This is a genomic window from Aminobacter anthyllidis, assembly GCF_018555685.1.
GTDB lineage: Bacteria > Pseudomonadota > Alphaproteobacteria > Rhizobiales > Rhizobiaceae > Aminobacter > Aminobacter anthyllidis.
This window is the reverse complement of the sequence record NZ_JAFLWW010000018.1, coordinates 1-41,944: the sequence shown is the minus strand read 5'-3', so window position 1 is coordinate 41,944 and position 41,944 is coordinate 1. Positions and strand designations below refer to the sequence as shown.

Sequence of the window (41,944 nt, the reverse complement as noted above, 5' to 3'; positions counted from 1 at the left end):
TCTCACCATAACTGAATCGCATGACAGTTCCGTCTCAACAAATCCGACTCGGTCTCATCAAATCTGAATCGGCTAACCCATTGAAAACAAATGATCGCAAGTCTCACGGAAAACGGTCAGCTAACAACGGCCGCGGCTGGATCGAAATCTTCCCAGGCAAAGGCATACTGGTGACCCTGCGCGGCAAGACTGGCTGGCGCGAGGTCGAGATTGGCCCCGGCTCGGCCGATATCACCTGCCCTGTGGTGGCTTTGGAGACTTGGCTGAACCTTGCCCGCATCGCTCGCGGCCCACTGTTCCGCCGGATCACCGGTCGGGGCAAGAAGGTCGGCACTGAGCGGCTGAAAGACCAGGAAGTCGCCCGTCTGGTCAAGCGCACGGCCCTTGCCGCTGGCGTGCGCGGCGACCTGACCGAGGCCGAGCGCGCCAGGCTCTTTGCCGGCCATTCGCTGCGGGCTGGCCTTGCCTCATCGGCCGACGTCGAGGAGCGTTACGTGCAGAAGCAGCTCGGCCATGCCAGTGCCGAAATGACCCGCAAATACCAGCGCCGCCGCGACCGCTTCCGCGTCAACCTCACCAAGGCCAGCGGGCTCTAATCGAAGAACGGCCCCCTCCCCCAAGATCAAGGCAGGGGCGGCAGCGCCAAAAAGGGATCAAGCGAGCGAACACCCAAGGGCTCGAAATGTCGCATGTTCCTGGTCAGAACCGTGAGGCCGTGCACTTGGGCAGTGGCAGCAATAGCGATGTCTTCATAGCCCGGTTGGTGAGCGCGAGCATGATCAAGGAGTTGGCCAGCTGCATGGGCGCACCTCAAGTCCAACGGCAACAGTTGTTGCGCATAGAGGTATTCGACGCTCTGCCACCATTCTTTCAGTGTTTTCGACTTGGTTGTTGCGCCTTCCCACTCAGACTTCGCGATTCCGGACATCACCTCAGCTGCTGATATCACTGACAGGAACAAGTGTGGGCTAGCCTGATCTAGCCAATCGATTAGTCGACCCTCTCCACCCCGTTTCGACGGTGCGAGCGCCGAAATCACATTTGTATCCACCAGGAACATCAGAGATCGACAGGCCTGCTCGCTTTTCCGGTTCGAGCAGGGATATCCTCTTCATCCCCCGGAAATGACGCTAGCAAGCGCCCGAAACTTGGAACGTGCGAAAGCTTCTCGTACTCATCAAAAGAAAGCACAACAGCTTCTTTCCTGCCGTGCCGAGTGATGATTGCCGGATTGCCGCGAACAGCCTGATCAACGACTGCGGAAAGCGTCGCCTTAGCATCCTTGAGCTGAATCTCTCTCAACTTGCCTACTCGATTATGACCATTGTAGTCATACATTGCTGTCACGGCCCGCGAGAACAAGAGGACCAGGGCCGTGGACGCCCGAGATTGGTCTGAAGACCATCAGGCGCCGTCACCCCGCGCCTCTGATCATCCCGCCTTGGCCTGCGCCCCTCCCTTGCCACGCAGCAGCGCCATCAGCACCGGCCCGATCGAGAATTCGCCGGCCCTGGCCTTCGCCGTCAGGCTGCGCAGATAGCCGCCGGGGCTCGCAATCGCCTCCCCCTTCTGCAGCATCGCCGCCACCATGATCGCGGCATCCACCGCCCCCATCGCCTCGCAGGCCTGGTCCCACGCATCCGGACTGACACCGAGCGCGCCGCGCACCAGGTTTGCCGTTTCAACCAGATCCGCCCAGCCCGAAATGCCGTTGCGTGCGTAATCGGCAATATCAGGGCAGGCACGCAGCACCATGCCAAGCGGATAACCCGTTGGCGGCTGGCTCTTCGTCTCCAGTTTCACCGCAGCGGTCGTCCCGTGGCCTTTTTCGAGGCCGGGTTCAAGTTCATGAAGGTGTGTATTTGAATTCTGTATGTGGCGCTCGAAATGAGACTCATTGGCGCTTGTTTCTTCAGTTTTAACGTGACTTTCCAGCGTCTTGCGCACCTCCTGGGCAAGCATCGCGAGTTCTTCGGCAATCGGCTCGAGCTCAAGCCGGCTCGCCGTGCGTGGAATCGTCGCCGCGATCTCGCGATATTCGAAATGCAGGCGCTGCCAGTCGGCCGTTATCCCCTCCTCCAGGCCAAAGGCGATCATCTTGGCGATGTCACGGCGCAGGATGGTGATGCGCTCGCGTACGAGCAACAGCGCCCGCCTTTCGGCCCTGACAGCCTCGGCCAAGCGTTCGAACTCTTCCGCCCGGGCCAGAAGCGGCGTCAGGTCGAAACCGAAGGCCTGCTCGATTGCACCGTCATAGCCCTTGCGGGCGTAACGCTTGCCATTGGGGCTGTCGCGACGCACCACAAGGCCGCAATCGACGAGCACCGACAGATGCCGTCTCAGCGTCGCCGGCGCCATGCCATGCGCCCTGAGCGCCAGCTGGGCGTTGGAAGGAAACACCACCAGCCCCTCCCCTTCCACCAGATCCGTATCCGGATGGAAGCTCAGCAGCGCGTTGAGCACGGCAAGCGCGCGATCGCTGGCGCCAAGCAATCCCTTGGCCTCGCAGACGGCGCGAAACACCTGCCATTTGTTGGTGCTGGCGCCAGGCGCACAGCTGTCGGCCGCCATCTGACCTGCCACCATGGCAAGCGACAGCAACCGCCGCCCAAAGGGCGTCGTCGAGATATGGGGGTCCATAATTTCCCTGCCTTTCAATGAGGCAAAAGAAATCTGCTCACCAGTTAGGTGCCGTGACTCTTGACACTGATTCGGGGAAATGCGATTCTCTAGTTGTTCAGGCTATGAGAAGGGCTTCCACGACGGCAACGTTTGGGGGCCTTTTTCTTTTGCGGTATGTCTCCGTTTTTCTCTACTTTTCCGACCGCCTGAAAGCCTCGTAGAGGCTGTCCAGTTGGCCAGTGATGAAATCAGCGAAGCGTGGGCCGTCTGTCGCCTCAACAGCAATCAGGGCCTTCTTCGGTGTCTTCTTTACCGACACGCAAACCGATTTGTCGTCCGCAGCCCAGACATTGGGCGTGGCGGATGCCTTGGCTTTCTTGGGTGCCTTCGAAGACTTCAAGACCGTGAGGAGGGCGCTGAAGCCTTCATCGTTGGCCTGAGCAGTCGCGAAATCCTCAGTGGCGACGAACGCGACGGCCTTGCCCGCATTGGCGGGTGTCAGAACGATCTTCTTGAGTTCTTCCCAGCGATCTCGCCCGACGCCCTTCGCCGCCCCCACAGCCTCAAGGACTGCCTCTGGAATAGCCTCCGCCACCGAGCTCATACGAGAAAGCAGCGTATCGTCGATCGTCAGCGCCGATTTGACGACATCCTTCGTCATCCCACTATCGAGGAGCTTTCGCGCGAACAGGGCTTTCTCAATGAACGACAAATCGGCACGAGCCGTATTTTCCTGCCCCTGAGCAAGGACATGCTCGATGTCGGCCAATGGCTTCACCACCGCGCGCACGCTGGTGCCGAGATCTCTGGCAACTTTCGCGCGACGATGCCCAAACACGATCATGTATCGCTGCGTGTCATCTGGGTGCGGCCGAACCAGAATCGGCGTCGATTGCCCCGAGCGTCGAATTGCTTCGCGTAGCTGTCGGTACTCTTCGTCGTTGTCGCCAATTCGGTCGGCCACAAACGAGCCATCCAACAATGCCGGATCCAGCGAAACGATAGTTTCGCCATCGAACATCCGCAGCGAGTTCTCTGCCATTTCGTCCAATGACTGAATCATGGAGCGAGAGGCACCGCGCATTGCATATTGCGAGCGAGCCTCCGAGGCTGCGTGGGCGACTTCACCCTTGTCCCCAGCCATCGACGCAGTAACACTTGCCAGAAGGTGCTTTCTAGCCATCGCCCCCTCCGAAACTCCATGCCATCAATTTGATTTCACGCAGAAAAATGACGTTCTGCACGGCTGTCAAAATCATTATCTGCGCCCCCATGCCTGGTGAACAAGGCCCGTGATTTCAGAATTCACCAAGTTGAGGCTTTCCATCGCCCGCTCGTAGGTCGAACGCGTAAACTGGCTCTTCTCGACTTCGTACAGTGTCTGCTTGGTGATGCCCGCATCCGAGATGGCGGTGGATTTCAACATCTGGTTCTTGAGCATCCGTTTGTTGAACAACGCCTGCAGGAAACCAACCATCTGGGCCTGCGGCCCATCGGTTGGCTCGTAGCGCGTTACAAGGTAGCGGAACCACTTCAGTTTCACCGCAGCCCCTGCCCCCTTGATGGAGTGCAAAATGCCTCCGAGCATCAACAGGAACTGGCTCATCGACATGATGTCGAGCATCTGCGGATGGACGGTGATGAGCACTGAGGTCGACGCCGTCAGCGCCGTCAATGTGAGATATCCGAGCTGCGGCGGACAATCGATGACAACCACGTCGTAACGATCGTCGACTTCCTTGAGAGCGTTCGAGATCCTGGTGAAGAAGAGCTTCCCTTCAGCCGGACTATTGCTCGTCGCCGCCAGCGGCGTCTCGTATTCGTACTCTTGCAGCTCAAGGTTCGCGGGCACGATGTCTAGGCCAGGAAAATTCGTTGGCCGGATCACATCCTTGATGGATTTCCGCTCCTCGTCATATCGAAGTGCTTCGTAGAGCGACGGGTTTTTGTCGAGTTCCGGCTGGATGCCATGGAGCGCTGACAGCGAAGCCTGGGGATCAAGGTCGATGGCAAGTACGCGATGTCCGGTGAGGGCTAGATGCTGAGCAAGATGAGCCGCGGTCGTGGTCTTGCCACTTCCACCTTTGAAGTTGACGACTGAGATCACTTGTAGCGCTTCGCCCTGGCGGCGATGTGGGACGTAACGCTTGAAGTCACTGCGCCCGTGCTTGTCGAGGTACTGCCTCAATTCGAGCATCTGCTGCGCGGTATAGGAACGGCGACCGGATGTGGAAACTTCCGGCGCGGGACCCTTCCCTTCCAGGTGAATCTTCTTGATGTGGTTTTGCGTAACGCCGATAAAATCCGCGACCTCCACCGACGAGAACTGTCGTAGCCCCTTCAGGGCATTTGGGGGATACTGCTCCATGCGCAGCATGTTGAGTTTGTCCGAGATGAGTTCTCCTTGTTCGAGAATCTCCTCATCGAAGTCGAACTCTACATCGAGGTTGGGTACCAAATTCATAGTCACCGATTTCCGGAATAACGCTTTTCTGCAGCGATTTGCTTTTCAAGCGTGATTAATGCTTGATTCTCTCGTTCCGGCAAGAAATTTTTAGTTAACAGAGGGTTAACGCCCGATTGAAGGCGTCATTTGATGTGGTGTGAGGACCTCGGCCTCCCACCGTCATGAAGTCAGGGTACTGCGAGATCGCGGAGTGCCCCATACTTCACATACCCACCAAAACACTTCATAAGCCATTGTTATTAGGAGCGAAACAAGCTTTCTGCACGGCTGTCAAAAGACCCTCAGCCACGAAACGTGGCCATAGAACTTTGTCCTTGCCTGTAGATGGCTTATTTTGCGGTCTTGCGTTGGCCAAGCGAAACTCGACTAAGACCCTCACCCTCATCGCTCTACAACACGTTACGAACCGATCACGTGCAACGCCACCGGATTGCTGTTTGGCTGCGAGACTGATCCTCCCTGTCCTCACACCTTCGCGGGTCGTGCCTCGCTATCTGCAGTGATAGTCCAGGCGGCGCTCTCAAGAGCGGCTATGCAAGGAGACACGCCTCCGCCAGCATCACATGCTCAGCAGGAGTTGCTGGTCATGACTAGCGCCAGTCGCTCGGTTCCAATCTACAACGGGCTGCCGCTCGACGCGGCCCTGGATATGCGATCGGGCACCACGGGAAGGTCGCGTCAGGATGTTTGAAAAGGGCAGACGGGCCCGCATCGCGCGCTTGTCTCCCCTTCCCTGATGCGAACGACGGCGACCGATCAACGACCAGCTCATCGAGCGAGATTGTCCCAACCGGCACGACAAAGGCCAAATGTGGCTGCCTGGGTTGCGAAATTTCGGGCATCATTTGGGCGGCGAGCTTTCATCGAAAGCTCCAGGCACCTTGGTTCGGGCATTGGTTTGTTACAGCCAACGTAGGGCATCTACTTGCGCCGTCGCTTCCGCCACAAGCGTTCATTCGCGCCGATTGCCGTCCTGGCCGTGCAGGTTTGGGCAGCCGGCGGCTCGAATATGCACGGTGGTGAGGCCGATCCTGTTTGCTCATGGCGGCGCCTGAGTCGCAGGGACAAGGTTGGCACCAAGACGATTTACACTGTTGCTGCCCCGCCTATCAGGCCGACTAACGCGCATTCACGCCACGACACGCCAGCGTTGGCTGTAGGACGAAACCAGACAGCTATTTCGGTCGGCGCCGAGACGGGGAGGGGAACCGGTAAAACGCTGAACCTAACGAAGCCCGAAAAACGCAAGGACCGCCAAGACGATCACGACTAGGCCGACTAGATAAATGATGTTGTTCATCTTCACTCCTCCCAATGCCCTCAATGGGCATTTTGGTCACAACGCCAAGCGGTCAATGAAGTTCCCGGTGCGTGAGCGGCGGAGCACGCCTCAAGGAGTATGGGCGTGAACGAGATCTGGGTTCCGCGACAATGTCGTGACTAGGCGTGCCCGATTGTCTAGCCGTTGCCACTGTTGGCACCGCGCCGTTTTCGCATTGCAGAGGCACCTGAGGCTAGGTGTTCGGAGGTTGAGATTTTCGTCTCAACGAGCTTCTTAGGACCCAGCCATAGATTGAGGCGCATGCCATCTGAAGACAAGACGCCGAGGGCAAAGGACGCATTGACCTGCTGAACCAATTTGGGTGCGCAGCGTTATTTGCCACATACAAGGATTCTGGCGGGGAGATTGCGGACCCGCACCCCATCTCGCGGAGCCCGCAACGAGAGGGCAGTCACTACGGCGAGACGAACTCGGCCCATCCTGACGGTTTCAAGACTATGTGGAAGAGACCTTTTAGCTGCAGCGATGAGTAGGGATCCCAATGGGGGACATGTTCTCACAGCCCGCTCACATTGTGGCTCAAAATCTGATTGGCTGCCGTTTCCTTGTTGACGGGTGCGGCGGCCTGATAGTCGAAACGGAAGCCTATGAGGCTGACGATCCGGCATCCCACAGCTTCCGCGGCCCGACCACTCGAAACAAGTCGATGTTTGGCAGGCCGGGTACCGCTTATGTGTATCGCTCGCATGGTCTCCACTGGTGTTTGAACTTTGTTTGCACACCAGGAAGCGCAGTGCTTTTGCGCGCTTTGGAGCCACGATGGCAAGTTGACGTCATGCGGCAAAGGCGAGGGCGCTGGGGCGATCCACGAGAACTTTGCTCCGGTCCAGGAAAACTGACCTCGGCGCTCAAGATCGGTGGCGAGCTGGACGGTCTTCCCCTTGATAGACCGCCGTTCGAATTGACCCTGGAACGAGGCAGCGATGTAGACATCGTGAACGGGACGCGCGTTGGAATCAGTCGGGGCACAGATGTTGCTTGGCGTTTTGGATTGGCCGGGTCGCCTTTCTTGAGCGTTCGTTTTCCCCGGCCGCCGACTAGGGCAGGGGATTAGGGCCACGCTCGCCATGCGCTCCACGATACAGGATCGAACATCGTCCCGGCGCCCGCGTTGGGGAACGCGCAGCAGCTCGTGGCTGCCTGGGTGGGGTTCTGTTGCAACTGGTCAGCCTGGCAGAATGTTAGGTGTAACCAATGCAACATAAAGCACTCCCCTATGGAAAGCGGATGTCTGCAATCAATGCTGTACTGACGACGCTCATCATTAGGCCTAAACACCGCCAGGCTTTGGGATCATGCGCCAGCACCCAATGGTTCGGGGTCAGTCGAACATAAACTCGTTGCAATCGGTAGTGCCAACGAGGCTCCGCGCCGAATGGCGTATTAGGCCCCGCAGTTTCAGTTGGGCCTGTTTCAGTTGGGCCTATTGCGAGAGGTGAGGGGCCTCGATTTTCTCAAGCACAATCGCGTTTCCGGTCGCCTGCGCCATATCGAGCGCTACGCTCAAGATGTCTTCCAACGCAACATTTTCGTGCGGATTGTCATTCTGAACCTGATTGGCGATTTTCACGATGTTGATCTGCCCCCAGTGCCTTGCGGGATTGATGGCAAGCGAAACTTGCTTCATTGGAAGCGGAGACATAGAGCGCTTTTGGGTTTCCTTCAGGTGCAGTGTCCTCCATTTCTGCGGGAACGACAATAAGGACGCAATAAATATATTAACAATATCAATTATTTAGGCAGGTCCTAGATAGGAGTACCCAACCATTGTGATGCATACCGCCTGCCGTGGCCGTAGGAATGTGACCAACTGAAACCCGTGGGCCGGGGCCTTTTCGAAGTGACATGCAGTCGAAGCTGCACCACCTGTGCCTGCGGACCCTCACGCAGTGCCCGACCGTCATCGCGCAATTGAGCGAGACATCCAGGGGATCATTCGTCGCATCCTGGAGGCTGGCCGCAGATAGGCCGGCGACAAGGAGAGCTCCAGCGACCGAAGGGCGAAGATCAGGATCATGTTGATCGCAAGATAAATGGCGGCCACCATGCAGAACACCTCTATGACGGCGAACGTCTGGCTCATCAGGTCCTTGGCGACACCTGTCAGTTCCATCACAGTGATAGTGCAGGCGAGAGAGGTCGATTTGAGCGTGACGACGATCTCATTGCTGTAAGCAGGTAGCGCCCGCCGCATCGCGATCGGCGCAGTAACCAGCAAGAAAGTCTTGAACCGCGAGAGCCCTAATGAACGGGCCGCCTCAATCGCTCCTTGGGGCACCGCCGCCAGCCCGCCTCGCATCACCTCCGCCGTGTAGGCGCCGGCGCACAGGCTCATCGCGATGATTGCGCAGGCAAAAGGATCCCTAAGCACGATCCAGGCGGGGCTCGAGCGCACCCATGCGAATTGGCTGAGGCCATAATAGAGCACGAAGATCTGGACCAGTAGCGGCGTTGAGCGAAACACCAGCACATATGCCGAAGCCACGGTCTGCGCGAAGCGGTAGGGCGACTTGCGGGCCCAGGTTGTGAGCGCCGCGAACATGAAGCCCAGCGGTAAGGTCGCCGCGGCGAGCGCCAGCGTGACCCAGATGGCCCCGGCGAGTTCCGTCGCGACGTGAAGAGTGGTTTCGAGATCCATCGTGCTTAAGCCCACCGCATCCTTGCTTCGACCGCCTTGAACGCTCGCGAGGACATCGCGATGAGGACCAGGTAGATGATAGCCGCCGCACCATAGAAGACGAAAGGCTGCCCGGTGGTGCGGCCGGCAAGCCCCACCACCCGCATCAGTTCGGCCAGCGAGATCACCGAAAGCAGTGTTGTCTCTTTCATGGCCAGGATCCAGACATTGCCGAGGCCAGGCAGCGCCAGCCGTAACATCTGCGGCATGATCACCGTCCACAGGCCAACAACGGGCGGCAGGCCCAGCGCGGCAAAAGCCTCGAATTGGCCCTTCGGAATGGCGGCATGGGCGCCGCGAAAAACCTCTGAACTATAGGCGGCCGATACGAACGCAACGGCAAGAACACCCACCGTGAAGGCGTCAACCTCTATATAGCCGGCGTAGCCGAAGCCGCGTGCGATCCACATCAGAGCGCCGTTGGTGCCGAAGAACAAGAGGAAGATGACGAGGAGCGGTGGCACACCGCGCAACAGTGTCGTGTAGACCGTTGCAGCCGCCGCGAGCCAGCTGTTGCGACCAAGCTTTGCGAAGGCTACCGCAAGCCCCAGCACGATGCCGAGCACGTAGCCGATGCTCGCGCAGGCGACGGTCACGCAAAGGCCAGTAAGAAGTGGCCTCGACCATCCCCCGGATCCCCAAATGAAGAGGTCGACGATGGAAGCCCCGCCATTCATGATGGCTCAGGCTCCGCAGATAATCGGGTCCGGTTTGACAGAGATGTCGAAGCCGAACCACTTCTCCGAGATGCGCTTGACTTCACCTTCGACTTTCAGCTTGCACAGCGCCTCGTCCCAGGCCTTGCGCAATTCGTGCCCATCCTTGCGCATCAGGCCACCGACCCCGACACCCAGATAATTGAATTGCTGGAAATCAAGATTTGGGGACAGGATTTCGATCGGCTCTCCCTGGGGGGTGCGAGTCAACGCGATCCAGGGCGAGCGCCCGGCGAGTGCGGCGTCTATCCGACCGGCGAGAAGATCGAGATTGAGGCTGTCCTGATTGTCATAAAGACGAATGGTCACCTCACTTTTGAGTTCGTTGTCCATGAACTTTTGGCTTTGTGTGCCGGACTGCACGCCAATGGTCTTGCCTGCAAGTGCCGCCTTGAGTTCCGGCCAGGTCGACTTGCCGTTCAGGCCAGAAGACTTGGCGGCGGCAAAATTGATCGGGAGGTTACCGTAGCTCTGGGTGAACGCCAGGCGCTTCTGCCGTTCCGGCGTGATCGAGATACCCCCGACCAGAATGTCGTATTTGCCCTGTTCGAGCGCCGGGATTTGGCCTTCCCATGGCTGGGCGGTAAAGCGGCAGGTCCGCTCCATGCGCTCGCAGACAAGTTTCGCCAGCTCGATGTCGAACCCGGTCAACTCCCCTTCCGGCGTCATCGACGTCCAGGGCAGGTAACCCCCATCCGTGCCAATACGCACTTCGACTTGGCCCTCCGCCGCTGCAGGTGCCACGAGCAGGGCACAGAGCGAGATAATCCCCGACAGTTTCGCTAGCTTTCCAAACATGAGCTCCCTCCCTTTGTTTCTTCTTGATGTGTCAGCTTTGGCCAGGACGGCCGGACGTTCCGAGGTCCCAGAACAGGCCGGTCATGATTGCAAGTCCCTCGACCACGAGGGGCTTGAGCAAGTGCTCGTCCGGCGCGTGCTGGGAGCAGCCCGAATAAGAATGCGGCACCCAGACCGTGGGCATGCCGAGAATGTCGGCAAAACAATCATTTGGCAGCGAGCCGCCAGCGTTGGGCAGGATCGTCGGCCTTACGCCCGTAGTCTTTTCCACAGAGGCTGCCGCCCAGCGCATCAACGGGTGTTCTGGATCGAGACGCGTTGCTCCCCAGTCAGATTCCTTCGCCTTTGGGGCGACCGCTACATTGTGAAAGCCGTGCTCGTCGAGATGGTCACGGATGGCGGGCATGAAGGTGGCGGGATTGGTATCCACAGTGTAGCGAATCTGCAGCCTCGCCGAAGCCTGCGGCGGGATGGCGTTGATCGGCTGGGCAGGCGTTCCAGCTGTCATCGCCAGCACTTCCAGCGCCGTCCATCCGAAGACCCGTTCGGGCTGGGACAAGCCTGGCTCGCCCCACCATGGATCGAGTTCAGGGCCATCAATTTCAGTCTCTAACTCGATCTGGGCAAGGGCCACGCGCACGCTTGGTGGGACCTCCGCGGGCAATATCGCACGCACATTGATGCGGCCGGTTGCCGATATCAGGCTGGCGATCGCGTTGGCCAGGATCACGGCCGGATTGGCAATGAGCCCACCCCAGTTGCCGGAGTGATGCGCTCCCGATCTGAGATCGCAAACCAGGTCGAAATCGACGGTGCCCCGCGTGCCGCCGTCGAGGGTCGGCCGTCCCATGGCGAGCCGGGGCCCGTCCGACGCAATCAGCCAGTCAGCCACAAGCTTTGATCGATGCTCCTCGCAGACCTCGCGCAAGCCAGCTGAGCCGGTCTCTTCCGAGGTCTCGATCAGTGCCACCGTGTTGAAGCCGAGGACTCCGCGGGTCGCAAGCACTGCTTCCAGTGCCAGCATGACGATAGTGTGCTGCCCCTTGTTGTCGGCGGTGCCACGCCCATAGATGCGTTCGCCTTCAACGCTGACGCGCCATGGATCGCGACCATTAGCCCAAGCACCTTCCATTCCGGCCACGACGTCGCCATGACCGTAAACGAGCAATGTCGGCAAATCGTCGCCTTCGTGGCGGCGCGCGATCAGCAACGGACCGCCTGTCGGGTCCGGGTTCTCAATGATCTCGCCAGAGAAGCCGAGGCGGCCAAAGTCTGCGCTGATCTCGCTCAGATAGCGGAAGCATTCCGGGAGCCGCTCCGGTTTCTGGCTCTCGGTCGCGATTGCGACCCGCCGGGTAAGGTCGGCCAGGAAACGGCCGTTTGCCGCAAAGGCAGTTGCGGTTGCTATAGCTTGGTTCCGAGGCATAATCCTGCTCATTCCTTGTCTTGACAGGACGATGTCACGGCGAAGAATGTAGGCGCAAACTAAAAGTTCTCTCGGCTTGCCTTAGCCAGATTGAGTCTGGATCATGACGCGACATCTGCCGCCCCTTCTAGCTCTGCGCGCCTTCGAAGCAGCCGCACGCCATCTGAGTTTCGCCCGTGCAGGTGGTGAGTTGGGCGTGACGCCTGGGGCCATCAGCCACCAAATGAAGCAGCTCGAAGATTGGATCGACGGGCCGCTGTTCGAGAGACGCGCGAATGGCGTGAGGCTCACCGAGACCGGCCGCGTGTTCGCGGCGCGGCTCGGTGCCATCTTCGATCAAGTCACCGCAGCGAGCGTGGCGGCGCGGGCACCCGGCGGTACAAGCACGGTCACTGTGCGGTGCCAGTTCTCACTGGCGACCAAGTGGCTGGCGCCTCGCATCGGCAGCTTCCACGCTGCGCACCCAGACATTTCGGTTGCTGTCTTGGCACTGCCGCACCGCTGGAGTGCCAACGAGCGGGATCCCGATCTCGCCATCTATCATGGCCGCGGAACGATCCCTGGCGTTCGGCAGGATACGCTCATCGGTGGCAGGCTGGTGGTCGTTTCGTCGCCTGAGGTCAGCGCCGGCCTGCCAGCGGCGCCGACCCCAGCCGATCTGCTGTCACGACCGCTGATCAAGGTGGATTTCGCCGAACCCGGCTGGCACGACGAGGGCTGGGAAGCCTGGTTCGCTGCCACAGGCTTTGGCCCCCTCGAACTGCGCACCACGCTGTCGTTCAATCTCGTGCATCTCGCCATCGAAGCCTGCCTGGCCGGTGCAGGGTTCGCCCTTGTTCCCGACTTCATGGTCGAACGAGAACTCGACAGCGGGCGTCTCGTCGATGCATTCGGCATCTCCCTGCCAATCCGCCAACCCTATGTGTTGATGACGGCCGAAGCCAGTCTCGCTCGTCCGGAAGTCGCCGTATTGAGAAGCTGGCTCGTCGACGAAGGCATGAAGAAAAGTTGAGGACCCTTTTGCTGTCGCTCTATTTCCGGCTCACAGCCCCAACGCTGTCCTCATAGTCTCGCTTGGGATCTCCCATGCCCAGGAACATCCTCACGCCAGCAACAAGACTGGATGCGTCGAGTCATATTGATCGCAAGCCACGCTGGTCGCAACCAGAGGCGAGCGGATTTTTCAGCTAACGTTGTGAGCACCATTGCTTGGGCAGATGTTTTGGTCTCGCCATCGACAGGCCAGCCGCCAGCGCCTCATCCAAGCTTGATGTGAAAAATGCAGTCTCGGGTGTTCCCCCGAAATGATTGATCCGAATTTCGCAGCCTCGCTTGCTGATCAAAACCCCAACGGTCCTCAGCTGTTCCCGGACATCGTGGAATTTCATCTTCCCCTCTCCCGCCTAATCCACCCCTTAAAATTAGTGAAGACTAAAAGGTCCTGACGAGCAAGAGTTTCGTTAACCGAAGGTTAACAGAACGGGAGCCGCTGCCTTGCGCGCCCGGCTGGCCATCGCAGGCGACTGTAGATTTCTACACTCTCCCCAAAATGCAATCTGTGATGACTTCGTCCCCATCCAACCGCTGGGGACTGAGGGGACGATGGCGAGTGCAAGACATGGTTCTGCTCAAGGACCGACGAGGAACTTGCTGCGTTGGCCCGTCCTGCTCGGACCAACGCGCGCCAAAGTTTCCCCCACCTGTCACGAAGCGGCATGAGGCATCCGACATGGTGCAACTTCGCTCACATCCTCGCCTCATACATAAGCTGCGGGATGCACTTGGCCACGACCTTTGCGCGGCACTCGATGAAGCATCTGTCGTCGAGATCATGCTGAACCCCGACGGACAGCTTTTCATCGAACGGCTTGGACATGGCATTGCGCCAGCCGGCGAGATGAATGCCGCCGCTGCCGAGATCGTCATTGGCAGCGTCGCGCACGCACTTCACTCCGAGGCCGACGAGGATCGCCCGATCATCTCGGGCGAGTTGCCGATCGGCGGGCATCGTTTCGAGGGGTTGCTGCCGCCCGTCGTCTCGGCCCCAACTTTTACCATCCGGCGGCGCGCTTCGCGGCTGATCCCACTTGTCGATTATGTGTCTTTCAACATCATGACCGAGAGACAGGCATCAGTGATCCGCAATGCGATCACTTCCCGGTTGAACATCGTTATCTCCGGTGGGACGGGGTCAGGCAAGACGACCCTGGCCAATGCGGTCATCGCCGAGATCGCCGAAACGGCGCCGCAGGATCGGTTGCTCATTCTCGAGGACACGGCGGAGATCCAGTGCACTGCGGAGAATGCTGTGACGCTGCACACCAGCGATACGATCGATATGGCCCGTCTGCTCAAGAGCACGATGCGGCTGAGACCAGATCGGATCATTGTCGGCGAGGTCCGTGATGGCGCAGCTTTGACGTTGCTGAAGGCCTGGAACACTGGTCATCCCGGCGGCGTGACAACCATTCACTCCAACACGGCGATGTCGGCGCTACGCCGCCTCGAACAACTGACATCGGAGGTCAGCCTGCAGCCGATGCAAGAAGTCATCGGGGAGGCAGTCGATCTCGTCGTGTCGATCGAACGAACGCCCAAGGGCCGACGGGTACGCGATGTCATTCACGTCGAGCGTTTCGCCGGCACTCAGTACCAGACCGAGATTTACGCGCAGATCGAGGAGCCGCGCCATGTCGCACGACCGTAACACCGTTCTCATCATTGGCGCTTTCACGCTGTCGCTTTCACTCATTCTGGCCGATCCAGCATTTGCCAGTTCAGGCGGTGGGCTGCCTTGGGAAGGCCCGCTGCAACGGATCCAGCAATCGATCACGGGACCTGTTGCAGGCTTCATCGCGCTGGCGGCCGTTGCCGTTGCCGGCGGCATGCTAATCTTCGGCGGCGAGCTCAACGATTTCGCGCGCAGGCTCATGTATGTGGTGCTGGTTGCCGGCATTCTTCTCGGCGCCACTCAGATCGTCGCCTTGTTCGGCGCAACAGGCGCCTCCATCGGCGATGTTGGAGCCGCTGATGTGTCTCCTGAGAAAGGGGAGGGGCGGTATGGCTGACGTTGGACCCAATCTCCAGCGCAACCGCATCCATCGCGCTCTGTCGCGCCCGAACCTGCTGATGGGGGCGGACCGCGAACTGGTGCTCGTCACCGGGCTCGCGGCGGTAATCCTGATCTTCGTGGTGCTGACGCTCTATTCCGCGCTGTTTGGGATAACGGTCTGGATCGTGGTGGTCGCAGCACTTCGCATGATGGCCAGGTCCGACCCGATGATGCGACGCGTCTACATCAGACACATCTCCTATCGACCGCACTACCGACCCACCTCGACGCCCTGGCGCCGATACTGAGGGGCACAGAGCCATGGTAGCACTACGTTCCTTTCGCCATTCTGGCCCGTCCTTTGCCGATCTCGTTCCTTATGCGGGGCTGGTCGCCAATGGCGTTATCCTGCTCAAGGACGGAAGCTTGATGGCAGGTTGGTACTTCGCAGGCCCGGATTCGGAGAGCTCTACCGATACCGAGCGCAACGAGATTTCGCGCCAGATCAACGCGATCCTCTCGCGCCTCGGCTCGGGCTGGATGATCCAGGTCGAGGCGGTACGGGTACCCACCGTCGCTTATCCGGCAACAGCGGAATGCCATTTTCCCGATCCAGTAACGCGCGCCATCGACAACGAGCGGCGAGGGCATTTCGAGCGAGGGAAGGGACACTATGAGAGCCGGCATGCGCTGATCCTGACCTATCGTGCGCCGGTGCGGCAAAGATCAGGGCTCACCCGCTATTTCTATTCGGACGCGGGCAGCCGGGCGGCAACCTATGCCGATACGGTGCTGGAGACGTTTGAGACATCGATCCGCGAAGTCGAGCAATATCTCGCCAACGTCTTGTCGATCAGGCGGATGGTAACGCGATCGGTCGAGGAGCGCGGTGGTTTTGTGAGCGCGCGCTACGACGAACTGTTCCAGTTCATCCGCTTCTGCATCACGGGAGAGAACCATCCCGTTCGCCTGCCTGACATCCCTATGTATCTCGACTGGCTGGTGACAGCCGAGCTTCAGCATGGTCTGACACCAATTGTCGAGAACCGCTTTCTTGGCGTCGTTGCGATCGACGGGTTGCCGGCCGAAAGCTGGCCCGGCATCCTCAACTCCCTCGACTTGATGCCGCTAAGCTATCGCTGGTCGTCGCGCTTTATGTTCCTCGATGACCAGGAAGCCCGCCAGAAGCTCGAGCGCACCCGCAAGAAGTGGCAGCAGAAGGTCCGGCCGTTTTTCGACCAGCTGTTCCAGACGCAGTCGCGCGCGGTCGACCAGGACGCCATGTCGATGGTGGCAGAGACGGAGGATGCTATCGCGCAAGCTTCCTCGCAGCTGGTCGCCTATGGCTACTACACGCCTGTCATCGTGTTGTTTGACGAAAGCAGCACTCGCCTTCGGGAGAACTGTGAAGCGGTGCGGCGCCTGATCCAGGCAGAGGGTTTCGGAGCGCGGATCGAAACGCTGAATGCGACCGACGCTTTCCTTGGCTCGTTGCCTGGCAACTGGTACGCCAACATCCGCGAGCCGCTGATCACCACACGCAACCTTGCCGATCTCATTCCACTGAATTCGGTCTGGTCCGGAAGCCCAATAGCTCCTTGCCCCTTTTATCCACCGGCCTCTCCACCGCTGATCCAGGTTGCGTCGGGCTCGACACCGTTTCGGCTGAACCTGCATGTCGACGATGTCGGCCACACACTGATCTTCGGGCCGACCGGGTCGGGCAAGTCGACGCTGCTGGCACTCATTGTGGCCCAGTTCCGGCGCTACCCCGAGGCCCAAATTTTTGCCTTCGACAAGGGTCTATCCATGCTGCCACTGACACTGGCCGCTGGCGGCGATCACTACGAGATCGGGGCAGATAACGAGGTTTCAGCGGGGGAGGGGGCGAACTCCGGTCGGGCACTCGCCTTCTGCCCGCTCTCGGATCTCTCCACCGACGCCGACAAGGCATTTGCATCGGAATGGATCGAGACGCTCGTGGCGCTGCAGGGTGTTGCCATCACGCCCGATCACCGGAATGCAATTTCCAAGCAAGTCGCACTGTTGGCGGAGGCCCGCGGACGCTCGCTCTCGGACTTCGTGTCCGGCGTCCAGATGCGCGAGATCAAGGAGGCACTTCACCACTACACCATCGACGGCCCGATGGGACACCTGCTCGACGCTGAAAGCGACGGCCTGTCGCTTGCATCGCTACAGACCTTCGAGATCGAGCAGTTGATGAATATGGGCGAGCGCAACCTCGTCCCCGTCCTGACCTATCTGTTCCGCAGGATCGAGAAGCGCCTGACCGGCGCACCCAGCCTGATCGTCCTCGACGAGGCATGGCTGATGCTGGGTCACCCGACTTTTCGCAACAAGATCCGGGAATGGCTGAAGGTGCTGCGCAAGGCCAATTGCGCTGTCGTACTCGCCACCCAGTCGATCTCCGACGCGGAACGCTCCGGCATTATCGATGTGCTGAAAGAATCCTGCCCGACAAAGATCTGCCTGCCTAATGGGGCGGCGCGCGAGGCAGGCACGCGTGAGTTCTACCAGCGCATCGGATTCAACGAGCGCCAGATCGAAATCGTCGCCACTGCCGTTCCCAAGTGTGAGTACTACGTCGCCTCGCCGGAAGGCCGGCGACTGTTCGATATGTCGCTCGGACCGGTCGCCCTGTCCTTCGTCGGCGCCTCTGGCAAGGACGATCTCAAACGCATCTTGGCCCTGAAGCGCGAACACGGCCTGGACTGGCCGACCCATTGGCTCGAATTGAGAGGAGTTGGCCATGCATCGTTGTTTCCGTCCGCATAGGCTGCGAACGGCCGGTGCCGCGGTCATGTTCATCGTCATCACGGTCGCGCCGATAACCGGTCACGCCGGCGGCGTAACCGGCCAGGCAACCGAATGGACACAGCTCCTCAACAATGCCGAGTTGATCGCGCTTGTCGGCAAGTCGGCCGAGCAGGTCAACAACCAGATCAAGCAGATCACGCAGCTAGCCGAGCAGATCCAGAACCAGCTTAATATCTACAACAACCTGCTTCAAAACACCGCCCGGCTGCCCAAGCACATTTGGGGGCAGGTCGAAGGCGACCTCAAGAAGCTGCAAGCCGTGGTCCGGCAGGGCCAGAGCATCGCTTTTTCGATGGGCAATGTCGATGACGTGCTCAAGCAGCGCTTTCAAAGCTTTGCCGATTTCAAGACGGGCCTCGCCGATGGCGAAACCTTCTCCGCCAACTACCAGACCTGGTCGGAAACGAACCGAGACACCATCGCCGGTACGCTGAAGGCGGCAGGGCTGACGGCTGACCAATTCACCTCGGAGGAATCCACCATGAGCTCGCTGCGCTCCATGTCGGAGACCGCCGACGGCCAGATGAAAGCGCTTCAGATCGGCCATCAGATAGCGGCCCAGCAGGTGGCGCAATTCCAGAAGCTTCGCGGGCTGGTCTCGCAACAGACGACGATGATGGGAACATGGTTCCAGTCCAGACAGGCGGACAAGGACCTAGCTCAGGCGCGGCGCCAAAACTTCTTCGATTCGACACTGCCCAATGTGCGGGGCGGCCAAATGATGGAGCCGCGCTGGTGAACTCTTCCATGATCATTGGAATGGCGATTGGGGTCGTCATCAGCTTCTGCGCGGGCGGCGCTATCTGGATGCTGCGGCAACCCGCACGGGTGAACGAGGGGCCCGCATCGATATCGGCCACCGCGCGGCGCGAGCGGGCTGAAAACTTCTTCGGCGGCAATCCGGATCGGGACGTACGCGGCGGTCAGGAGATGCGGCCGCGATGGTAACAATCAAACAAGCCGCCAGTTGCCAGCTCGCCTTCACAGTGATCGGCATGATCCTGCTCGCCAGTACGCCTGTGTTGGCGCAGCAGGGTTCGGTGCTGACCACACTCGAGAACCAAGTCGTGACGGCCGCGCGTGGTTGGCAGACGACGGTGATGAACGCGGCCCGTTCGCTGTTTTGGATCCTTGCCGGGATCGAGGTTGCGATCGCTGCTGTCTGGCTCGCGATCAACACCGCCTCGCTCGACAGCTGGTTTGGAGAGCTCGTGCGCCGGATCATGTTCATTGGCCTCTTCGCATTCATCCTGGACCAGGGCCCGAGCTTCGCCAAGGCGATCGTCGACAGCCTTTTCCAGATCGGCGCCAGTGGCGGATCAGCATCACCCGCGAACATCTTCGACGCCGGCATCCGCGTCGCCTCGAAGATGTCTGAACAGGCAAAGTTCGGCTTGTTCGAAGACAATGCCCTTGCGATCGCCGCCGTCTTCGCCATGGTCGTGGTGGTCGTCTGTTTCAGCTTGGTCGCGGCGATCTTCGTTGCAGTCCTCGTTGAGATGTATGTTGGCCTTCTCGCCGGCATGATCATGCTCGGCCTCGGCGGCTCGTCCTTCACCAAGGATTTTGCCGTTCGCTACCTCATCTATGCTTTCTCGGTCGGGATGAAGCTGATGGCGCTGGTCATGATCGCGCGGATCGGCTCGGAGGTTCTACTTGGTCTGGCTGACGCACCGACGGGCAAGTCCGAACAGTTTGTCACCACACTCGCCATCGCCGGCATAGCCGTCGTCGTGTTCATCATCGCCATGTACGTGCCGGCTATCCTCCAGGGTGTGGTGCAAGGAGCCTCCGTCGCCGGTGGCATGGAGGCGATACGACATGGCGGGCAAGCAGCGACCTTCGCGGCTGGTGGTGCCTTCCTTGGCGCAAGTGCCGCCGCCAGTGGCGCTGCGACGGCAAGTGCGGCCAGAGCAGGTGGCTCTTCCATGGCGGCTGCAGCCCTACGCGGCATGGCCGCTGGCATCGGTAATGCAGGATGGGCTGCTGGATCTGCGGCCAAGGAAAAGGCGATTGCCTCGCCGGGAGCCCACGCAGGGTCTTTGCTCGGGCTTGCCAATGCCAAACTCGACCAAAGCAGGCCACCGGGCAAGCCCGCGCCATCTCCGCAGCCTCTCAACGAGAACAAGTAGCATGGAGAACGCCAGTCATGGCCGAGCGCAACCCGCCCGAAAACCCCTATCTCGCCGCTCGCCAGGAATGGAACGAGCGCTACGGCTCCTATGTGAGGGCTGCTGCCGGCTGGCGCATCGTCGGCATCACTGGAATGACCATGGCAGTGATCGGCTTCTCCTATGCGCTGTTCCAGAGTACGCAAGTCAAGCTCGTTCCCTTTATCGTGGAAGTCGACAAGCTCGGGACTTCAGCGCATGCGGGCTTCCCGCAGCAGATTGAATATGCTGACACGCGTGTCGTGCGCGCGACCCTTGGCAGCTTCGTCTCCAATTTCCGTAGCGTGACGCCCGATGCGGTGGTCCAAAAACAATATATCGACCGTACCTATGCGCTCTTGAGGACGTCAGATCCTGCGACCGAGAAGGTCAATGCGTGGTTCCGATCGAGCTCGCCCTTCGACAAGGCCAGGACCGCGACAGTCTCCATCGAGGTCAACAACATCGTGGCGCTCTCACCGCAATCATTCCAGATCGACTGGACCGAATTCGAACGCGACCGCAAGGGCAAAGAGACGGCATTGCGTCGCTTCCGCGGCATCGCCACCGTCACGCTGACCGCGCCCCAGGACGAGGGAGTCATCCGGCTCAACCCTATCGGTCTTTACCTGCGCGACTTCGACTGGACCGCTCAGCTATGAAAGGCATAGCCCCACTCATGATCATTGCCACCAGAAACGTCGGTGCAATTCTCCCCGTCGCAGCCACGATCGTCGCTGCACTCTGCGCCGCTCCAACCTTTGTGCCGAAAGCCCATGCCGAGGGCATGAGTGCCAACGAGCAAAAGGGGACAGGAATTTCCGGGCAATGGCGCGGAAAGAAGGGCCTCGTCACCAAGGGCGCCGACGGCAAGGTTATTTTTCTCTATGGCGAAATCCAGCCTTCCGTTGTCTGCTCGCCCTTGCAGGTCTGCGACATCGAGCTCCAGGCAGGCGAGGCAGTGCGCGACGTACTGGTCGGCGATACGGTGCGCTGGAAGGTTGAGCCAGCGACCTCCGGCGCCATCGGCGGACAGGCGATCCACCTGATCGTCAAGCCGTCCGAGCCAGATCTTGTTACGTCGATGGTGGTCACCACATCACGACGTACCTACCACATCCAGCTCAAGTCGCATCAAAACCAGTATATGGCGCGTGTCGGGTTTGAGTATCCGGAAGATGTGAGCGCGAAACTGGCCGACATGAACGCACGGCTCGAAGCAAGCATAGTTCCAGGCGCAGGCGTTCCGGCTGAGCAATTGAATTTTGGCTATTCCGTCTCCGGCAATGCCCGCTGGCGCCCGACACGGGTCTATTCCGACGGGACCAAGACCTACATCCAGTTTCCGCGATCGATCTCCGGACAGGATGCTCCGGTGCTGTTCGTAGTTTCAGGGGGAGAGAACCGGGTCGTCAATTATCGGATGAAAGGCGACATGATGGTGGTCGACTATCATGTCGAGCGCGCTGTCCTTGTCTCGGGGGTCGGCTGGAAACAGGAAAAGATCACCATCAGGCGAGGGGGCTGAGAATGCGCGGGACCTTTGCCGTTCTGCTTTTATCGTGCGCCGGTTGTCAGACGTCCACGACCGACGGCCTCGTCGCCAGTTCAGCGCCGCCTGAGATTTCCGGATCCGCTGCGAGCGCCATTGCAGGCGACATGGTGACCAAGTTTGCCGAACAGATTGGCCCGGCAAACGGCACCATCATCTTGAAACCTGACAGCTCACCCTTCGGCCAGGCGCTCGAAACGTCGCTGAAGGGGTGGGGTTATGCCGTCGCCACGGACCAGCAAACGGACGGCCAGAAAGAGATCCCTCTTGCCTATGTCGTCGACAGCCATGAGGGCCAGATCCTCGTGCGAATGTCGACAAGCACCGTTGAACTCGGACGCGCTTACCAGACGACACTGTCGGGGGCATCTCCTGCAAGTCCGCTCTCAGTCATGCGCCGCGGATAGGGGAGGGAGGCATGGTTCAATCCTTGAAGCTCGGCGGTGCGCCAAACGAGGAGAGCGGCTTTGGTATCCGCCGCCTCAACCGGCTGCCGGTGATTGTGGCCGGCCTTCTGGTCATACTGTTCTTCGCCGTCATCATCTTTGGCCTGACGTCGCGCGGCCTGTTCTTTCGTGGTGACGATGCCATCGACGCCGCCTCGAACATCTCGGCATCAACATTCGCCGACCACCTGAAACGTGGAGTGTCGGACGGTATCATCGGTGAGCCGGCTGAAGCGGCCACACTGCAACCGTCACCGATTGCTCCGGCGGAGCCGCAGAAGGCGACCGACAATCCGTTCGAAGCCCGACCACGGAGCGATGGGCAATCTGTCGAACAGAGCGAACCCGAGGAGGTCTGGAAAGCTCGCCTCGAGCGTGAGCAGCGCGAGCAATACATTCGTGAGCGCCATCGTCAGAAGATGGCACGGTTGCAGGCCAATGACGCTGCCTATGACTCGCCTCTCACCATCAGCCTCAACAAGCTTGAAGCGGCCGAAACGGGCGAACTGACGGACATCGGCAATGCCCCGGCAGCATCGGCTACCTCTGCCTCGGCTGCCAATCTCTATGCTGCGGCACTCCAGGCGGGTATCGGCGGTCAGAGCCTTGATCCGAATGGCCAGCGCGCCAAGGAAGACTTCTACAACGCTGACATGAGGGAACTCGGTTATCTGCCGAACAAGCTCCTGCCACAGCAATCGCCCTACGAACTGAAACGCGGTTCGGTAATACCGGCGATATTGATCACCGGCATCACTTCCGACCTGCCCGGCCGCATTACCGCCCAGGTCAGTCAGAACGTCTATGACAGTGCCACCGGTCATCGTCTGCTCATTCCCCGGGGAACCAAGCTTTTCGGCCGTTACGACGCCGAGGTTTCGTTCGGCCAATCACGCGTGCTCGTTGTCTGGACCGACATCATCTTTCCGAACGGCTCGACTTTGCAGATCGGCGGCATGGCGGGCACAGACGCTGAAGGCAATGGTGGCTTCAAGGACAAGGTCGACAACCATTATTTCAAGACATTCGGCTCGGCGATCCTCCTCGCGATCATCGGCACCGGCATCGACATGGCTGTGCCAAATTCATCGACGCGCGCCAACCACGACACTGCGTCCGATGCCGCCCGGCGGAATTTCGCCGAGACTTTTGGGCGCGTCGCTGAACGCACCATCAGCAAGAATCTCGACGTCCAACCTACCCTCGAAATCCGACCTGGCTATAAGTTCAACGTTCTCGTCGACCAGGACATTGTCTTTCCAAGTGCTTATCGAGGTTGAGACCATGGTCGGCGAGCGGGCTGGCGACCTTATCTTGGCCTCCGCCTCTCTGCCCCCTCAAAATGGTTCCGATTTCCTGGCGAACGCGGCCATCAGCCGTTCGGTCCCAAAGCGTCCTCCAAGGGTTAGTAGCCGCTGCCGATAGGCGCGGTCACTCTCCAAGCATGGTGATATGGGCGACTACGGTTTGACAGTTGCTTCGGTATTGCCGAACCCCTTAAGGTCCAAGCCTATTGAAGACAAGCCATCCTTCAGCGTAATCAGGACTCCTTCCTGGTGCTTTTCTGGAAGCAGGTTCAGCCCCATTTTGATGGCCTCGCGACAATCCACGGGTCCAGGCTTCCGCGAATACCTCTGCGAGATTTCATGACTCGACCGTCATTATAAGAAACTCGCACAATTCTTATAACTGATCTTACAACTGACATTTGAGCCGCAGGCAGCTCGATGATCGTAACCTGCTTCGCCCTTGCGCGGGCAGGCCCATAGATGCCGTCGACCGTGTGAGGTGCCTTCATGAATGATTAGAGACGTCAATCGCCAGATTATGCGATTGCGTGTGATTACCCGTCCGATACCTCAGGCATTGGGAAGTCGTTACAATAATCTCTGAGCCCGGAGAAGGACACTTGGACGGACAGATCACGGCACTCATCGATGCACTCGACACATCGAACGACCAGCGATCGATCAGAAGTGCGTTGAAATTATTCTCGATTGCCTGTGGCTTCGAACGTTTCGCCTATTTTGAGATAACGTCGAAGGAAATTTCTACGATCAACAGTTATCCGCTCGAGTGGCAGAATGACTATCTGGAAAGCCAGTTTGCGCGTATCGACCCGGTCGTCACAATGGCAAAGCGCCTCATGCAAATGTTCGCCTGGTCTGCTCAGGATTGGCCAAGCCGCTATCTCACGACCGAAGAAAAGCGGTTCCGCTCCATGGCCAAGCAATACGGCCTCCACTCCGGGCTGACGATTCCGGTGGAGGGCAGCTATGGCAGCATCCTGATGCTGTCACTCACAACTGCGCAGGCGACAAGTCCGACGATTGGCAGCGTGGCGCGAGCGGAACAGGCCGTCCTGTACATACATCATCGGCTACGCGCTATCGCCGACACCGAGCTCGTGAGTTGTTCTTTGAGCCTGTCATCTCAAGAGGCCGTATGCTTAAAATGGGCAGCGAAGGGCAAGTACATGCGAGAGATCTCACTCATCACGAATCTCCAGTATCGAACCGTCCAGTTCTATCTCGACAATGCCCGCAAGAAACTTGACGCGACCAATTTGGTGCAGGCCGTTTCAATCGCAAAAGACAAAAGAATTATCTGACGAAATCTACTAGGCACCAGAGTGTATTCACCCAAGCTGACTACGCTTGATATCCACGCGATGAACCTTAGGCTTGGAAAGCAGAAATTGGATTGATGGTTTTGGCCACCGCACCAAGCGCGGAGTGTTACATTAGCAGCCACTGCCTTAAAGACGATTTTCCTGACAGTGTTGACTCCACTTGCTACTCGTTCGAGTAATGGCGCTACTCAAATGAGGGCGACACATATGGATGACGAAAACGGTGCATCGGCTGTAGCCGGTAAAACGGATGACGGAATTGTTGTTAAGCAGCAGAAGTCGCCGAGGCGTAAGAAGGCTGCGGAAGCCGGTAGTGCTGCGTCAGAACCTGCGTCTGTAGAAAAGCCAGGTCCCAAACGCAAGACGTATAGCGAAAGTGAGAAAGCCGAAAAGCTCAAGCTGATCGGCAAGAAAGTTGCCGAGGGCATGAGCACACTGCAGGAGGTGGTCAAAAGCGCCGGGATATCGGTGCAGACCTACTATCAGTGGAAGCGCAACGAAAAGCAAAAGCCTGCCGCCAAGAAGAACGAAGTCCCGGCCGCTCGGAAGGTCGAGAGGACCGCTAGTGGCGGCAGTGATCTGGCTGAGCTCGTTCAGCTCGAAGCGGAAAACAATCGGCTTCGCGGCCTGCTGGCGGAAAAGCTGCGGGCAGAAAACCTCGAGCTACGCAAGAGGCTGGGGCTGAACTAGAACGTTCGCAAACGTGCCAAATGAAATACGACGCTCTCGATCGAGCGGAGTAACAATGCTGACCAGCAACGCCATTGCGCTGTCCGTTGTAGCGGACAGCTGCGTGCTGTATGTGCACATGAAGAGCAGTCATGCCCACGAGCGCCTGCCACTATCAAATATTGCCTGGAATGGACCATGAAGACGCCACAGCGGAAATTCGTTGTTGAGTTCAAATCGCCGCGGCGGCAGTCAAAGTCGCCGGCAAACTCGATTTGGGGAGATACGGATCTCAAGGCGTTGGCCAGAGAGGTCGAAGATCAGCAGGCGGATTTGAGTTATCCGGGCCACGCACGCCATAGCGCCAGCACCGGTGCGGTCACATCGCCTGTTAAGGTCGACACGCACTCCGTAGACGAACCAGCAGTTGCCACCGACCTTGCTCAAATCGCTAGCGCGGCTACTGGCAATTCGGCGACTGGGTTGCCTGAGCTCAATGCCGAACAGCCTGAGGCCGCGTCTGTTGGGGCAACGCAGGAGGACCTGCATTCGTCACGGCCTCGAAAGATATCAAAGCGCACTCCTCAACGACGCGCCCGGCGCGGCCAGCCTGCACGGAATAGCAAGGATCAATCCGAGCAGTCCAAAATTGCTGCCGAGCCACTCACACTGGACGCTATCGCCGCGCTTGAAGCAGAGAACAAACGCCTCAGACAGCTATTGGTCGAACACCTTCGTGATCAGAACTTGCGGCTCAAGCAAATGCTTGAGCGATTTGATCTCAGCTAGGCCCCAGAGGCAGAGCATCATCGTTTCGACCTGACCGGTTGCGCGGGGGCAGTTGGCGACCCAGAGCATATCCTGATGGATGGAGACGAAACGATGGACATCATCCGATCGACGCTGACCGGCCTATGTGATGCTTTCAACGCGCACGATCTCGACCTCATCATGGAGTACTTTTCCGATGACTGCGTCTTGGAAATGCCAAGGGGAACAGAGCGTTGGGGTTCACGGTTTGAGGGAAAGCCGAACGTACGAAAAGCGATCAGCACACGCTTCGACGGTTTGCCCGACGTCCACTATGGCAACGCGGAACATTTTGTGGACGCGGTTCGGGATCTCCAAATGGATCCTCACGGCAACCACGCGCGAGGGGAAGCGCGTGGAGGTGCAAGGTTGTGACTTCTACACATTCCGAGCGGGCAAGGTGATCCGCAAGGATTCCTACTGGAAGATCATCGAATAGAGAGCGCGAAGCTGGCGCCTTGCGCGCCAACCTCGGACAACAGGCACCTTACGATTCCATCAAGGCTTCACTTCTTTTCTCGACCCTTGCGGACATGGACCTATGTCATGACCAAGGGAGGTGCTAATGCGACTTGTGGATGCCTGGGCTTTGATCAAGGAAAGCGCATTTGCTTTCGTCACTGACAACGCTTTCAGCCACGGCGCGGCGATGGCATTTTATGCGGCAACGTCGCTAGCGCCGATCCTTCTCATCGTTGTCGCTGTCGCCGGAGTAGCTTTTGGCAACGAAGCTGCCCAGTTGGCGCTGTCGGCGCAGATTTCCGGTTTGATGGGACCGCAAAGTGCTGACCTGCTTCAGGCGGCGCTCGAGGGCGCCTCGGCAAGAACTGCTGGTGCATGGGCGACATTGATCGGATTGGTGACGCTAGTTGTCAGTGCCTCGGGAGTGTTTGGCGAAATGCAAACGGCGTTGAACACAATCTGGAAGGTCGAACCCTCTGGCAACTCGGTTTCAAGACTGGTGCGGGCACGTGCTGCGAGCCTGGGCCTCGTCGCGGCACTAGGGTTTCTGCTTCTTGTTTCCCTTGTCGCCAGTACGGCCATCACCGCCATGAGCGACGTCATCAACGCAAATCTGCCCTTCGGTACCCTGATCCTCGGAGTGGTCAACACCCTTGTCTCATTCGCGCTTATCACCGCCATGTTTGCTGCAATCTACAAAGTTCTGCCGGATCGCAGGCTCGGGTGGCGCGACGTCATGACGGGCGCTCTTGTCACGGCCGCGCTCTTCACACTGGGGAAATCGCTTATCGGCTGGTACATTGGTACCAGCGCCGCAGCATCCTCATATGGAGCCGCCGGAGGTCTGCTGGTTATCCTGCTGTGGGTCTTCTACTCCTCGCAGATATTTCTCTTCGGAGCAGAGCTGACCCGGGCTTACTCGGTAAGGCATGGCAGCAGAACTGATCTTCAGCCGGTGGTCGATGCAGACATGGCCACATCGTCGACCATAGCTAGGCCCGGTATCGCTGCCAGCTCCCAACCGATAGATCTACCAACGGTGTCCCTGATGGCCATGGCAGTTTGCGTGGGCATGCTGGCGGCTCGACTGGTGATCCCGAGAAGGTCTCGCCAAAGGTGAGCGGCTGGTCACGCGACGTCGAGATAGCGGGGCTGCCAAATTGCGAAATCGCCGCCCGCGGTGGCACGCCCGGCGCCTAAGCACCATTTGCTTCACTACGACCGGGAACCGTCCAACCCCTCCGCGCATTTCGAAGGAGTGAACTGGGCAATTTCAACGATAGATCCGGACGGATCACCAGGCTGGACCATCAAGCTGGGCGATTCACCGGTGGTTGGCACCGCTATCCACAACGGTACAGACGTGGACAGTACCTGCCGATCACTGATGTGTCTCCCAGACCCGGAACGCCTGCGCGAGGAAGACCCTTTCACTGAGCACTTCATTGCCGATTTCCCGACCCAGATCACTGTTCATCGGTCGCGTTTTCAGGTCGACCTGAATCGCGCGCGTGACGCCGCGATCTACCTGTCGCCAGAACAATCCTGGGGTCTGAAAGTCTGGCAACAGCAGCCCTCCGAAGACATCGTGACGGAAGCTCTCGCCTTCCACGATGCCTATTACGCCGAGCTGAAGCGTGTGCTGACGGAAATCGAAAACCGACACGGCAGGTTCGTGCTTATCGACGTCCACAGCTACAATCACCGGCGCGGCGGGCCGGAGGTTATACCTACATCGCAGGAAGAAGCGCCCGATATCAACATCGGCACGTTCTCTATGGACCGAGAGCGCTGGGCGCCAATTGTCGCCCCATTCATCGAGACGCTGCGTGGCCACTCACTCAACGGCAAGCCTATCGACATTCGCGAAAATGTGTCTTTCCAGGGCAAAGGCGAACAAACACGGTTCGTCCATGCCAATTTCCCCAAAACCGGATGCGCCATTGCAGTCGAGTTCAAGAAGATTTTCATGGACGAATGGAGCGGCGATCCCGACCAGGCAACGATCGACCAGCTGCGCACTATGCTGGCGTCCACAGTGCCCGTCCTAGAGGCTGCGCTGCGAGGCTTCGGATGAAGCCGAGGCTCGTTGACGAGGCATCACACCTGGCCCCAATCGAAGCGGGCCTCGATGCGTTGCTGAAAGAGGGCAAGCCCATTCGTCAGGATTTCGCGGGTGCCTGCCGTTTGCACATAGACCGGCCGCTTCCCTTTCTCTGCGTTTACGTGGGACCCGGTCATGATGCGGCATTCGACGCCGTCTCGGCCAGTGCCTCCTACTTGATCGCGACGGGTTCCAACCTCGCCGGCGAAGTAGCCCGGCTGGTGGCGACATCGATGCATGATCGCTGCGGTTCGTTTTTGATCATCGACATCGGCGAACTGGCAGAAGACCGCTTCCTAACCGACGACGCACCGTTCCTGCCACCTTTCGAAATTGCACTGGCGGGCGGAGACACGACAGCAGAAAAGGCTGCGCTCAAACGGTTCGCGGCCGCTGCCTCCAAGCGAGAGGCAAAGTACAGGACACCGCGCGTCGGCGACTTCAACCCAGCCGCATTCGAAGAGCCACTGCTTTCAGATATTCTCGTCGACATACCGTGCCTGACCGTGCGTTTTGCGCCGATCTATCGAGCGCCCGGCGGAAAAGGCACGTATCCCGCCTTGCGCGACCTTGTCGTGGCCAACATGGTCGACTCCGCGCTGCAGGCAGTCAGCGCCTTCCTCAAGGCATCGCAACTCGAAGCACCAACAACCCATCGTTCACTGGGGCGCCGGGTCTTCATTGACGCAGTTGCCCGTGCCGATCGGGACATAGACAAGGTTGCATCGGCTTTCGACTTCCTGCTTGCCGTTACACCGATCAATGCAGAGCAAGCTTGGCTGGAGTTCGAGGCAGGGGGGTTCGAGCGCGCGCCACCGCTGCTATATCGGCCGCTCGAGTTCGAGGTCACCACGGAGAAGCGGAAACTCTACTCCGTCTCGCTCGATCATCTTGAAGATCCCCTCCTTGCCGGACTGCTTTCCGAAAAACAGCAAGAACTTGACCTCCAACTGTCGATGCTGGCGGCGCGCGAAACCCCTCGCTTCGCTGAACTCGGGCGCGCCCTTTACGGAAGCGTCGAGCCGGAGCTCGCTGCAAGGGCTCTAGGCATTCTCGATAAGGCAACTGGCCTTGAGCCGAAGGCCAAGCAGAAATGCCTCGGCGCGGATTCCGTTGCTGCTGCAGCGCGAGAAATGATCGCCCGATATAGGGCTGCCTCCCCCGACTTCGAAGCCTCCGTGGAAATTCGCTCGGATTTGCCCGCCGGCCTGCTGGTCTCTCGAAACCGGCTTCTCGTCTCGCGTGATACCAGGCTCGCACCGGAGCGTCTGATGGCGTTGCTCAGCCACGAGATCGGTGTTCACCTGTTGACCTACTTCAACGGCGACATGCAGGGACTTGCCATCCTGCGCAGCGGCTTGGCCGGCTATGAGGGCATGCAGGAAGGGCTGGCGGTGTTGGCGGAATATCTCGTCGGCGGCATGACTGCGGCAAGGTTGCGGCTGATTGCGGCGAGGGTTCTCGCATGCCAGGCGATGCTTGACGGGGCGAGGTTTGAGGAAACCTTCCGTGTCCTCCATGCGGATTTCGGTCTCGACCGCCGTAGTGCCTTCAACGTGGTGTTGCGTGTTTTCCGCAGCGGCGGCTTTGCCAAAGACGCCATCTATTTGCGCGGCGTAGTGCAAGTGCTTGATCATCTAAGGAACGGCGGCAGCCTGACACCTTTCTGGATCGGCAAGATCTCTGCCGACCATTTTGGCATCATCACGGAACTGAGCGCGCGCGGCTTACTACGAGCCCCGCGACTCGAACCGGCGTTCCTTTCATCGGAAGTCGCGCGGCCGCGCCTCAAGAAGGCGATGGCCGGGATGGATCCGATCGACATGATTGAAACATGACTGGAGTCCCCGATGCGCATTGCCCTCTTTGTCAATTCGGTTGAGAAAGAAACTGCAGGCTACACGACGACCACACTTGCCCTGACGGCAGTTCAGCGTGGGCATTCGGTTGTTTATGTAGAACCCGGCGACTTCATCCTTCGGCCGGATGACAGCCTCGCTATCAGCGGCGTGGTTTTGCCGGCCGCCCCCTACAAGACCCCTGAAAAGCTGCACACGGCCCTGCTGGAGGCAAATGCCCAGAAGAAAACCTTCACCGTAGGCGATATCGATCTATTGTTTCTGCGCAATGACCCCTCGCTCGACGCTACAGAACGACCATGGGCCGCCAATGCTGGCATCATGTTTGGGCGCCTTGCCGCGGAACGCGGCGTGATTGTGGTCAATGATCCGGACGGACTGGCCCAAGCGCAGAACAAGCTCTACCTCCAGGCCTTCCCCGAGATAGTCAGGCCCGCAACGCTGATATCACGCAGCATCACCGAAATACGCGCTTTCATCGAAAATCAGCCGAAGGGCTGTATCGTCAAGCCGTTACAGGGATCGGGCGGCAAGAATGTCTTCCATATCGCAACCCCTGATGATTCCAATCTGAACCAGATTTTTGAGGCGGCGAGTGGTGATGGCTATCTGATCGCCCAGGCCTACATTCCCGAGGCTAAAGCAGGTGACGTGCGTCTATTCCTCCTAAACGGCCGACCGCTGAAGCGGGATGGCAGCTATGCGGCCTTTCGCCGGGTGCCGGCCAAAGGCGATGTTCGGTCCAACATCCATGCAGCTGGGACTGCGCGGAAGGTCAAGGTAACGGACAGGATGTTGGCCCTGGCCGAGATTGTGCGCCCGAAACTGGTGAACGACGGCATGTTTCTCGTCGGGCTCGACATTGTCGGCGACAAACTCCTTGAGATCAACGTCTTCACGCCAGGCGGGCTGACAAGGCTCGCCACCATGTACAAAGCGGATTTTGCTGCAACCGTCATTGATGCGCTGGAAGAAAAGTTCGCGCTAAGACAAGCCTATGGAATGGCAATGTCCAATGCCCGCCTGGCGACGCTTTGAGCTGGAGACACTAGTCAGCGGACTACGAGTTCCCCAAAAAAAGTCTCAACAACGACCTTCATCGCCTGACCGTGGCTGCTGCCGAGATTCGCAATCTCTGCCACGCGACGCGGTGTTTCACGCGCTATCGGCGTTTCCATTTTGATCAATAACGCCAAAATCTTGCGACTTCGCTCCAACAGTTGCTTCCACGAAGCCTTCTGCTGCCAGTCCTCGACGTAGCAACTCGCGAACTGCGGAAGCCCGGCTCGGCATTCTTCGTTGAAAACGGAAGTCCTCGACAGCCGCCAGCTCTTCCGCATTGAGCATAATCTGCAGGCGTTCGCCTCTCTCAAGCTCAGGCATCGACACCACCATCTTTCGGCATAAATGTGCTGAATGAGTAAGTGGCTTAATTATGGTGTTTGGCTCAAATCCAGTCAATACCGCTGTGGTCTAATTCTGTGCAGCAATTTCATTTGGCAGCCAAACCTAATTCTGGCTTCTCCACCAACTTGCATCATATTGCTAACTACATGATTTCATTTTATTATTCCTGGATTTTGCTTGCCAAGAGTTCAGTCTGGAGCGATAATCCAGCTTTAGAGGAGACCCCCAATGCGCCCGCTATCCCAAGAGCTGATGAACAGGATATCGGCGGCCGTAGCAGCCGCCAGAACTGCTAGCCCGATCAACGTCGTGGAGATCGCGCAGCTAGTTCAGAGCCAGAACCCACAGGAGAATGTGGCCTTCGAGGATATCTTGAGCTGCGTCCTGGATGTCGCGCAGTGCACGGGAGAGCCAATATTGTTTGAGAGGCAGCCCAGCACCGCGGAAGTGGCCCAAATGAATGGTGCGAGTTTGATCAACATCTAGCCCTGCGCGGCGTAATGTGGCCCCGGAGATTTGGCGCGCCATCTACTCCGGGGCATCTGGCCCAAAACGGAGCATCGGCGAGTTTTCATCTTGATTGAGATTGCCGCTGCACAATCCGCTGCAGAGGGGCCCGGGTGCACGAACAAGCGGCGAGCAAGCTTGAACCTGCATGAGATGAGCTTGACCGGCCGTTGCAAATTCGTCTGCAGCGATGACGGAACGTCCGCCGTCTCAGTCACCCATCTTTGCGGGGAACCACCATCGACGTCGCGCATTTAGTGCCAAGATAGGCCGCAGGAGCGCGATATGAAACCTCTGCTAATGGCCGTTTGCGGCCTTGGTTTAGCGCTGGTCATGTTCTTGAGTGGCCTGATTACGGCAACTGCCTTCTTCAACGCCGAGCCCGAACGGCAACTCTCTCTGGCAACTGAAACGACCGAAGTCTGGACCGACCATCCGGTAAAGGTAAACAAGTCAGCACAAGCGTTCGATCGTCTTGCAGCCCGACCAGTCCCAAGGCAATCGCATATCCAATCCGCCTCACCTAGCGTCATGCCTGCGGTCAGCGCTTTAGAAAAGCCATCCGCCGGGGTTGAACCCAACAGCCAACCACCCTTGCAAGCCGAAACGATTGCAGCCCATGTGGCGTGGTGTTCCGACCGGTATCGTTCTTATCGCGCCTATGACAACAGCTACACTCCCTTCAGCGGTAGAAGACGTGAATGCATCTCGCCATATTTCGATACGAGCGACGGCGAGGACACGTACAATCACGACCAAGCCACGGATCGACCGTCTGAGGGATCAGTGGAATTGGTCTATGCAGACGACCAGAATTACGTTGGCACAGATCACCTGGAGTACTGCTTCAGCAGATATCGCTCATATCGATCAGAGGACAACACCTACCAGCCTTACGACGGCGGCCCACGCAGGCAATGCCGGTGAGGAACCCAGAGATCTCGCGCCTATGACAAAAGCATAAATCAGCGGCCTTGAAACGGGGTCAATCGCCAAATGTGGCGAGTGACAGAGCCGTCTCGCTCGACCAGCTTCTCATCCAGCCCATGGAAGGAGATGAGAAGTGACAAGGCCTGAGAGTTCTCCTCACCCACCAGCTTCGTCGACCAATGCCCTCCGCGTAAACCGATCGGGAGCGGGCCGGGCCGGCGCACATCACGGCGAGCTGATCCAGGGCGTCTTCCAGGATCAGAGGGGACGGCTTCATCGTGGATTGGTCACGCTCCCACTCAGTCACATGAGTTCCCTTGCGATTTTCCGGATCACCGACGGCCAAGGGGTCAAGGTGATGCCACCGGAGAAGACGAAGGCTGCAAAAGCAGCATCGCTAACCCTGAGACACCTCAACGAACATAATCGAGGCGGCCTGCTCACTGTTGAAAGCACGATTCCAGTCGGCCATGGATATGGCTCCTCCACCGCCGATGTCGTTGCCACGATACGAGCTGTTGCCTATGCATTCGAGATGGGGCTTCGGCCCTCGGTCATCTCTCGCTTGGCAGTCGAGGCCGAGCAAGCCAGTGACGCGATAGCTTTTGAGGACCAGGCTGTTTTGTTTGCCCAGCGTGAAGGCTTGGTGATCGAGCATTTTGGCGACGCACTGCCGCCGATCCGGGTCATAGGTTTCAAAGCGAATGACGGTCAGTTGGTCGATACGCTTGCCTTGCCGCCGGCTCGCTACTCCAGTGAGGAAATCCAGACATTTTCAATGTTGAGAGGGCTGGCTGCGCGCTCGATACGATTTCAGGACCCGCGGCTATTGGGGCAGGCCGCGACACTCAGCGCAAAGATCAGTCAGCGCCATCTCGCCAAGGCGCAATTCGCGACTGCCTTGGCCATCGCCGACCAGTTTGACGCCTGCGGAGTTCAGGTCGCCCATAGCGGATCTCTCATTGGGATCATCCTGGACGCATCGGCGGTCCGCATCGCCGATGCGTCGCGCAACATTGCAGAGGCGGCGACCGCGGCCGGCTTCAAAGACGTCGTTGTGCAGCCGATCTATTCGGGGGGAGGCGCAGTTGAGATTTGATGCAGACTATTTCGAGGCACTCGAGACGCCTCGCATGGCTCGGCTGGCAGAGAACGTCGTTGCCGCAGCTTTCCCGCTGATGAAACTGATGCCCGCCCGCTTCATCCTCGATCGGGCTGAAGCATCAGGCGAGATCAAAAGGAATGCGCATATTGTCGAGACGACCTCAGGCACATTCGGGATGGCGGTGGCACTCCTTGCGGCTGCGCGTGGCTATCGTTTGACGCTCGTCACCGCCTCAAGCCTGATGGATCCCAAGTATCAGGCACGACTTCAGCGCCTGGGAGCCGAGGTCATTGCACTTGACGATCCCCGGGGTGACGGCAACCAGACTGGCCGGCTCGATAATCTGGGCAGCATATTGCACCGGGAGCCGGAGGCCTTTTGGACACGGCAGTACGACAGTGATGGAAATTGGCTGGCTTACGCCCGTTTGGCTGATCTTTTTGTGCGCGCAATGGGCCAGATAGACTGCCTGGTCGGATGCATAGGAACTGGCGGGTCGCTCTGCGGTACCGGCACTTTCTTGCGAAGGGTTTTCCCCCATCTCAGGATCATTGGCGTCGACACCCACCGCAGCATCTTGTTTGGACAACCGCTCGGAAAACGAGTGCTTCGAGGCCTCGGCAACAGTGTCTTGCCCCGAAATGTGCGCCACGAGTTGATAGACGAAATCCACTGGGTCGGTGCATATCCGGCATTCCATGCCGCCCACCGCTTGTTCCGGCAGCATGGGATATTCATGGGCCCAACCAGTGGCGCCGCCGCCCTTGTCGGTCAGTGGGTGAGCAAGACGAGCCCGGACGCACGGATCGCTGTGATCATGCCTGATGAAGGCCATCGGCATGCCGACACCGTTTACAGCGACATCTGGCTTTCCACCCTGCCTGGCTGGAGGACCCCCGCATCCACCACCCCGACGAAAATCTCCAGAATTGAACCCAGATCTGAGACAGCGTGGACCCGTTTCGAATGGCGTCGACGTCGTCTTGAGGATGTGATGCGCCTCCAGTCAACGGAAGGCTGAGCCGTAGTTCCGAATGATGGGAAAACGTCACTGGCCATTCATGAACCAGTTCCAGGCATCCGCAGTCGTGTCGAATGTCGCATAGCGCGCCTCCTGCGGGGCCGATCGATCGAGGTCCTTCAGGCCACCAGCAGTAACGACCGCAACGACACTGTCGCGTGTAGCAATCAGGCCACGATCAGCCAGCGTCCTTATCGCCATGAGAGGGGTGACCGATGCGAGTTCTGCAAAAATCCCCTCTCTCCTGGCGAGGAGCGACTGCATGTCGATCAGCCCATCGTTGGATACCGGTACCGCCTGGCCTGACGATTCCCGAAGTGCCTTGAGCGCCTGGTACGTACTACGCGATGTGCCAATCGAAACGGCGAGAGGGTCGAACCGAACCTCCTGCTCCAGAACGTGATCGGTTCCTCGAGCGAGAGAGGCCGACAGTGAGCCGTGAACCTCTGCCGCAACCATTTTTGGCAAGCGGTCGATGAGGCCGTCGCAATAGAGCTCCCTGAACCCAGCCCACACGCCCGAGAGAGCGTCGCCATAGCAGACTGGCATGACGCACCAGTCTGGAACTTCACCGGCTCGTTGTTCGATGATTTCGTATGCGATCGTCTTGTAGCCCTCGATGGCAAGCGGATGACCACCGACGACAGGAGCGCTGAAGGGAGACGTGATAAACCAGCCAAACCGCTCCTGCGCTTCAGCGAGGAACTTCCATCTGTCCACCTTATTGACCAGCGGAATGACTATGGCGCCGTGTTTCCTGATCTGGGAAAGCATGGCGCCGGCCGTGCCCGCAAATGTTGCCACGACGCAGTCCATGTCTGCTCTTGCAGCGTAAGCGGCAAGCGAAGCACCAGCATTGCCGGATGAAGCGGTGGCCACTACCTTGGCGCCCTGCGCACGTGCAATCGATACCGCGACGGTAGAGAACCGGTCCTTGTAAGACCATGTCGGATTACGGCTCTCATCCTTTATGAAAAGGTTGGTTGTGCCCAATGATGAGCCGATCCGAGGACAGGAGAGCAGGGGCGTCTGCCCTTCGCCCAAGGTGACGATGTCGGTGCCCGTGCATGGCAGCCTTGGGCCGCTTTTCCACAAGGACGAACGACTCTGTTCTTCCCCGGCAACAGTGCCGCCAACCACTGCCTGCCCGTAAATTGGTGCCAAGTTGGCGGGGGCGACCGGCGCACAGATCGGACATCCCCTGGAGTCGATCGTCATCGATGCGGGATAATGTGTCTCGCACCTGATGCAGGAATAGCCCATTACAGCGCTCACGACTGGAACCCCACCACGGGCATGAATGTAACAGCAGCTACGAGAACCAGAGCGTGCGGAGCAAATGGGATGGCCAGTCTACACCAATGCTTTTCATGGTCTTCAGACGTAGCGCAATTGAACTTCTGCGGCTGAGACACCTGCTTCATCGTTCCTCTCAAAGGCTTGCGAGCTCATACTTGCCCGACTTCAAACAGGCATATCAGTTGAAGTCAACCGAAATGACTCCTAAAGTGTGCCATTCTATAATGATCACAAAGGTGCAGCACAATCATGGATCTACGTCATCGACTGGGCTTGAACGTGCGTCGGCTGCGCAAGGAGCGGGACTTGTCGCAAGAGCGGCTCTCACTTCTATCCGGCCTCTCGCGTGCGTACGTCAGCAGCGTCGAAACCGGGCGCCGCAATGCAACGTTGGACACTCTGGAAATCCTGGCAAGGGCCCTTGGGGTAGAAGGCTTCGAGCTGATCACACCATCCAGCGCATTCGAGGCCGACGCCACGCCTGACCATGATGACAAAGAAGAAGGTTGATATATTCCGGACCGCTTTCAAAGCGTACTCTAAGACAAAAAATGGCTATTGACCGCACTTTGCACCAATACCTTTAGTTACCCGAACAACGACTTCAATAATACCTTCGTCACATTGAACTTTTTGCCGAACTACGATTGCTTCCTTTATGCTGTCCACGCCTTGGGAGGCCTACGATACGGATCGAAGACGAAAGATTAATCCTTCAACTCGGCCAGGCAGCTTCGGAGATTTCCGAGATCAAGACCACAGCCGAGGTCCTGAAGACCCTGCAGGGCCATCTTGCGCGTTATGGTTTCAGCGACCTCCTGATCACCGGTCTGCCCGTTCCGGAGGATCGATATTGGCACCGCGAGGTCCTCTGCGATGGATGGCGTCAGGACTGGTATCGTCGTTACGTCGAGGAGGGGCATTTTCAGCATGACCCTTGCGTCGCTCGATGCCGGAATCGAGTTTTTCCCTTCCTTTGGAGCGACCTGCGGCCCGAGGCCATGTCGCCGCGCGCAAAACTGGTGATGGACGAGGCGCGGGACTTTGCGATGAACGACGGGCTGTGCGTACCAATCCATATCCCCTTCCGGGGACCTGCAGTGGTGACAGCGGCCGGGGACAGAATAGAGCTATCTCCATTTGCCCGGCCTCTGGTCGAAGCTCTGTGCCTGAAAGCCTTTCAAGCCATATGTCGCCTTGAGGGGCTCCTTGACCTCGAATGCGGGCCAATCCTGGGGCAACGAGAAGCAGAAGTGCTTCAGTGGAGTGCTGCGGGTAAATCCGCGGAAGTCATCGCGATCATTTTGAACGTGTCGACATATACGGTTCAGTCGCATCTCCGCCACATCCGCGAAAAGCTGGGCGCAAACAACGTCCAGCGAGCGATCACCAAGGGACTGGTTCTTGGTGAAATCCAGGCGGGCAATGACAAGATCTGGCGATAGCGACGATCACGCCAACTACCTACAAATGGCACGGAGGTCGCCATGGGTCGCATCGTCGTCGTCGATTGGTCAAACCGGAGGCTGTTTCAGAGGCAGCTGGAGAGACATTTCCGACTGCGTCACGAAATCTACGTAGCCGAAAGAAAGTGGCAGGCGCTTGCCCGGCCTATCGACATCGAGATGGACGCGTTCGATACGGAACATGCAATTTACCTGCTCGCTCTGGATAGCTCCGGCGACGTCATAGGCGGTTCCAGGTTGGTCCCAACGACCCGCCCACACCTGCTGGGTGATGTCTTTCCACAACTCGCCAATGGCTCGCCACCTCGCGCTCCCGACATCCATGAATGGACCCGCTTCTTCGTTGCATTCCCCTATCGTACAGCGGGCAAACCCGCCCGCCTGGCGGGGGAGGTGCTCTGCGGTCTGCTCGAGGCTAGCTTGCAGTTGGGAACCCGACAGATCAGCGTCGTTTGCGAGGCGTTCTGGCCGGAGCGACTGAGATCGCTGGGCTGGTCGGTGGCGATCCTGGGCGAACGACTGCAGCTTGACGACTGCGAAATAGTTGCCGCACTCATCGAGGTTACGCAAACGGCGCTGGACGCCACCAGACGCTCTTACGGCATAGAAGGATCGGTTTTGCATATGGCGGGTGCGCTACCCCCGACCCGTGCGACGGACGCGGAGCAATAGACGTGAGGCCGTCAAACTTTGAGCTGTGCCTCGATAAGCTTCTGCTCTCCGACGAAGAACTCGCGACAGCAATTGATGTTGACGGGGACCAAGAGGAGTTCTCAGGCGGACAAATCCGGGAAATCTTCGATCGCCTCCGATGCAGCCCGCATCAGGAATCCATTCATCCATTCAGCGTTACCCAGGCTGATAGCCCGATTGGCTTTTTCGTTCTCCGAGAAGCGCCGGCGCTGCCCGACTGGGCCTTCCCGGGCGTGATGACGCTGCACAACTTTCGGATCAGCAGACAGTTCCAGCGTCAGGGCCTCGGCGCCGCCACGATCCGGAAGATGGCGCAATGGGTGGCTGACAACCGCCCGGCAGTTTCGCTGTTGATGTTGTCTGTAAATACTGGAAACGAACACGCCTTGGCCTTCTACCGGAGCTGCAGCTTCCGGGCGACTGGCGTTACCCTCGATGGGCGCATTGGCTACGAAATGATCATGGCAAGCGAAATTGCCACCCTCCTTGTCGATAGCTGAGCTGGCGGCGGCGCGGCCACTCGAATAGCGGCAAATGTACCCATCTCAACGCCATCTCGACACGCTCATGCTAGCTGTGTGTAACAACCGGGGTGGATCGAAACGGTTCAAATTAACTATCCGCCGACAGTCACCTCCCGCCCGAACTGAAGCACCGGTCCGTCAGTCAACCCATTCAGATCAACAGACTCCGAAAGCGTCGCTTCGGCATAGCTCGGATGTGTAGTGACGTCCTGGCTCGTCTCGAAGATGTAGAGGTGTTGGCGGCTATTGTCGTCTTCCTCGACAACCAGCGAAACGCAACCGATAGTTTCCGGTGCGTAGCCCGTCTGATTGGAAGCCCGCTCTCGCGCAACCTCCTCGGTGACTGCCATTACGGAAATGAAGTTCATCTGTTCGCTCCAAATGTCCGTTCCACCGGTGACGTCATCGCTCGGTCTAGAGTTGGAATCTACCGCGGTACCGGGGGCACTTCTGGCGGAGATCCTGGCGGTATCTGGATCGGCTCCTCCCCGGGAGGGGGGATTGGAGTGGGAGAGGGCGGCGGAACGCCCGGCGGCTCAGGCGTTGGGGTTTCGGGGGGAGTAGGAGGGCGCGCTGGCTCGGGATTAGGATTGTCAGGCGTCGGCGCAGGATTGTTCGGATCGGGCGTAGGCATGTTCACCGAGGCTCCCAGCTAGTCGGGTTCTGCTTATTCAATGCGCGAGTTTGCCACCTGTTCCGCCAATCCCTATGGAAAACTGGGGCAGCAGCGCCAACCCATCCGCGAAGTCGCGACCACCTGTGGCTGCCTGATCGATACAAGTCGCTTTTTTATGGGGCTAATAGCCCGCCAGCCACAAGATGCCGCTAGCGGCACCGAACGCCACAGCGATGTAAAATAGGTCTGTCCATCGCGGTCCTGAAATGTCGCTCAGATGGTGGTCAATAGCTGCCCTGTGATCGACACGAGACCCCCCAGAACCACGGAGATATATAGCGCGTCTTCGAAGGTCATTGTCGCTGCAAGACGACTTCAGATCGGCCGTCATTTTCGCCTCCCTATGAAGACCGCTTAACTCCCTGGCTCGCAGACTGTTCCATGCCATTCCGCCTTCTGTGCCGTGTGTTCGGGCATCTGGCAGCTTGCGGTGAATTGGGGGGCGGCCCGCTGAGTTCTGCGGGCTCCTGGCAGACTAAGCAGCGTTCGAGACGTCCGACATTTGGTCGAAAATGCCATCTGGAAGGCCAAGGGCTCGCGCAATACGGTCCCGATATCCTTTTTCGAAGCGATATCCGGCTTCGATCCTTTCTACTTCTTCGACCGTAAGCCCACTTGTCACAGCGACGGCGCTGATCGAATAGCCCAAATATTGGCGGTATGCCTGGATGGCGGGCGTTCCATTTGCAATTGCTGACAGAACTTCTTCCGGCAGCGCGAAAGGCATTGCAATAGACATTTAGCCTCCAAATTTTGAGACAGCGCTGGCGGTCGTTTGAAATGCGTCAGCGCTGATATTGAGGTGGTATGCCGGGAAAGCCGGCAACCGAATGCGTCACTCCCGAAACGTTGAGAGGTGCAATCGCAATATGGTGTTTAGCCTTCCTGTGATCAAGCCATTTCGCCGACATCAGATCGTCGAACGAACTCGCGACCGAACATCATTGATGGAACTTGATAGCAATACGTTCGTTGGCGCTCAAAGGACGTGTGAAATGGCAGAAGAACCCGCTGAGCCCACCAATGTTGAAGACTTCACGATCCGGCGCTTAATGAAAGAAGGCAATGTCACCGAGACACAAGCCAGGCAGCTGATTGCTGCCCTCGGCTACGACTGGTCATCGCTGTTACGGGAAGCCAGATTTCTTGCGAAAAAACGTTAGCCAATCGCCGCACAATATGGCGTGAAACTGCTCCTGGCGCAGTTGTTTTTTGGCGAACGATGCCTCCTCAGACGTGCTTCATGTCGGCGAAGTGAAGCGGCTGGTGCTGGAGAAAACCGGAGGCAAGATTGCCCGCGCTGTTCTGGGTTTCGGCGGCTTCCTGGGAATGGGCCAGGATTACTATCCGATTCCTTGGAGACGCCTATCGTCCAACTGTGGATGGACGGCATGCCCAACACCCCGATGACCACGGCGCGGGCCATGATCCTCGTCGGCGCGGCCTTGGCCTTCTATGGCCGAGGACATCGACACCCTGAACGCCGGCCTGAAACTCGTCGTCGCGACCATGATCGTCGCCGGGTTCGTCACATGGCTGATCTTCGGCATTCTCGGCCTGTTTGGTAATGTTCGGTGAGAGTGTGCTGAAAATTCTAGCCTGGTTCCGTCTCCCCGTGATCAGTGGGTTGAGGTCAGGAAAGAGTTTACCGCGATCTCGGAACCACTCGCTCCACGACGCGTTGGCCGATCCTG

General features: G+C 58.6%; 48 protein-coding genes and 1 pseudogene. 34 read left to right on the top strand and 15 right to left on the bottom strand.

Annotated features, from left to right (window positions below; translation table 11 throughout):
• Nucleotides 1–125 precede the first annotated feature (125 nt).
• Nucleotides 126–596, top strand: a pseudogene (locus J1C56_RS32100) (tyrosine-type recombinase/integrase); the annotation flags it as partial.
• Nucleotides 597–622: 26 nt separating this feature from the next.
• Here J1C56_RS32100 and J1C56_RS32095 read toward each other — a convergent pair.
• From J1C56_RS32095 to repA, 5 genes are all read right to left on the bottom strand, one after another.
• The gene (locus J1C56_RS32095) at nucleotides 623–1,060 is read right to left on the bottom strand and encodes a type II toxin-antitoxin system VapC family toxin (RefSeq protein ID WP_214393963.1); all 438 of its coding nucleotides are present in this window, start codon (nucleotides 1,058–1,060) and stop codon (nucleotides 623–625) included.
• Nucleotides 1,060–1,302, bottom strand: coding sequence for a type II toxin-antitoxin system Phd/YefM family antitoxin (locus J1C56_RS32090; RefSeq protein WP_214393967.1), 243 nt, complete (start codon nucleotides 1,300–1,302; stop codon nucleotides 1,060–1,062). The genes J1C56_RS32095 and J1C56_RS32090 overlap by 1 nt, the downstream gene beginning before the upstream one ends.
• 129 nt (nucleotides 1,303–1,431) lie before the next feature.
• Nucleotides 1,432–2,640: a plasmid replication protein RepC gene (repC, locus tag J1C56_RS32085; protein ID WP_214393962.1), complete on the bottom strand. Its 1,209-nt coding sequence runs from the start codon at nucleotides 2,638–2,640 to the stop codon at nucleotides 1,432–1,434.
• Between the two features lie 172 nt (nucleotides 2,641–2,812).
• The gene (gene repB, locus J1C56_RS32080) at nucleotides 2,813–3,805 is read right to left on the bottom strand and encodes a plasmid partitioning protein RepB (RefSeq protein WP_214393961.1); all 993 of its coding nucleotides are present in this window, start codon (nucleotides 3,803–3,805) and stop codon (nucleotides 2,813–2,815) included.
• A gap of 75 nt (nucleotides 3,806–3,880) precedes the next feature.
• Nucleotides 3,881–5,086, bottom strand: a complete 1,206-nt coding sequence (gene repA, locus J1C56_RS32075; RefSeq protein ID WP_214393960.1) for a plasmid partitioning protein RepA — start codon at nucleotides 5,084–5,086, stop codon at nucleotides 3,881–3,883.
• Nucleotides 5,087–6,912: 1,826 nt separating this feature from the next.
• On the opposite strand from repA, the gene J1C56_RS32070 reads away from it, so the two are divergent.
• Nucleotides 6,913–7,485 carry a DNA-3-methyladenine glycosylase gene (locus J1C56_RS32070; RefSeq protein WP_214393959.1) on the top strand — a complete coding sequence of 191 codons (573 nt, stop codon included), beginning with the start codon at nucleotides 6,913–6,915 and terminating at the stop codon, nucleotides 7,483–7,485.
• A gap of 369 nt (nucleotides 7,486–7,854) precedes the next feature.
• On the opposite strand, the gene J1C56_RS32065 is transcribed toward J1C56_RS32070, so the two are convergent.
• The 5 genes from J1C56_RS32065 to J1C56_RS32045 all read right to left on the bottom strand — a co-directional run bounded on the left by J1C56_RS32065 (nucleotide 7,855) and on the right by J1C56_RS32045 (nucleotide 12,048).
• Nucleotides 7,855–8,058, bottom strand: a complete 204-nt coding sequence (locus J1C56_RS32065; RefSeq protein ID WP_214393958.1) for a hypothetical protein — start codon at nucleotides 8,056–8,058, stop codon at nucleotides 7,855–7,857.
• Nucleotides 8,059–8,331: 273 nt separating this feature from the next.
• Complete coding sequence (locus J1C56_RS32060) at nucleotides 8,332–9,069, bottom strand: ABC transporter permease (protein WP_214393957.1); 738 nt, start codon at nucleotides 9,067–9,069, stop codon at nucleotides 8,332–8,334.
• Between the two features lie 5 nt (nucleotides 9,070–9,074).
• Nucleotides 9,075–9,785, bottom strand: coding sequence for an ABC transporter permease (locus J1C56_RS32055; RefSeq protein WP_246592275.1), 711 nt, complete (start codon nucleotides 9,783–9,785; stop codon nucleotides 9,075–9,077).
• Between the two features lie 6 nt (nucleotides 9,786–9,791).
• Nucleotides 9,792–10,622 carry a transporter substrate-binding domain-containing protein gene (locus J1C56_RS32050; protein ID WP_214393955.1) on the bottom strand — a complete coding sequence of 277 codons (831 nt, stop codon included), beginning with the start codon at nucleotides 10,620–10,622 and terminating at the stop codon, nucleotides 9,792–9,794.
• Nucleotides 10,623–10,653: 31 nt separating this feature from the next.
• Complete coding sequence (locus J1C56_RS32045) at nucleotides 10,654–12,048, bottom strand: M20 family metallopeptidase (RefSeq protein ID WP_214393954.1); 1,395 nt, start codon at nucleotides 12,046–12,048, stop codon at nucleotides 10,654–10,656.
• A gap of 103 nt (nucleotides 12,049–12,151) precedes the next feature.
• Here J1C56_RS32045 and J1C56_RS32040 point away from each other — a divergent pair, with 103 nt between their 5' ends.
• Nucleotides 12,152–13,060, top strand: coding sequence for a LysR substrate-binding domain-containing protein (locus J1C56_RS32040; RefSeq protein ID WP_214393953.1), 909 nt, complete (start codon nucleotides 12,152–12,154; stop codon nucleotides 13,058–13,060).
• 175 nt (nucleotides 13,061–13,235) lie between these two features.
• On the opposite strand, the gene J1C56_RS32035 is transcribed toward J1C56_RS32040, so the two are convergent.
• Nucleotides 13,236–13,436, bottom strand: coding sequence for a hypothetical protein (locus tag J1C56_RS32035; protein WP_214393952.1), 201 nt, complete (start codon nucleotides 13,434–13,436; stop codon nucleotides 13,236–13,238).
• A 341-nt stretch (nucleotides 13,437–13,777) separates the two neighbouring features.
• Here J1C56_RS32035 and trbB point away from each other — a divergent pair, with 341 nt between their 5' ends.
• The 20 genes from trbB (at nucleotide 13,778) to J1C56_RS31940 (ending at nucleotide 31,660) form a co-directional block, all read left to right on the top strand.
• Complete coding sequence (trbB, locus tag J1C56_RS32030) at nucleotides 13,778–14,755, top strand: P-type conjugative transfer ATPase TrbB (RefSeq protein ID WP_214393951.1); 978 nt, start codon at nucleotides 13,778–13,780, stop codon at nucleotides 14,753–14,755.
• Nucleotides 14,739–15,116, top strand: a complete 378-nt coding sequence (locus J1C56_RS32025; protein WP_214393950.1) for a TrbC/VirB2 family protein — start codon at nucleotides 14,739–14,741, stop codon at nucleotides 15,114–15,116. The genes trbB and J1C56_RS32025 overlap by 17 nt, the downstream gene beginning before the upstream one ends.
• Nucleotides 15,109–15,408 (top strand): conjugal transfer protein TrbD, encoded by a 300-nt coding sequence (locus tag J1C56_RS32020; RefSeq protein WP_214393949.1) that lies wholly within the window; start codon nucleotides 15,109–15,111, stop codon nucleotides 15,406–15,408. The genes J1C56_RS32025 and J1C56_RS32020 overlap by 8 nt, the downstream gene beginning before the upstream one ends.
• Before the next feature lie 13 nt (nucleotides 15,409–15,421).
• Entirely contained in the window at nucleotides 15,422–17,896 is a 2,475-nt protein-coding gene (locus tag J1C56_RS32015) for a conjugal transfer protein TrbE (RefSeq protein ID WP_214393948.1), read from the top strand.
• Between the two features lie 25 nt (nucleotides 17,897–17,921).
• Nucleotides 17,922–18,677, top strand: a complete 756-nt coding sequence (gene trbJ, locus J1C56_RS32010; RefSeq protein ID WP_246592285.1) for a P-type conjugative transfer protein TrbJ — start codon at nucleotides 17,922–17,924, stop codon at nucleotides 18,675–18,677.
• Nucleotides 18,674–18,886 carry an entry exclusion protein TrbK gene (trbK, locus tag J1C56_RS32005; RefSeq protein ID WP_214393946.1) on the top strand — a complete coding sequence of 71 codons (213 nt, stop codon included), beginning with the start codon at nucleotides 18,674–18,676 and terminating at the stop codon, nucleotides 18,884–18,886. The genes trbJ and trbK overlap by 4 nt, the downstream gene beginning before the upstream one ends.
• Nucleotides 18,880–20,070 (top strand): P-type conjugative transfer protein TrbL, encoded by a 1,191-nt coding sequence (gene trbL, locus J1C56_RS32000; RefSeq protein WP_214393945.1) that lies wholly within the window; start codon nucleotides 18,880–18,882, stop codon nucleotides 20,068–20,070. Before trbK ends, trbL begins: the two co-directional genes overlap by 7 nt.
• 17 nt (nucleotides 20,071–20,087) lie before the next feature.
• Nucleotides 20,088–20,750, top strand: coding sequence for a conjugal transfer protein TrbF (locus tag J1C56_RS31995; RefSeq protein ID WP_214393944.1), 663 nt, complete (start codon nucleotides 20,088–20,090; stop codon nucleotides 20,748–20,750).
• Nucleotides 20,751–20,767: 17 nt separating this feature from the next.
• Nucleotides 20,768–21,616 (top strand): P-type conjugative transfer protein TrbG, encoded by an 849-nt coding sequence (trbG, locus tag J1C56_RS31990; protein ID WP_214393943.1) that lies wholly within the window; start codon nucleotides 20,768–20,770, stop codon nucleotides 21,614–21,616.
• A 2-nt stretch (nucleotides 21,617–21,618) separates the two neighbouring features.
• Nucleotides 21,619–22,047, top strand: a complete 429-nt coding sequence (trbH, locus tag J1C56_RS31985) for a conjugal transfer protein TrbH (RefSeq protein ID WP_214393942.1) — start codon at nucleotides 21,619–21,621, stop codon at nucleotides 22,045–22,047.
• An 11-nt stretch (nucleotides 22,048–22,058) separates the two neighbouring features.
• Nucleotides 22,059–23,366, top strand: a complete 1,308-nt coding sequence (trbI, locus tag J1C56_RS31980) for an IncP-type conjugal transfer protein TrbI (RefSeq protein ID WP_214393941.1) — start codon at nucleotides 22,059–22,061, stop codon at nucleotides 23,364–23,366.
• Between the two features lie 629 nt (nucleotides 23,367–23,995).
• Nucleotides 23,996–24,697 carry an autoinducer binding domain-containing protein gene (locus tag J1C56_RS31975; RefSeq protein WP_214393940.1) on the top strand — a complete coding sequence of 234 codons (702 nt, stop codon included), beginning with the start codon at nucleotides 23,996–23,998 and terminating at the stop codon, nucleotides 24,695–24,697.
• A gap of 228 nt (nucleotides 24,698–24,925) precedes the next feature.
• The gene (locus J1C56_RS31970) at nucleotides 24,926–25,408 is read left to right on the top strand and encodes a transposase (protein ID WP_214393939.1); all 483 of its coding nucleotides are present in this window, start codon (nucleotides 24,926–24,928) and stop codon (nucleotides 25,406–25,408) included.
• Nucleotides 25,409–25,463: 55 nt separating this feature from the next.
• The gene (locus J1C56_RS33395) at nucleotides 25,464–25,589 is read left to right on the top strand and encodes a hypothetical protein (protein WP_275945199.1); all 126 of its coding nucleotides are present in this window, start codon (nucleotides 25,464–25,466) and stop codon (nucleotides 25,587–25,589) included.
• Nucleotides 25,586–26,176, top strand: a complete 591-nt coding sequence (locus tag J1C56_RS31965) for a hypothetical protein (RefSeq protein ID WP_214393938.1) — start codon at nucleotides 25,586–25,588, stop codon at nucleotides 26,174–26,176. The genes J1C56_RS33395 and J1C56_RS31965 overlap by 4 nt, the downstream gene beginning before the upstream one ends.
• A 93-nt stretch (nucleotides 26,177–26,269) precedes the next feature.
• Complete coding sequence (locus J1C56_RS31960) at nucleotides 26,270–26,572, top strand: YybH family protein (protein WP_246592274.1); 303 nt, start codon at nucleotides 26,270–26,272, stop codon at nucleotides 26,570–26,572.
• A gap of 190 nt (nucleotides 26,573–26,762) precedes the next feature.
• Nucleotides 26,763–27,779, top strand: coding sequence for a YihY/virulence factor BrkB family protein (locus J1C56_RS31955; RefSeq protein ID WP_214393937.1), 1,017 nt, complete (start codon nucleotides 26,763–26,765; stop codon nucleotides 27,777–27,779).
• Between the two features lie 159 nt (nucleotides 27,780–27,938).
• On the top strand, nucleotides 27,939–28,736 hold the full coding sequence (locus J1C56_RS31950) for an N-formylglutamate amidohydrolase (protein WP_214393966.1): 798 nt from the start codon (nucleotides 27,939–27,941) through the stop codon (nucleotides 28,734–28,736).
• Nucleotides 28,733–30,601 (top strand): flavohemoglobin expression-modulating QEGLA motif protein, encoded by a 1,869-nt coding sequence (locus J1C56_RS31945; RefSeq protein WP_214393936.1) that lies wholly within the window; start codon nucleotides 28,733–28,735, stop codon nucleotides 30,599–30,601. Before J1C56_RS31950 ends, J1C56_RS31945 begins: the two co-directional genes overlap by 4 nt.
• A gap of 12 nt (nucleotides 30,602–30,613) precedes the next feature.
• Nucleotides 30,614–31,660, top strand: coding sequence for a glutathione synthetase (locus J1C56_RS31940; RefSeq protein WP_214393935.1), 1,047 nt, complete (start codon nucleotides 30,614–30,616; stop codon nucleotides 31,658–31,660).
• Between the two features lie 117 nt (nucleotides 31,661–31,777).
• Here J1C56_RS31940 and J1C56_RS31935 read toward each other — a convergent pair whose 3' ends face one another.
• Nucleotides 31,778–32,005, bottom strand: a complete 228-nt coding sequence (locus tag J1C56_RS31935; RefSeq protein ID WP_214393934.1) for a hypothetical protein — start codon at nucleotides 32,003–32,005, stop codon at nucleotides 31,778–31,780.
• A 252-nt stretch (nucleotides 32,006–32,257) separates the two neighbouring features.
• Between J1C56_RS31935 and J1C56_RS31930 the strand changes: the two genes are divergently transcribed.
• The 4 genes from J1C56_RS31930 to J1C56_RS31915 all read left to right on the top strand — a co-directional run bounded on the left by J1C56_RS31930 (nucleotide 32,258) and on the right by J1C56_RS31915 (nucleotide 35,592).
• Nucleotides 32,258–32,515, top strand: coding sequence for a hypothetical protein (locus J1C56_RS31930; RefSeq protein WP_214393933.1), 258 nt, complete (start codon nucleotides 32,258–32,260; stop codon nucleotides 32,513–32,515).
• Between the two features lie 306 nt (nucleotides 32,516–32,821).
• Entirely contained in the window at nucleotides 32,822–33,463 is a 642-nt protein-coding gene (locus tag J1C56_RS31925; protein WP_214393932.1) for a BA14K family protein, read from the top strand.
• A 310-nt stretch (nucleotides 33,464–33,773) separates the two neighbouring features.
• Nucleotides 33,774–34,565, top strand: a complete 792-nt coding sequence (locus J1C56_RS31920; protein ID WP_246592273.1) for a GHMP family kinase ATP-binding protein — start codon at nucleotides 33,774–33,776, stop codon at nucleotides 34,563–34,565.
• A complete protein-coding gene (locus tag J1C56_RS31915) occupies nucleotides 34,555–35,592 on the top strand; it encodes a PLP-dependent cysteine synthase family protein (protein ID WP_214393930.1) in 1,038 nt (345 codons plus the stop codon). Before J1C56_RS31920 ends, J1C56_RS31915 begins: the two co-directional genes overlap by 11 nt.
• Nucleotides 35,593–35,619: 27 nt before the next feature.
• Here the strand turns inward: J1C56_RS31915 and J1C56_RS31910 are convergent, their stop codons facing one another.
• Nucleotides 35,620–36,855 carry a threonine synthase gene (locus J1C56_RS31910; protein ID WP_246592272.1) on the bottom strand — a complete coding sequence of 412 codons (1,236 nt, stop codon included), beginning with the start codon at nucleotides 36,853–36,855 and terminating at the stop codon, nucleotides 35,620–35,622.
• A 285-nt stretch (nucleotides 36,856–37,140) separates the two neighbouring features.
• Between J1C56_RS31910 and J1C56_RS31905 the strand changes: the two genes are divergently transcribed.
• From J1C56_RS31905 to J1C56_RS31890, 4 genes are all read left to right on the top strand, one after another.
• Nucleotides 37,141–37,401, top strand: a complete 261-nt coding sequence (locus J1C56_RS31905) for a helix-turn-helix domain-containing protein (RefSeq protein ID WP_214393929.1) — start codon at nucleotides 37,141–37,143, stop codon at nucleotides 37,399–37,401.
• Nucleotides 37,402–37,709: 308 nt separating this feature from the next.
• Entirely contained in the window at nucleotides 37,710–38,336 is a 627-nt protein-coding gene (locus tag J1C56_RS31900; RefSeq protein WP_246592279.1) for an autoinducer binding domain-containing protein, read from the top strand.
• Nucleotides 38,337–38,378: 42 nt separating this feature from the next.
• On the top strand, nucleotides 38,379–39,029 hold the full coding sequence (locus tag J1C56_RS31895) for an acyl-homoserine-lactone synthase (protein ID WP_214393927.1): 651 nt from the start codon (nucleotides 38,379–38,381) through the stop codon (nucleotides 39,027–39,029).
• 2 nt (nucleotides 39,030–39,031) lie between these two features.
• On the top strand, nucleotides 39,032–39,550 hold the full coding sequence (locus tag J1C56_RS31890) for a GNAT family N-acetyltransferase (RefSeq protein ID WP_214393926.1): 519 nt from the start codon (nucleotides 39,032–39,034) through the stop codon (nucleotides 39,548–39,550).
• A 116-nt stretch (nucleotides 39,551–39,666) separates the two neighbouring features.
• Here the strand turns inward: J1C56_RS31890 and J1C56_RS31885 are convergent, their stop codons facing one another.
• Both J1C56_RS31885 and J1C56_RS31880 read right to left on the bottom strand, forming a co-directional pair.
• Nucleotides 39,667–39,942, bottom strand: a complete 276-nt coding sequence (locus J1C56_RS31885; protein WP_214393925.1) for a hypothetical protein — start codon at nucleotides 39,940–39,942, stop codon at nucleotides 39,667–39,669.
• Between the two features lie 783 nt (nucleotides 39,943–40,725).
• Nucleotides 40,726–40,989, bottom strand: a complete 264-nt coding sequence (locus J1C56_RS31880) for a helix-turn-helix domain-containing protein (protein WP_246592271.1) — start codon at nucleotides 40,987–40,989, stop codon at nucleotides 40,726–40,728.
• A 256-nt stretch (nucleotides 40,990–41,245) separates the two neighbouring features.
• Between J1C56_RS31880 and J1C56_RS31875 the strand changes: the two genes are divergently transcribed.
• From J1C56_RS31875 to J1C56_RS33390, 3 genes are all read left to right on the top strand, one after another.
• Nucleotides 41,246–41,413, top strand: coding sequence for a hypothetical protein (locus J1C56_RS31875; protein WP_214393924.1), 168 nt, complete (start codon nucleotides 41,246–41,248; stop codon nucleotides 41,411–41,413).
• A 73-nt stretch (nucleotides 41,414–41,486) separates the two neighbouring features.
• On the top strand, nucleotides 41,487–41,660 hold the full coding sequence (locus J1C56_RS33865) for a PRC-barrel domain-containing protein (protein ID WP_420797453.1): 174 nt from the start codon (nucleotides 41,487–41,489) through the stop codon (nucleotides 41,658–41,660).
• Nucleotides 41,661–41,705: 45 nt separating this feature from the next.
• Entirely contained in the window at nucleotides 41,706–41,828 is a 123-nt protein-coding gene (locus J1C56_RS33390) for a hypothetical protein (RefSeq protein ID WP_275945198.1), read from the top strand.
• Nucleotides 41,829–41,944 lie beyond the last annotated feature (116 nt).

Coding starts and splice junctions, on each gene's coding strand:
- repC (WP_214393962.1), bottom strand. CDS start 2,640: ATGGACCCCCATATCTCGACGACGCCCTTTGGGCGGCGGTTGCTGTCG.
- J1C56_RS31945 (WP_214393936.1), top strand. CDS start 28,733: ATGAAGCCGAGGCTCGTTGACGAGGCATCACACCTGGCCCCAATCGAA.
- J1C56_RS31895 (WP_214393927.1), top strand. CDS start 38,379: ATGGGTCGCATCGTCGTCGTCGATTGGTCAAACCGGAGGCTGTTTCAG.
- J1C56_RS31965 (WP_214393938.1), top strand. CDS start 25,586: ATGAAGACGCCACAGCGGAAATTCGTTGTTGAGTTCAAATCGCCGCGG.
- J1C56_RS32045 (WP_214393954.1), bottom strand. CDS start 12,048: ATGCCTCGGAACCAAGCTATAGCAACCGCAACTGCCTTTGCGGCAAAC.
- J1C56_RS32055 (WP_246592275.1), bottom strand. CDS start 9,785: ATGAATGGCGGGGCTTCCATCGTCGACCTCTTCATTTGGGGATCCGGG.
- trbH (WP_214393942.1), top strand. CDS start 21,619: ATGCGCGGGACCTTTGCCGTTCTGCTTTTATCGTGCGCCGGTTGTCAG.
- J1C56_RS31930 (WP_214393933.1), top strand. CDS start 32,258: ATGCGCCCGCTATCCCAAGAGCTGATGAACAGGATATCGGCGGCCGTA.
- J1C56_RS31910 (WP_246592272.1), bottom strand. CDS start 36,855: ATGGGCTATTCCTGCATCAGGTGCGAGACACATTATCCCGCATCGATG.
- J1C56_RS32050 (WP_214393955.1), bottom strand. CDS start 10,622: ATGTTTGGAAAGCTAGCGAAACTGTCGGGGATTATCTCGCTCTGTGCC.
- J1C56_RS31935 (WP_214393934.1), bottom strand. CDS start 32,005: ATGCCTGAGCTTGAGAGAGGCGAACGCCTGCAGATTATGCTCAATGCG.
- J1C56_RS32070 (WP_214393959.1), top strand. CDS start 6,913: ATGGGGGACATGTTCTCACAGCCCGCTCACATTGTGGCTCAAAATCTG.
- J1C56_RS31955 (WP_214393937.1), top strand. CDS start 26,763: ATGCGACTTGTGGATGCCTGGGCTTTGATCAAGGAAAGCGCATTTGCT.
- J1C56_RS33390 (WP_275945198.1), top strand. CDS start 41,706: ATGGCCGAGGACATCGACACCCTGAACGCCGGCCTGAAACTCGTCGTC.
- J1C56_RS32065 (WP_214393958.1), bottom strand. CDS start 8,058: ATGAAGCAAGTTTCGCTTGCCATCAATCCCGCAAGGCACTGGGGGCAG.
- J1C56_RS31880 (WP_246592271.1), bottom strand. CDS start 40,989: ATGTCTATTGCAATGCCTTTCGCGCTGCCGGAAGAAGTTCTGTCAGCA.
- J1C56_RS32015 (WP_214393948.1), top strand. CDS start 15,422: ATGGTAGCACTACGTTCCTTTCGCCATTCTGGCCCGTCCTTTGCCGAT.
- J1C56_RS32095 (WP_214393963.1), bottom strand. CDS start 1,060: ATGTTCCTGGTGGATACAAATGTGATTTCGGCGCTCGCACCGTCGAAA.
- J1C56_RS31875 (WP_214393924.1), top strand. CDS start 41,246: ATGGCAGAAGAACCCGCTGAGCCCACCAATGTTGAAGACTTCACGATC.
- J1C56_RS31885 (WP_214393925.1), bottom strand. CDS start 39,942: ATGAACTTCATTTCCGTAATGGCAGTCACCGAGGAGGTTGCGCGAGAG.
- J1C56_RS32040 (WP_214393953.1), top strand. CDS start 12,152: ATGACGCGACATCTGCCGCCCCTTCTAGCTCTGCGCGCCTTCGAAGCA.
- J1C56_RS31920 (WP_246592273.1), top strand. CDS start 33,774: ATGAGTTCCCTTGCGATTTTCCGGATCACCGACGGCCAAGGGGTCAAG.
- J1C56_RS31925 (WP_214393932.1), top strand. CDS start 32,822: ATGAAACCTCTGCTAATGGCCGTTTGCGGCCTTGGTTTAGCGCTGGTC.
- repB (WP_214393961.1), bottom strand. CDS start 3,805: ATGGCTAGAAAGCACCTTCTGGCAAGTGTTACTGCGTCGATGGCTGGG.
- J1C56_RS32035 (WP_214393952.1), bottom strand. CDS start 13,436: ATGAAATTCCACGATGTCCGGGAACAGCTGAGGACCGTTGGGGTTTTG.
- J1C56_RS31905 (WP_214393929.1), top strand. CDS start 37,141: ATGGATCTACGTCATCGACTGGGCTTGAACGTGCGTCGGCTGCGCAAG.
- repA (WP_214393960.1), bottom strand. CDS start 5,086: ATGAATTTGGTACCCAACCTCGATGTAGAGTTCGACTTCGATGAGGAG.
- J1C56_RS32020 (WP_214393949.1), top strand. CDS start 15,109: ATGGCTGACGTTGGACCCAATCTCCAGCGCAACCGCATCCATCGCGCT.
- trbI (WP_214393941.1), top strand. CDS start 22,059: ATGGTTCAATCCTTGAAGCTCGGCGGTGCGCCAAACGAGGAGAGCGGC.
- J1C56_RS32060 (WP_214393957.1), bottom strand. CDS start 9,069: ATGGATCTCGAAACCACTCTTCACGTCGCGACGGAACTCGCCGGGGCC.
- J1C56_RS33395 (WP_275945199.1), top strand. CDS start 25,464: ATGCTGACCAGCAACGCCATTGCGCTGTCCGTTGTAGCGGACAGCTGC.
- trbL (WP_214393945.1), top strand. CDS start 18,880: ATGGTAACAATCAAACAAGCCGCCAGTTGCCAGCTCGCCTTCACAGTG.
- J1C56_RS31970 (WP_214393939.1), top strand. CDS start 24,926: ATGGATGACGAAAACGGTGCATCGGCTGTAGCCGGTAAAACGGATGAC.
- J1C56_RS31995 (WP_214393944.1), top strand. CDS start 20,088: ATGGCCGAGCGCAACCCGCCCGAAAACCCCTATCTCGCCGCTCGCCAG.
- J1C56_RS31940 (WP_214393935.1), top strand. CDS start 30,614: ATGCGCATTGCCCTCTTTGTCAATTCGGTTGAGAAAGAAACTGCAGGC.
- J1C56_RS31960 (WP_246592274.1), top strand. CDS start 26,270: ATGGACATCATCCGATCGACGCTGACCGGCCTATGTGATGCTTTCAAC.
- trbB (WP_214393951.1), top strand. CDS start 13,778: ATGGTGCAACTTCGCTCACATCCTCGCCTCATACATAAGCTGCGGGAT.
- trbG (WP_214393943.1), top strand. CDS start 20,768: ATGATCATTGCCACCAGAAACGTCGGTGCAATTCTCCCCGTCGCAGCC.
- J1C56_RS32025 (WP_214393950.1), top strand. CDS start 14,739: ATGTCGCACGACCGTAACACCGTTCTCATCATTGGCGCTTTCACGCTG.
- trbJ (WP_246592285.1), top strand. CDS start 17,922: ATGTTCATCGTCATCACGGTCGCGCCGATAACCGGTCACGCCGGCGGC.